At 35.0% G+C, this 57,671-nt stretch carries 56 protein-coding genes and 1 tRNA gene (1 of these 57 running past the window's edge); 37 read left to right on the forward strand and 20 right to left on the reverse strand.

Going from position 1 to position 57,671, the window contains the following annotated elements; genetic code table 11:
* Nucleotides 1–136: 136 nt before the first annotated feature.
* Together DNG35_RS10030 and DNG35_RS10035 are read left to right on the forward strand one after the other, a co-directional pair.
* Entirely contained in the window at nt 137–1,279 is a 1,143-nt protein-coding gene (locus tag DNG35_RS10030; protein ID WP_111128706.1) for a DegT/DnrJ/EryC1/StrS aminotransferase family protein, read from the forward strand.
* On the forward strand, nt 1,279–1,836 hold the full coding sequence (locus DNG35_RS10035; protein WP_111128708.1) for a nitroreductase: 558 nt from the start codon (nt 1,279–1,281) through the stop codon (nt 1,834–1,836). The genes DNG35_RS10030 and DNG35_RS10035 overlap by 1 nt, the downstream gene beginning before the upstream one ends.
* Here the strand turns inward: DNG35_RS10035 and DNG35_RS10040 are convergent.
* Complete coding sequence (locus DNG35_RS10040; RefSeq protein ID WP_111128711.1) at nt 1,833–2,606, reverse strand: 2-keto-4-pentenoate hydratase; 774 nt, start codon at nt 2,604–2,606, stop codon at nt 1,833–1,835. The genes DNG35_RS10035 and DNG35_RS10040 overlap by 4 nt on opposite strands.
* A 1-nt stretch (nt 2,607) precedes the next feature.
* Nucleotides 2,608–3,108, reverse strand: a complete 501-nt coding sequence (locus DNG35_RS10045) for a DUF456 domain-containing protein (protein ID WP_111128714.1) — start codon at nt 3,106–3,108, stop codon at nt 2,608–2,610.
* 192 nt (nt 3,109–3,300) lie between these two features.
* Here DNG35_RS10045 and DNG35_RS10050 point away from each other — a divergent pair, with 192 nt between their 5' ends.
* The 6 genes from DNG35_RS10050 (at nt 3,301) to DNG35_RS10075 (ending at nt 7,440) form a co-directional block, all read left to right on the forward strand.
* Entirely contained in the window at nt 3,301–3,666 is a 366-nt protein-coding gene (locus tag DNG35_RS10050; protein ID WP_111128716.1) for a BlaI/MecI/CopY family transcriptional regulator, read from the forward strand.
* Nucleotides 3,663–5,231, forward strand: a complete 1,569-nt coding sequence (locus DNG35_RS10055) for a M56 family metallopeptidase (RefSeq protein WP_111128718.1) — start codon at nt 3,663–3,665, stop codon at nt 5,229–5,231. Before DNG35_RS10050 ends, DNG35_RS10055 begins: the two co-directional genes overlap by 4 nt.
* Before the next feature lie 95 nt (nt 5,232–5,326).
* On the forward strand, nt 5,327–5,824 hold the full coding sequence (locus DNG35_RS10060; protein ID WP_146228864.1) for a hypothetical protein: 498 nt from the start codon (nt 5,327–5,329) through the stop codon (nt 5,822–5,824).
* A 36-nt stretch (nt 5,825–5,860) separates the two neighbouring features.
* The gene (locus DNG35_RS10065; RefSeq protein ID WP_111128722.1) at nt 5,861–6,334 is read left to right on the forward strand and encodes a hypothetical protein; all 474 of its coding nucleotides are present in this window, start codon (nt 5,861–5,863) and stop codon (nt 6,332–6,334) included.
* 1 nt (nt 6,335) lies between these two features.
* The gene (ruvC, locus tag DNG35_RS10070; protein ID WP_111128724.1) at nt 6,336–6,887 is read left to right on the forward strand and encodes a crossover junction endodeoxyribonuclease RuvC; all 552 of its coding nucleotides are present in this window, start codon (nt 6,336–6,338) and stop codon (nt 6,885–6,887) included.
* Nucleotide 6,888: 1 nt separating this feature from the next.
* Entirely contained in the window at nt 6,889–7,440 is a 552-nt protein-coding gene (locus DNG35_RS10075; protein ID WP_111128725.1) for a glutathione peroxidase, read from the forward strand.
* Nucleotides 7,441–7,492: 52 nt separating this feature from the next.
* On the opposite strand, the gene DNG35_RS10080 is transcribed toward DNG35_RS10075, so the two are convergent.
* The 6 genes from DNG35_RS10080 to DNG35_RS10105 all read right to left on the reverse strand — a co-directional run bounded on the left by DNG35_RS10080 (nt 7,493) and on the right by DNG35_RS10105 (nt 15,530).
* Nucleotides 7,493–8,980, reverse strand: a complete 1,488-nt coding sequence (locus DNG35_RS10080; protein ID WP_111128727.1) for a S10 family peptidase — start codon at nt 8,978–8,980, stop codon at nt 7,493–7,495.
* Between the two features lie 80 nt (nt 8,981–9,060).
* Complete coding sequence (locus tag DNG35_RS10085) at nt 9,061–11,085, reverse strand: M3 family metallopeptidase (protein ID WP_111128729.1); 2,025 nt, start codon at nt 11,083–11,085, stop codon at nt 9,061–9,063.
* Nucleotides 11,086–11,153: 68 nt separating this feature from the next.
* The gene (locus tag DNG35_RS10090) at nt 11,154–12,248 is read right to left on the reverse strand and encodes a hypothetical protein (protein ID WP_111128731.1); all 1,095 of its coding nucleotides are present in this window, start codon (nt 12,246–12,248) and stop codon (nt 11,154–11,156) included.
* Nucleotides 12,238–13,719, reverse strand: a complete 1,482-nt coding sequence (locus DNG35_RS10095; RefSeq protein WP_111128733.1) for a carboxypeptidase-like regulatory domain-containing protein — start codon at nt 13,717–13,719, stop codon at nt 12,238–12,240. Before DNG35_RS10095 ends, DNG35_RS10090 begins: the two co-directional genes overlap by 11 nt.
* Before the next feature lie 53 nt (nt 13,720–13,772).
* Complete coding sequence (gene purE, locus DNG35_RS10100; protein ID WP_111128736.1) at nt 13,773–14,261, reverse strand: 5-(carboxyamino)imidazole ribonucleotide mutase; 489 nt, start codon at nt 14,259–14,261, stop codon at nt 13,773–13,775.
* 111 nt (nt 14,262–14,372) lie between these two features.
* Nucleotides 14,373–15,530: a 5-(carboxyamino)imidazole ribonucleotide synthase gene (locus tag DNG35_RS10105; RefSeq protein WP_111128739.1), complete on the reverse strand. Its 1,158-nt coding sequence runs from the start codon at nt 15,528–15,530 to the stop codon at nt 14,373–14,375.
* A gap of 131 nt (nt 15,531–15,661) precedes the next feature.
* On the opposite strand from DNG35_RS10105, the gene DNG35_RS10110 reads away from it, so the two are divergent.
* The 3 genes from DNG35_RS10110 to DNG35_RS10120 all read left to right on the forward strand — a co-directional run bounded on the left by DNG35_RS10110 (nt 15,662) and on the right by DNG35_RS10120 (nt 17,863).
* Nucleotides 15,662–16,240: an adenylate kinase gene (locus DNG35_RS10110; protein ID WP_111128741.1), complete on the forward strand. Its 579-nt coding sequence runs from the start codon at nt 15,662–15,664 to the stop codon at nt 16,238–16,240.
* 6 nt (nt 16,241–16,246) lie between these two features.
* On the forward strand, nt 16,247–17,257 hold the full coding sequence (obgE, locus tag DNG35_RS10115; protein WP_111128744.1) for a GTPase ObgE: 1,011 nt from the start codon (nt 16,247–16,249) through the stop codon (nt 17,255–17,257).
* 78 nt (nt 17,258–17,335) lie between these two features.
* Complete coding sequence (locus tag DNG35_RS10120) at nt 17,336–17,863, forward strand: DUF4136 domain-containing protein (RefSeq protein WP_111128747.1); 528 nt, start codon at nt 17,336–17,338, stop codon at nt 17,861–17,863.
* Between the two features lie 2 nt (nt 17,864–17,865).
* On the opposite strand, the gene DNG35_RS10125 is transcribed toward DNG35_RS10120, so the two are convergent.
* The gene (locus DNG35_RS10125) at nt 17,866–24,378 is read right to left on the reverse strand and encodes a TonB-dependent receptor plug domain-containing protein (protein ID WP_111128750.1); all 6,513 of its coding nucleotides are present in this window, start codon (nt 24,376–24,378) and stop codon (nt 17,866–17,868) included.
* Nucleotides 24,379–24,455: 77 nt separating this feature from the next.
* Between DNG35_RS10125 and murC the strand changes: the two genes are divergently transcribed.
* On the forward strand, nt 24,456–25,814 hold the full coding sequence (gene murC / locus DNG35_RS10130; RefSeq protein ID WP_111128752.1) for a UDP-N-acetylmuramate--L-alanine ligase: 1,359 nt from the start codon (nt 24,456–24,458) through the stop codon (nt 25,812–25,814).
* Here the strand turns inward: murC and DNG35_RS10135 are convergent.
* A complete protein-coding gene (locus DNG35_RS10135) occupies nt 25,811–26,260 on the reverse strand; it encodes a DUF1569 domain-containing protein (RefSeq protein WP_111128754.1) in 450 nt (149 codons plus the stop codon). The genes murC and DNG35_RS10135 overlap by 4 nt on opposite strands.
* Nucleotides 26,261–26,316: 56 nt before the next feature.
* On the opposite strand from DNG35_RS10135, the gene radC reads away from it, so the two are divergent.
* From radC to DNG35_RS10155, 4 genes are read left to right on the forward strand one after another with little or no spacing between them, the layout of a single operon-like run.
* Nucleotides 26,317–27,009 carry a DNA repair protein RadC gene (gene radC / locus DNG35_RS10140; RefSeq protein WP_111128756.1) on the forward strand — a complete coding sequence of 231 codons (693 nt, stop codon included), beginning with the start codon at nt 26,317–26,319 and terminating at the stop codon, nt 27,007–27,009.
* A 9-nt stretch (nt 27,010–27,018) separates the two neighbouring features.
* Nucleotides 27,019–28,305, forward strand: a complete 1,287-nt coding sequence (locus tag DNG35_RS10145; protein ID WP_111128758.1) for a hypothetical protein — start codon at nt 27,019–27,021, stop codon at nt 28,303–28,305.
* Entirely contained in the window at nt 28,295–28,981 is a 687-nt protein-coding gene (locus DNG35_RS10150; RefSeq protein ID WP_111128760.1) for a YjjG family noncanonical pyrimidine nucleotidase, read from the forward strand. Before DNG35_RS10145 ends, DNG35_RS10150 begins: the two co-directional genes overlap by 11 nt.
* A gap of 5 nt (nt 28,982–28,986) precedes the next feature.
* The gene (locus DNG35_RS10155; protein WP_111128762.1) at nt 28,987–29,769 is read left to right on the forward strand and encodes a hypothetical protein; all 783 of its coding nucleotides are present in this window, start codon (nt 28,987–28,989) and stop codon (nt 29,767–29,769) included.
* Nucleotides 29,770–29,807: 38 nt separating this feature from the next.
* Here DNG35_RS10155 and DNG35_RS10160 read toward each other — a convergent pair whose 3' ends face one another.
* The gene (locus DNG35_RS10160; protein WP_111128764.1) at nt 29,808–30,008 is read right to left on the reverse strand and encodes a dodecin family protein; all 201 of its coding nucleotides are present in this window, start codon (nt 30,006–30,008) and stop codon (nt 29,808–29,810) included.
* A gap of 124 nt (nt 30,009–30,132) precedes the next feature.
* Here DNG35_RS10160 and DNG35_RS10165 point away from each other — a divergent pair, with 124 nt between their 5' ends.
* Nucleotides 30,133–30,504 carry a DoxX family membrane protein gene (locus tag DNG35_RS10165; RefSeq protein ID WP_111128766.1) on the forward strand — a complete coding sequence of 124 codons (372 nt, stop codon included), beginning with the start codon at nt 30,133–30,135 and terminating at the stop codon, nt 30,502–30,504.
* Between the two features lie 157 nt (nt 30,505–30,661).
* On the opposite strand, the gene DNG35_RS10170 is transcribed toward DNG35_RS10165, so the two are convergent.
* A tRNA-Pro gene (locus DNG35_RS10170) sits at nt 30,662–30,736 on the reverse strand.
* Nucleotides 30,737–30,790: 54 nt separating this feature from the next.
* Entirely contained in the window at nt 30,791–31,615 is an 825-nt protein-coding gene (locus DNG35_RS10175) for a glycosyl transferase (protein WP_111128768.1), read from the reverse strand.
* 93 nt (nt 31,616–31,708) lie between these two features.
* Here DNG35_RS10175 and DNG35_RS10180 point away from each other — a divergent pair, with 93 nt between their 5' ends.
* The 4 genes from DNG35_RS10180 (at nt 31,709) to DNG35_RS10195 (ending at nt 35,295) form a co-directional block, all read left to right on the forward strand.
* Nucleotides 31,709–32,443, forward strand: coding sequence for a carboxypeptidase-like regulatory domain-containing protein (locus DNG35_RS10180; RefSeq protein WP_111128770.1), 735 nt, complete (start codon nt 31,709–31,711; stop codon nt 32,441–32,443).
* Between the two features lie 65 nt (nt 32,444–32,508).
* Entirely contained in the window at nt 32,509–33,732 is a 1,224-nt protein-coding gene (locus DNG35_RS10185; protein ID WP_111128773.1) for a multidrug effflux MFS transporter, read from the forward strand.
* A gap of 7 nt (nt 33,733–33,739) precedes the next feature.
* The gene (locus DNG35_RS10190) at nt 33,740–34,861 is read left to right on the forward strand and encodes a PQQ-dependent sugar dehydrogenase (RefSeq protein ID WP_111128776.1); all 1,122 of its coding nucleotides are present in this window, start codon (nt 33,740–33,742) and stop codon (nt 34,859–34,861) included.
* Nucleotides 34,858–35,295, forward strand: coding sequence for a cytochrome c (locus DNG35_RS10195; RefSeq protein WP_111128778.1), 438 nt, complete (start codon nt 34,858–34,860; stop codon nt 35,293–35,295). The genes DNG35_RS10190 and DNG35_RS10195 overlap by 4 nt, the downstream gene beginning before the upstream one ends.
* Before the next feature lie 64 nt (nt 35,296–35,359).
* Here the strand turns inward: DNG35_RS10195 and DNG35_RS10200 are convergent, their stop codons facing one another.
* Nucleotides 35,360–35,893, reverse strand: a complete 534-nt coding sequence (locus DNG35_RS10200; protein WP_111128781.1) for a DUF1697 domain-containing protein — start codon at nt 35,891–35,893, stop codon at nt 35,360–35,362.
* Between the two features lie 77 nt (nt 35,894–35,970).
* Here DNG35_RS10200 and DNG35_RS12200 point away from each other — a divergent pair, with 77 nt between their 5' ends.
* The 3 genes from DNG35_RS12200 (at nt 35,971) to DNG35_RS10215 (ending at nt 39,176) form a co-directional block, all read left to right on the forward strand.
* Nucleotides 35,971–37,041, forward strand: coding sequence for a DinB family protein (locus DNG35_RS12200; RefSeq protein WP_158524892.1), 1,071 nt, complete (start codon nt 35,971–35,973; stop codon nt 37,039–37,041).
* A 271-nt stretch (nt 37,042–37,312) separates the two neighbouring features.
* The gene (locus DNG35_RS10210) at nt 37,313–38,665 is read left to right on the forward strand and encodes a rhodanese-like domain-containing protein (protein WP_111128784.1); all 1,353 of its coding nucleotides are present in this window, start codon (nt 37,313–37,315) and stop codon (nt 38,663–38,665) included.
* A gap of 19 nt (nt 38,666–38,684) precedes the next feature.
* Nucleotides 38,685–39,176 (forward strand): hypothetical protein, encoded by a 492-nt coding sequence (locus DNG35_RS10215; protein ID WP_111128786.1) that lies wholly within the window; start codon nt 38,685–38,687, stop codon nt 39,174–39,176.
* A 71-nt stretch (nt 39,177–39,247) separates the two neighbouring features.
* Here the strand turns inward: DNG35_RS10215 and DNG35_RS10220 are convergent, their stop codons facing one another.
* On the reverse strand, nt 39,248–39,571 hold the full coding sequence (locus DNG35_RS10220; RefSeq protein ID WP_111128789.1) for an antibiotic biosynthesis monooxygenase: 324 nt from the start codon (nt 39,569–39,571) through the stop codon (nt 39,248–39,250).
* Between the two features lie 74 nt (nt 39,572–39,645).
* Between DNG35_RS10220 and DNG35_RS10225 the strand changes: the two genes are divergently transcribed.
* The 4 genes from DNG35_RS10225 to DNG35_RS10240 all read left to right on the forward strand — a co-directional run bounded on the left by DNG35_RS10225 (nt 39,646) and on the right by DNG35_RS10240 (nt 43,836).
* On the forward strand, nt 39,646–40,131 hold the full coding sequence (locus DNG35_RS10225) for an acetyl-CoA carboxylase biotin carboxyl carrier protein subunit (RefSeq protein ID WP_111128792.1): 486 nt from the start codon (nt 39,646–39,648) through the stop codon (nt 40,129–40,131).
* Nucleotides 40,132–40,234: 103 nt separating this feature from the next.
* Nucleotides 40,235–41,674 (forward strand): acetyl-CoA carboxylase biotin carboxylase subunit, encoded by a 1,440-nt coding sequence (accC, locus tag DNG35_RS10230; RefSeq protein ID WP_111128795.1) that lies wholly within the window; start codon nt 40,235–40,237, stop codon nt 41,672–41,674.
* An 11-nt stretch (nt 41,675–41,685) separates the two neighbouring features.
* Nucleotides 41,686–43,227 (forward strand): acyl-CoA carboxylase subunit beta, encoded by a 1,542-nt coding sequence (locus DNG35_RS10235; RefSeq protein WP_111128797.1) that lies wholly within the window; start codon nt 41,686–41,688, stop codon nt 43,225–43,227.
* Nucleotides 43,228–43,380: 153 nt separating this feature from the next.
* Nucleotides 43,381–43,836, forward strand: a complete 456-nt coding sequence (locus tag DNG35_RS10240) for a DUF4168 domain-containing protein (protein WP_111128799.1) — start codon at nt 43,381–43,383, stop codon at nt 43,834–43,836.
* 79 nt (nt 43,837–43,915) lie between these two features.
* Here the strand turns inward: DNG35_RS10240 and DNG35_RS10245 are convergent, their stop codons facing one another.
* Both DNG35_RS10245 and DNG35_RS10250 read right to left on the reverse strand, forming a co-directional pair.
* The gene (locus DNG35_RS10245) at nt 43,916–44,125 is read right to left on the reverse strand and encodes a PID-CTERM protein-sorting domain-containing protein (protein ID WP_111128801.1); all 210 of its coding nucleotides are present in this window, start codon (nt 44,123–44,125) and stop codon (nt 43,916–43,918) included.
* Nucleotides 44,126–44,136: 11 nt separating this feature from the next.
* Nucleotides 44,137–47,235: a T9SS type A sorting domain-containing protein gene (locus DNG35_RS10250; protein ID WP_111128803.1), complete on the reverse strand. Its 3,099-nt coding sequence runs from the start codon at nt 47,233–47,235 to the stop codon at nt 44,137–44,139.
* A gap of 180 nt (nt 47,236–47,415) precedes the next feature.
* On the opposite strand from DNG35_RS10250, the gene DNG35_RS10255 reads away from it, so the two are divergent.
* The 6 genes from DNG35_RS10255 to DNG35_RS10280 all read left to right on the forward strand — a co-directional run bounded on the left by DNG35_RS10255 (nt 47,416) and on the right by DNG35_RS10280 (nt 50,719).
* On the forward strand, nt 47,416–48,039 hold the full coding sequence (locus DNG35_RS10255) for an acyloxyacyl hydrolase (RefSeq protein WP_111128805.1): 624 nt from the start codon (nt 47,416–47,418) through the stop codon (nt 48,037–48,039).
* Nucleotides 48,040–48,456: an SRPBCC domain-containing protein gene (locus DNG35_RS10260; protein WP_111128807.1), complete on the forward strand. Its 417-nt coding sequence runs from the start codon at nt 48,040–48,042 to the stop codon at nt 48,454–48,456.
* A 40-nt stretch (nt 48,457–48,496) separates the two neighbouring features.
* Nucleotides 48,497–48,940 (forward strand): peptide-methionine (R)-S-oxide reductase MsrB, encoded by a 444-nt coding sequence (gene msrB / locus DNG35_RS10265; protein WP_111128809.1) that lies wholly within the window; start codon nt 48,497–48,499, stop codon nt 48,938–48,940.
* 164 nt (nt 48,941–49,104) lie between these two features.
* Nucleotides 49,105–49,644 (forward strand): peptide-methionine (S)-S-oxide reductase MsrA, encoded by a 540-nt coding sequence (gene msrA, locus DNG35_RS10270; protein ID WP_111128812.1) that lies wholly within the window; start codon nt 49,105–49,107, stop codon nt 49,642–49,644.
* 13 nt (nt 49,645–49,657) lie between these two features.
* A complete protein-coding gene (locus DNG35_RS10275; RefSeq protein ID WP_111128815.1) occupies nt 49,658–50,098 on the forward strand; it encodes a VOC family protein in 441 nt (146 codons plus the stop codon).
* Between the two features lie 3 nt (nt 50,099–50,101).
* Nucleotides 50,102–50,719, forward strand: a complete 618-nt coding sequence (locus DNG35_RS10280; protein WP_111128817.1) for an L-threonylcarbamoyladenylate synthase — start codon at nt 50,102–50,104, stop codon at nt 50,717–50,719.
* A 175-nt stretch (nt 50,720–50,894) separates the two neighbouring features.
* Here the strand turns inward: DNG35_RS10280 and acs are convergent, their stop codons facing one another.
* A complete protein-coding gene (gene acs, locus DNG35_RS10285) occupies nt 50,895–52,790 on the reverse strand; it encodes an acetate--CoA ligase (protein ID WP_111128819.1) in 1,896 nt (631 codons plus the stop codon).
* Between the two features lie 66 nt (nt 52,791–52,856).
* Nucleotides 52,857–53,777 (reverse strand): tryptophan 2,3-dioxygenase family protein, encoded by a 921-nt coding sequence (locus tag DNG35_RS10290; RefSeq protein ID WP_111128821.1) that lies wholly within the window; start codon nt 53,775–53,777, stop codon nt 52,857–52,859.
* 172 nt (nt 53,778–53,949) lie between these two features.
* On the opposite strand from DNG35_RS10290, the gene trxB reads away from it, so the two are divergent.
* The 3 genes from trxB (at nt 53,950) to DNG35_RS10305 (ending at nt 57,335) form a co-directional block, all read left to right on the forward strand.
* Nucleotides 53,950–54,930 (forward strand): thioredoxin-disulfide reductase, encoded by a 981-nt coding sequence (trxB, locus tag DNG35_RS10295; protein ID WP_111128824.1) that lies wholly within the window; start codon nt 53,950–53,952, stop codon nt 54,928–54,930.
* A gap of 141 nt (nt 54,931–55,071) precedes the next feature.
* Nucleotides 55,072–56,808, forward strand: coding sequence for a LytTR family transcriptional regulator (locus DNG35_RS10300; protein WP_111128826.1), 1,737 nt, complete (start codon nt 55,072–55,074; stop codon nt 56,806–56,808).
* A 173-nt stretch (nt 56,809–56,981) separates the two neighbouring features.
* A complete protein-coding gene (locus DNG35_RS10305) occupies nt 56,982–57,335 on the forward strand; it encodes a helix-turn-helix transcriptional regulator (RefSeq protein WP_111128829.1) in 354 nt (117 codons plus the stop codon).
* Between the two features lie 15 nt (nt 57,336–57,350).
* Here the strand turns inward: DNG35_RS10305 and DNG35_RS10310 are convergent, their stop codons facing one another.
* Nucleotides 57,351–57,671, reverse strand: partial view of a DUF4268 domain-containing protein gene (locus DNG35_RS10310; RefSeq protein ID WP_111128832.1) — the 3' portion only. It continues 108 nt past the right edge of the window; the window shows 321 of its 429 coding nt (coding positions 109–429); its start codon lies beyond the right edge, outside the window; the stop codon is at nt 57,351–57,353.

Raw genomic sequence — 57,671 nt, forward strand, 5'->3', positions numbered from 1 at the left:
TGCTTATTGTGGGAGAGTAGGTCGCCGCCTTTTTTAAGCCCTCATCTTTTGATGGGGGCTTTTTGTTTTTATGGACTTCATAGATACGGATATTCTCATGTTTTTTAATTAGATTTGAAACGATAAAAAACGATTCATGAGCAAAACTAAAATCTGGCTTTCTTCACCACATATGGGAGGAAAGGAAATAGAGTATATTAACTCAGCTTTTGATGAAAACTGGATTGCACCTCTTGGCCCAAATGTCAACGGTTTTGAGACAGATCTCAAAAACTATATTCAACAATCAAAAGAGATAGCAGCATTAAGCAGTGGAACAGCCGCTATTCATTTAGCTTTGATTCATTTGGGTGTTTCTCATGGTGACGAAGTTATCTGCCAAAGTATTACTTTTTCTGCATCAGCTAACCCGATAGCTTACCAAGGAGCTACACCTATTTTTATCGATAGTGAGCCCACTACTTGGAATATGTGTCCAATTGCTTTAAAGAAAGCAATCAAAGACAGGATAGCTAAAGGAAATAAACCTAAAGCTATTATTGTTGTACATTTATATGGGATGCCGTGTAAAATGAATGAAATTCTCATGGTAGCCAAACAATATGATATTCCTGTCATAGAAGATGCTGCAGAAGCATTAGGTTCTACTTATAGAGGTCAAAAATGCGGAGCATTCGGAGAGTTTGGAATTCTTTCATTTAACGGAAATAAAATTATTACCACAAGTGGAGGAGGAGCTTTAGTGTGTAAAGATGAAGCAACCAAAAGCAAAATTGTTTTTTACGCTACACAAGCAAGAGATAATGCTCCACATTATCAACATAGTGAAATAGGTTACAATTACAGATTGAGTAATATTTCTGCGGGAATTGGCCGTGGGCAAATGGAAGTTTTAGACAAACATATCGGTCTTCGCCGAAAAATGAATATTTTTTATAAAGATATTTTTTCAGGTATTAAAGGTGTTGAAGTTTTCACGGAACCGGGCGAAAGTTATTTTTCAAACCACTGGTTAAGTGCTATTTTAGTAGATCCAAATCAAACTGGTGGAATTACCCGAGAAGATTTACGTCTTGCTTTTGAAGCTGAAAATATAGAAAGTAGGCCTTTATGGAAACCAATGCATATGCAACCAGTTTTTAAAGATGCTCCTTATTATGGAGGTAATGTAGCTGAAGAACTTTTTGAAAATGGACTTTGCTTACCATCAGGCTCAAATTTGACAGATGACGATAGAGAAAGAATTAAAACAGTAATTTTAAACGTATTTAGAGTATAATGATAGAAGGTATTATCAAAAAAAGAAGATCTATTTTTCCTGTTCAGTATGACAAAGGAGTAAAAGTAGAAGATGTTATTATCCATAAAATGTTGGAAGCTGCCAATTGGGCTCCTACTCATAAAAAAACTGAACCTTGGCGTTTTTATGTGGTGAAATCTGATAAAAAGAAAGTTCTTTCAACTTTTATGGTCGATAAATATAAAGAGACTGTTGTCAGCCCTTCTGATTTTAAAGCGAAACAAATTGCAGATAAAATAGAGCAATCAAGCCATATCATTATTATCTGTATGCAGCGTGACCCAAAAGAATCGCTTCCAGAATGGGAAGAAGTTGCCGCAACAGCCATGGCGGTACAAAATATGTGGTTGGTTGCTGCCGAAAACAAAGTAGGTAGCTATTGGAGTTCGCCCGGATATATTAGTAAAATGGGAGAATTTTTACCTCTTAAAAATGGTGAAAAGTGTTTAGGTTTATTTTATGTTGGAAGCTTCTCAGGAGAATTGCCCGAAGGAGAGCGAACTCCTATCGAGCATAAAGTAACTTGGTTAGATTAAATCACTTCAAACTCTAAATCATCAAAGCCTTCTATAGTTGCTTTTATTTTTTGATTAGGTTGTAAATTAACCATTGGTCCTAAAGCACCAGATAATATGATTTCCCCTTTTCGAAGGGGATTTTTTAATTCGTACATTTTGTTAGCCAACCAAACTACGGCGTTTAGCGGGTTTCCCATGCATGAAGTTCCGTCGCCTTCTGAAGCTAAATTACCATCAACAAATAGTTGCATTTTGTTTTTTTGAAGATCAATTTCACTTAAGGAAACTTCTCTTTCACCTAACACAAAATGACTCGAAGAAGCATTGTCGGCAATAGTGTCGGTAATTTTTATATTCCAATCTTTGATGCGACTTCCTACAATTTCTACTGCAATCTTAGCGTGATCAATAGCTTCTACAACCTCTTCTTCCGTGATGTTTTCTTTATCTAAATCTTTTTTGAGGATAAAAGCAATTTCAGCTTCTGCTTTAGGTTGCATTAATTCTGCGAAAGTGATGTTTTCACTGGCGTGAAATTGCATATTGTTAAGTAAAATACCAAAATCGGGTTGGTCAACCCCTAATTGCTCTTGTACTTTAAAGGAAGTAAGCCCGATTTTTTTTCCTCTTTCGATTAAACCTGAATTCTTCTTTTTCTCAATGTTTATCTCTTGAATCTTGTAGGCACTTTCTAAGTCTAAAGCACCTATATGCGCTCGAATCGGTTCACATGAAACTTTGTTTTGCTCTGCTTGGTATATTCTATCGGCTAGTTGTTGTAAAGTCATTTTAAAAAATTGGGTAATGTTTGATCACTAAATAAATGTAAAAACCCAAAAATACACAAGCTGTAAAGAATTTCATAAAAGTAGAAGCGATAAATCCGAAAAAAGAACCTGTGGCAGCTTTAAAAGAAGATTGTACCGAACTTTCTTTGGTAAAAAACAATTGCCCAATAAAAGCACCAACAAATGGCCCAATTAAAAATCCAAAAGGAATAGGAGCCAAAATACCCACAATCAACCCAATTGTTGTCCCCCACGAAGCAGCTTTGCTTCCGCCGTAGCGTTTGGTTCCCGCTGCAGGAATGAGGTAATCGGCTACAGAAATGAGTAACATCAACACAAAAGAAATAATGAGAATCGTATAATTCATCTCTACTTTAGAAGTAAAATAGAAAAGTAAAACCCCAATCCAACTTATTGGTAAACCTGGTAAAACTGGCAGAATGCTCCCTATGATTCCTACAATACAGAGCAATAACCCGATGATGAGTAAAGCGATATCCATGTATAAATTTTGAATAAAAATAGTCTTTTTTTGCAGGAAGTAAAATCTATTAACAAGAGGAGATTCTGTAACTCTTAAGTTCTAGAGACAACATGACAATTTAGGGAAAACCTTGTAAAAAATAAATAATTAACTAAAAAATTAGTTTAAACTAAAAATTTAGTTATATTTGTTTTATAATTGATTTGAAAAATGAAAGAACTCACCAAAGCAGAAGAGGAAGTGATGCAACTTTTATGGAAGCTTGAAGAAGCCAATGTTGCTCACTTGATCGACGAAATGGAAGAACCAAAACCGGCGTACAACACGGTTTCTACGATTGTTAGAATTTTAGAAAACAAAGGTTTTGTAGGTTTTAGAAAAGAGGGAAGAGGTCATATTTATTTCCCGAAAGTAGAAAAAGATGCTTATAGTAAATTTTCATTAACCAAGTTAATGAACAATTACTTTGAAGGTTCACCTAAAAGCTTACTCTCTTTTTTTGTAAAAAAGAATAAGCTTTCGCTCAATGAACTAGAAGAAATTTTAAAAGAAATTGATAAAAATAAAAAGTCATGAGTACCTATATTTTGCAATCCGGATTGTTTTTACTGGCTTTTTGGCTGATTTATATATTATTTCTAAAAAGAGAAACCTTTTTTACCTATAACCGAATTTATCTGTTGGTGACTCCTATTTTAGCAGCGGTTTTACCGTTGTTCAAAATCAATTTTTTTGAAAGTTATACCGAAAAAGCACAAGAAATATTGGTTTTACCGGCTGTTTTTATAGGCAAAAACCAAGCAGAAGTCACTCTCGCAAGTAAATCCGTTTTAAGCGAAACCACTTTTATACAAGAGCATTTCCTCAGTATTTTATATGTAGCTGGTTTACTGCTGATGTTCGCTTTTTTTATACGGAAACTTCTCAAGTTTCTGCAATTTTCGAAACAAGGAAAAGCAAAGTGTTTTGAAGATTACCGATGGGTGGAAGTACCAAATACCAAAGTGGCTTGTACTTTTTTGCATACCATTTATTTGGGAAGCGAACTTTCTGAAAAGGAAAAACAACATATTTTAAAACACGAGAAAACACACGCCAAGCAAAGACATACCTACGATTTACTCTATTTTGAGTTGCTCAAAATTGTAAGCTGGTTTAATCCCGTAGTGTTTTTTTACCAACACGAGATGAATCAAATTCACGAATATATTGCCGATCAACAAGCAACAAAGGATGCTGATAAGTTACCGTATTACCAGAGCTTACTTAATCTTGCTTTTGGGAGTTCAAACATTTCATTTATCAATCAATTTTTTAATCATTCATTAATTAAAAAACGTATTAAAATGTTAGAAAAAACAAAATCTACCCGAAGCGCACTATTAAAGTTTTTAGTGCTTGTTCCCGCCATTATGGCGATGTTATTTGTGGTTTCGTGTACCGATGAAGCTGTAAAAGAATCCCAAGATTCTGCTGTTTCAGAACTAACCCATCAAGAACTTTTGGATAAATATTCAAAAGAAATCGAAGAAATGGAGGCCGAAGGAAAAGACTTTATGGAAATTCAAAAAAGTTATTTTCCCTATAAAAAAGAAGAGGATAATAATGCTGTTTATTCGCGAGAAGATTATTATAAAGTTCAAGCTTTTATGACCTGGATGAACAATAAAATGAGGGAAGAAGGAAAAGATGTGCCAGATTATAAGGTTAAAACTTATGAAGAGTATAAAAAAGAGAAAGCTATGCTTCCTCCACCTCCACCTCCACCACCTTTCCCGGGATCTTATTCTATAAAAGAGATTGATAAAGTTCCAGCTTATCAAGGGTGTGAAGGTTTAGGAACATTTAATGAGACATATCAATGTACAGCAACCAAAATTGCAGAATATGTCATCAATAACTTTGACAACAAAAAAATAGCACCTCTCAACCTAGAAAAAGGTTCACAGCGTATCTATGTGAAGTTTGTCATAGGTAAAACAGGTGAAGTGATAAATGTAAAAGCTAGAGCAAGCAACGAAATTTTAGCAGATGAAGCCAAAAGGCTAATCGAAAGTTTGCCTCCATTTATTCCAGGGGAAAATAAAGGTGAAAAAGTAAATGTAGAATATGCATTACCAATTATTTATAAAACAGAATAAACTTTATATTTTTTCAATTCAAACCAAGCCGAACTTTAAAATTCGGCTTGGTTGTTTTATCTTGTTAGGAGTTTAAATGCTTTGATATGAAAAATATGTTTACAATTCTGCTACTTTTCTTCGGACTGAATTTTATGTTTTCACAATCACCTTGTGATACTATAGAAGATTACCGAAGATTTGATTTTTGGCTTGGCGAATGGGAGGTTTTTTCCGATGGAAATAAAATTGCCGAAAGTTCGATAACACTTACCAAAGGCAATTGCGGAATCATTGAAAACTACAATCCGTTCAATAATGCTGGCGGAAGTTCTATTAGCTATTTTGATGCAGCCGACAAAAAATGGAAACAAGAATGGGTTGCCAATGGGCATGTGTCGCATTATGTAGAACCTAATCACTACACCGAAGGAGAAATGCAATTGGTTGCCAAACATATTGACCAAAAAGGCAACGAGTTCTGGCTGCGAATGATTTATTATTACGACAAAAAGCAAGATAGCGTTCGCCAACTCATGGAACGTTCTACCGATAATGGTGTTACTTGGCAAAAAGTCTTTGACGGTTTATACAAAAGAAAGACAGCAAATTAATACATTTGCTATACTTAGGTTTGTTAAATTTGTTAGATGAAGTATCATTACCTTTTTCTCCTTTTTCTGGTGGTCGGTTGTAAAGAGATCGAAACCCAAAAAGTATATTCTGATGAGATTTCACAAAAAGAATTACAGCAAATCAATTGGAGTGAGGTAGAGACTTATCCTGAGTTTCAAAACTGCTCGCATTGTGTCGAAAAAGCAGAAAAGAAAAAATGTTTTGAGCAAAAAGTAACCGAGTATTTCTACAGGAAACTAGCCACACAGCAATATGTGGTGACCGATAGTTTAGACGAGACTTTTCATTTGTATATCAAAATTACAGCAGCAGGAAAGCCTGTTTTAGATTCGCTTCATGCAAGTGAAGATTTGTATATTAAGTTACCTCAATTAGATAGCTTGATGACCACTTCCGTGGAAAACTTACCAGTACTCGAACCCGCATATAAGCGCGGAATTCCGGTAAGCACAAGTTTTACTTTGCCTTTAGAAATAAAAACCAAATAAGTTGACTAACGAAAAAATTATATTAGGCATCGATCCCGGAACAACCATTATGGGCTACGGACTCATTAAAGTTGTTGGAAAGAAGATGGAGTTTATTCAACTGAACGAATTGCTACTTAAAAAATATGCTGATCACTATGTGAAATTGCGTCATATTTTCGAAAGAACCATAGAACTCATCGATACCTATCATCCTGACGAAATAGCAATTGAAGCTCCGTTTTACGGAAAAAACGTACAGTCGATGCTTAAATTAGGAAGAGCTCAAGGTGTCGCAATGGCAGCAGGCTTAAGTCGACAAATACCTGTAACCGAGTATTCACCTAAAAAAATAAAAATGGCAATAACAGGTAATGGTAATGCCAGTAAAGAACAAGTGGCTAAGATGTTACAACAAACCTTAAACCTTAAAACTTTACCTGATAATCTCGATGCCACCGATGGTTTAGCAGCTGCAGTTTGCCATTTTTACAATGCAGGAAAAATAGAGTCGGGAAAATCTTATTCGGGTTGGGAATCGTATATAAAGCAAAATCCTCAAAAAATAAAATAGAATGAAAAAAATAGTAGTAATTTGTCTGGCAGTATTAGGATGTATTTCTTGTGCACAAAGTCAAAAAAATATGGATCAAACGATTTATCAGTTCAAAGTAGAAGATATAAGCGGTGAAACTTTTGATATGAGTTCGCTTAAAGGTAAAAAAGTATTGATTGTAAACACGGCAAGCGAATGTGGGTTAACACCACAATATGAGCAGTTAGAAGAAGTTTACAAATCGTATAAAGATGACAATTTTGTGATTATTGGTTTTCCTGCCAACAACTTTGGAGCACAAGAACCAGGAAGCAATGAGCAAATAGCACAATTTTGCAAAGCCAATTATGGTGTTACTTTTCCTATGATGAGTAAAATTTCAGTAAAAGGAGATGATATGCATCCGTTATATCAATTCTTAACTCAAAAATCTAAAAATGGTTTTGAAGATTCTGAAGTTGAATGGAATTTCCAAAAATATTTAATCAATGAAAAAGGAGAATTGGTAGATGTTGTTAGCCCAAGAACACTGCCAAATGATAAGCAAATCATCAGTTGGATTGAAGAATAACGTGATTCCGCACTTGATGCGAAACCTTATCATTTGATTTTTTAGCTTTTATCTAATATTTCGCCGCTTTTCCATTGGCAGAAGATGTTTTGATAAACTCTCGTAAATCATCATTGGCACTTATTAAATCTTCGTGTCTTAAATACATCATATGACCACTTCGATAGGCTTTAAAAAACAAGCGGTCTTTCATTTTGCCGCTTGGATCTAATTGCCATTGGCTGTATTTTGCACTAAAATAAGTGGTAGCACCATCATAATATCCCGATTGAGTAAGCACTTTTAAATAAGGGTTTTGTGCCATTGCTTGCCTTAAACCTTCACGAACATTGTCATTTTCGTTATTCCAAGGATGAACATCACCAAACATATTATATTTTAGGTCGGTGTCAAACTGAAGTTCAGATTTAATATAATGGTTGATGGCTGGCGTGAACGAATGTAACCAAGAAGTCAACTCGGCGTTGTAATCGGGTGAAGTTCCGGCCTCAATTTTATCAAATCCCAAATATCTGGAGTCTAATCTACCTATGGTTTGTCCAGATTTGTCTCTTAAGAGTTCTTTCCAAAAAAAGCGAGTAGGAATATCTAAATGATGTTGTAAAATCACTTTTTCACTAAGACCAGTATAATAAGCCATTTTTTGTGCAATCTCTTTTCTTTCAGAATCATTAATAAATCCGCCTTTTGTCAAGGCAGGAATCAATTGATTGATTGCAAAATCTTCAGCCTCGGGAAGGATGTCAGTTAAGTCTTTACTTTGTAATGCTGGCGATAATTTTTGATGATACCAAGCCGTAGCTGTAAAGTATGGTAAATTCAATCCTGACGAAACAGGATTATCAACTCGTAAAACTTTATAATCTGCAGGAGAAACCAAGATGACACCGTTTAAGTACATCCATTGTTTGTTTTGTAATTCACTTGCCAATCCCATCACACGTGTTCCGCCATAACTTTCGCCGATAATATATTTTGGCGATTCCCAACGATTGTTACGAGAAACAAAAGTATTTATCCATTCGGCTAAGTATTTGATATCGGCATTAATGCCAAAGAATAAATCTCTATCGGGCATTTTACCTTCCTTGTCAGGAATCATTCTTGAATAACCGGTATTTACAGGATTTACAAAAACAATGTCAGCAACATCAAGAATAGAATAAGGGTTACTTTTAAATCCGTAAGGTTGTATCGGGTAGCCTTCTTCATCTATATTCAAAATTTTTGGACCAGTATAAGCAAGGTGCATCCATACAGAAGCCGATCCTGGTCCGCCGTTAAACGATATCATAAGCGGTCTGTTGGCTCTCGATTTTACATCATCTCTGGTGTAATAGGTGTAAAATAAACTCGCTATTGGCTCTCCGTTTTTATTCCAAACGGGTTGTGTTCCTGTTTTTGCGGTATATGAAAATTTGACACCTTTGACTGTAGTGCTATGTTTTGTGACTATTGTGGTGTCTATTGGTAAAGTTCGTTCTTGAGCGTTTAATACAAATGTTATTAAACAACAGATTGAAAAGAGAATAGTTTTCATTTAAAATTATTTGAAAATTATGAAGATTAAAGATAGGTATATCCTACGAAATACAGAATTTGACAGGATTCTTTCTTATTTTATAACAACCCTGCTCTTTCTAACAAGGCTTCAGGGTTGGGTTCTTTTCCGCGAAAGCGTTTGTATAAAACCATTGGTTCTTCTGTACCGCCTTTGCTTAGCACATTGTCTTTAAACTTGGTGGCTATTTCTTTATTAAAAATCCCGTTTTCTTTGAAATAAGCAAAAGCATCAGCATCAAGTACTTCTGCCCATTTGTAAGAATAATACCCCGATGAATAACCGCCTTGAAAGATGTGCGAAAACGAAGTGCTCATACAATTTTCTTTTACATCTGGGTAAAGTTGAGTTCCCGTAAATGCTTCTTGCTCGTGAGTTTTTACATCGGTTATTTTTTTTGGATTGATAGCGTGCCAAGCCATATCGAGTAACCCGAAACTTATTTGCCGAAGGGTTTGCATACCTTCTTGAAAGTTGGCCGATTGTTTGATTTTTTCTATTAATTCCATTGGTATGGTTTCTCCAGTTTCATAATGCTTGGCAAAAAGCTCAAGTGCTTCTTTTTCGTAACACCAATTTTCGAGTATTTGGCTTGGGAGTTCGACAAAATCCCAATAAACAGAAGTTCCCGAAAGGCTTTTGTAGGTGGTGTTGGCAAGCATTCCGTGGAGAGCGTGACCAAACTCGTGAAACAAAGTAGTTACTTCATTAAAGGTTAATAATGAAGGTTTTTTTGAGGTAGAACGTGTAAAGTTACAAACGTTTGATATGTGTGGTCGTTCGTTTATTCTGTTTTTGATTTGCTGATTTTTATAAACCGTCATCCAAGCACCATTTCTTTTGCCTTCACGTGGGTGAAAATCGGCGTAAAATAGGGCGATAAAATTATGTTTAGCATCATAAACACGATAGGTTTTTACTTCTTCGTGATATTTATCAACATCAAAAACTTCTTTAAAAGTGATATCAAATAGTTTTTCGGCTATTGTAAAAACACCATCGATTACATTCTCTAATTTGAAATAAGGTTTTAAAATTTCATCATCTAAATCAAATAATTTTTGCTTGAGTTTTTCTGCATAATAAGCTGCATCCCATTTTTGAAGTTGATGGATACCATCTAGCTCTTTGGCGAAATTTTCTAACTGTTCAAACTCTTTTTGAGCAGCGGGTTTGGCTTTTTCTAAAAGTTCATTAAGAAAACTTTTTACCTTTTCAGGTGTCTTTGCCATTCGCTCTTCTAGCACAAAATGAGCGTGAGTTTCAAACCCTAAAAGTTGAGCACGTTGGTGACGAAGTTGGGCAATTTCTAAAACATTTTTTTGATTGTCATATTCATCGTTCTGAAAAGCTTTTGCACCATAAGCAATCGCCATTTTTTTGCGAAGTTCCCTGTTTTTAACATACTTCATAAACGGAATATAGCTTGGGAAATGAAGTGTAAAAATATAGCCGTCTTTTCCTTTAGCTTTAGCCAGTTGTTCAGCGTTTTCGAGTTCACTTTCGGGTAAACCTTCAAGTTCGTTTTTATTGGTGATGTGTAACTGAAAGCGATTGGTTTCTGCAAGTACATTTTCGCCGAACGTAAGTGAGAGCTTTGCCAATTGCGTGTCTATTTTTCTGAGTTCTTGCTTTTTATCATTGGGTAAATTGGCTCCGTTTCGCGTAAAGCTTTTATATTGCTTTTCTAAAAGTCTTTTTTGCTCACCGTTGAGATTAAACTTTTCTTGGTTTTGATAAACCGATTTGATGCGTTTGAATAAATTTGTATTGAGGGTGATGTCGTTGCTATATTCTGATAACCAAGGCGAAACTTCTTGTGCGATTTTTTGAATTTCCTCATTGGTTTCTGCCGAATTGAGATTAAAAAACACACTTGAAATACGCTCTAACTGGCTTCCTGAGCTTTCGAGAGCTTCGATGGTGTTTTTGAAGGTTGGCTCTTCTTGTGAAGCCGTAATAGCATCGATTTCTGCTTTGCCAATTTCTATGGCTTTTTGAAAAGCAGGTTTAAAATGATTGTTGTTTATGTTTGAAAAAGGGGTTTCGTCAAATGTTTCTAATAACGGATTTTTGTTGCTCATCTTTGATGTATTTTAAGAATGCTAAAAATACAATTCTCTAAATTTTTTTGTCTAAAAAGAGATGGAAATTATAGAATGTTAAAAGTATAAATTTCGGTGCTTTTTTCTTGAACCTCGAGTAAGAGTTTAAACTTTAGTTTATCGGCTTGTCTAAAAAAACCGTTTTGGGTTTTGATGAGAAGATCGCGATGGATGTAATTATATTCGCCTGTTGAAATCTCAAATTTTACAGGAACATATTTACTGGAATTTCCTCTTTTGTATGAAAATTCACCAGCAAAAATATTATGGGCAACTTTTACACCTAGAGGAAATTTAAGATTGATACCCCAGATCTTTTTTCCTTCGGCTAAACTGTATTTCGCTTGTAGAATAGCATAATCTGTGGGCGAAATGATAACAAAGCCCATAAGTTTTGCTCGACTTTTCTTAGGTCGAAAACTGATTTTGTAAACTAACTCCCCTTGATATGTGTGCGTTTTATCGATTTCATATTGGTAAGCTTCTACATCAGAAATAAAATCAAAAGTTCCTGGATTTAGAATTTTATCTTTTTGCCAATGGTAACTATCCGTAACTATTTTTGTTTGATAAGAAATATCTTTTTTAGACGTTGTAGTTAGATTTCTTTCAATAGGAAATAGGCCAGATTTCACTGTTAATTTTTCATCAGTATCTACATATTTCTGTAAAATTTTTTCGAATTTATCGATGGTGTAGTCAAATTGTATTTTTCTTTTGACGTCAGAAGTAACTTGTGTTTTGATAATAGGTTTGAGGTGTGGTTTAGCGTGCTTCTTTTGATAATAACCAAAAATTGTAGTGTAACTAAAGTTATGGTTATTATTTTTTAATGAAGAAACCAAAGCTGCAATTTCATTTTCAAAATCATTTCTTTTGTCTTTCGGGATAAGTTTTGCTTTTTTAGAATCGATTTCAAAATCTTTGTATTCATAATTTTGATCGAATTTTTTATTGATTTCAAAATGGATGGTGTCTAAAAAATAATTTTCAGAGATATTTTCAGTTGCCTTACGAATAATCTCTTCCGCCGAAAGGCTTTTGTTGGAAAGAAAAACCGAATCGAGTTGTTCCCTTTTCTGTGCAAAAGAAAAGAGAACCAGTAATTGGAAAGAAAAAATTAATAGCTTTTTAATACTCAAACTCTTCTATTTCTTTACTCGGTGCAATAATGTTGTAACCTTCCCAAACCGAAGGGTTGTATTTTCTAATTTGCTCAACAATCACGCCTTCTTTTTCTCTAAAATTGTTGAATTGCTCCTCCGAAATTGACTCATGATTGACAAAAAGATATTCGTTAACGGTATTATTTTCAGTTTCAACTAAAAATTCGAACTTAAACACGACTCTGTCTTTTTTATCGTCTACATTTTCTTTAAAAGTAAAGTTTCTATTTAGATAAATGTATTGATGAGTGTCTTTTCTGATGAATAAAGGTTCGTATTTATTGTCATTATTTTTTCTAAAAAGAATCATTCCTGAATCTTTGTCTTGTATCACTTTGATACCGAGTAATAGTTTTAGGTTAAGACTATTTACGCGTTTGCCTTCGGCTAGTTGGTAATCGGCTTTTAACACCGCAAAAGTTTCTGCCGAAACATAAATTTGCCCTTTGTATTTTGCTCTTCCACGGTCAGGCTCAAAACCCATCACGTAAACCATTTCGCCGTTGTAACTCATGATTTCATCAACTTTATAGGTATAATCTTCATAATCGTTGATGAAATCTAAGCCTTGAGCTCGTAAAATATTACTTTTGCTACTCAAGCCTCTTGTTTTGCTGCTAGACCTCCAATCTTTGGTTGTTGCGCTATCAATTTTTTCGTCTTTAAACTCAACCGCATCACCCACTTTTAGCGAATCTTCTATAGGAATAATACCCGTTTTGACTTTAAAAGTGCTTTTGGTATCAAGATTTTCGGCAATAAGTTTCATCACTTTTGCGGTCAGTTTTTCGCTATCGACACTGGCTTCTGGGTCTCCTAATTCGGTAGCTTTGATGATATTAACCTTAACGGAGTCTTTATTTTTATAGACTTCATAATAGTTTTCAGCATAATTATGGGCTTTCCTATTTTTGGTTTTCTGGAATAGTTTTTCGATTTCGTCATTAAATTTTTTCCGTGTTTTTTTTTCTAAAAAACTCGCTTTCTTAATTCCAAATTCTGTTTTGAGCATGAGAGGATTATCAGACTCTCTTTCAAAAATGCTGTATTTACCTAAATTTGTTTGATAATTGACATCTGCATTTTCATTAACTTTTAGCATGATCTCTTCAGGAGAAAGATTTTTATTCACCAAAAAAACTTCGTCTAATTCGTTGATGTTCTCCGAAAGGTAAATGCTAGAGCCTTCTTTAAAATCTTTGATAGCAATACTTTTGGAGGTAAAACCCATGCTTGAAAATAGCAATGAATCGGTAGGTTTGAAGTTTTCTACTTCTATCTGAAAATTTCCTTCCAGGTTGGTAATCACACCATAATCTTTCCCGATTTGTACGGCCGCAAACGGAATGGTTTCTTGTGTTTCTTTAGAAATAAGTGTACCTGAAAGTTGTTGGGCAACGATTATTTTAGTAAATAATAAAAAACTAAGAAGCGTAATATTTTTCATAAATAAAGGTTTTATTTAAAGACGATTATAAATGAAAAATGTAACAACGTTTTTTACTTTTTCTTAATTTCTTCAGCTCCTTTTATGACTTTCTGTTTAAGCCCTTCTTTATAAACCAAAATTTTGTCTAAAACACATTGATCTGAAGCGCCAATAATTTGAGCGGCTAAGATGCCTGCATTTTTTGCTCCATCAAGCGCAACGGTTGCCACGGGAACTCCGCCTGGCATTTGCAAAATAGAAAGTACAGAATCCCAACCATCAATCGAGTTACGGGATTTTACAGGAACTCCAATTACGGGAAGCGGTGAGAGCGAAGCTACCATTCCTGGAAGATGAGCTGCGCCACCAGCTCCAGCAATAATCACAGTGATGCCACGAGTGTGCGCGTTTTTGCCGTAATCAAATAATTTTTCTGGGGTGCGATGTGCCGAAACAATATCAACTTCTACTTCAATATCAAAACCTTTTAAAATATCAATGGCTTCCTGCATTACAGGCATATCGCTTGTGCTACCCATTATGATTCCTACTTTGCTCATATTTTTCAACTGCTTTTTATTTATTAATGTTCATTTTTCCCATTAATGGAAATAATTTTGTAACCTCCATTACTCATTACTCATTACTCATTACTCATTACTCATTACTCATTACTCACTAATCACCCGAATACTACTTTTTACTTTTTCAGCGATTTTTCTTGCTTCATTTATATCTTGATTAACAATGGTAACGTGTCCCATTTTTCTGAAAGGTCTTGTTTGTTTTTTTCCGTAAATATGTGGAGTTACGCCTGGTAAACCCATTATTTCTTCAATATTTTGATAGATTACATTTCCTTCATAATTTTCATCACCTACCAAATTGACCATCACGCCACCAACTTTGCTAGCAGTTTCGCCCAAAGGTAAATCGAGAATAGCCCTGATGTGTTGTTCAAATTGGTTGGTATAGCTCGCTTCTATACTATAATGACCGCTGTTGTGTGGTCTTGGTGCCACTTCGTTGACCAAAATATCACCTTCTTTGGTTAAAAACATTTCGACAGCTAGCAAACCCACGTGTTTAAAAGCTTCTGATACTTTTTGGGCTACAGCTTGCGCTTTCGCGGAAATATCAGCAGCAATTCTCGCTGGACATATCACATATTCTACCTGATTGGCTTCTGGGTGAAACTCCATTTCGACCACTGGATAGGTTTTGATTTCTCCAGAAGGATTTCTCGCGACAATCACCGCCAATTCCATTTCAAACGGAATCATATTTTCAGCAATGCAAGGCACATCGGGTAAAGGGATCACATCTTCTTCTTGTCTGATAATACTCACGCCTTTTCCGTCATAACCACCAGTGCAGCTTTTCCAAACAAATGGAAAATCGTGTTCTTTTCTAACCAAAGCTTCGTTTAAATCGGCTTTGTTTTTATAACGCTTAAATGGCGAAGTAGGAATATGATTGTCTGTGTAAAACTTTTTTTGAATGCCTTTGTCTTGAATTTTTCGCAGTACACTCGATTGCGGATATACTTTTTTACCTTCGTTTTCCAGCGTTTCGAGTGCATCGATATTTACACTTTCAATTTCAAATGTCAAGACATCTACTTTTCTTCCAAATTCTACAACGGTGTTATAGTCCATCAAATCGCCTTGTTGAAACTCATCACAAGCGATTTTACTTGGGGCTTCTTTACTGGGGTCAACAACCAACGTTTGGATATCGTATTTTCTAGTGTCATACAACATCATTTTACCGAGTTGTCCTCCGCCAAGAATTCCTAATTTAAAATTGGAAGAAAAATAGTTTTTCATTAAAAATAAATTGAAAATTAAGCTAATTTTTCACAAAAATAAATCTTTCTAATAGATTAACCGAAACAATAGGCTTTAAATATGTATTGATTATCTTTGCACTTTTAAAAATCTAAACTTAAGTATTGGTCATGGCAAACATTGTTTTATTTGGACCTCCAGGAGCAGGAAAAGGAACCCAAGCAGAAATTCTGAAAGAGAAATACAATTTGGTGCACATTTCTACCGGAGATGTATTTCGTTACAACATCAAAAACGAAACAGAATTGGGCAACTTGGCAAAATCGTATATGGATAAAGGTCAGTTAGTGCCTGATGAAGTAACGATTGCGATGTTGCAAAGTGAGGTTGAAAAAAACGAAGATGCCAAGGGTTTTATTTTTGATGGTTTTCCGAGAACAGAAGCACAAGCGGTAGCACTAAAAAACTTTTTAGAGACCAAAGACCAAGATGTTGATGCCATGGTTGCTCTTGAAGTAGAAGATGAGGTTTTGGTAGAAAGATTACTCGAAAGAGGAAAAACTTCAGGAAGAAAAGATGATGCCAACGAAGAAGTTGTGAGAAACCGTATCAAAGTTTATTACAACGAAACGGCAATTCTAAAAGACTATTACGAAAAGCAAGACAAATATTACGGTGTTGATGGCGTAGGTTCTATCGAAGAAATCACCGATAGATTAAGCAGTGTTTTTAATCATTTTATAGATTAAAATTTAATGAAAGAAGGTAATTTTATAGACTATGTAAAACTGCATGTGTCTTCCGGAAAAGGAGGGAAAGGCTCTATGCACTTGCACCGTGAGAAATATATCGCCAAAGGAGGTCCTGATGGTGGCGATGGCGGAAGAGGTGGTCACGTGATTATTCGCGGAAATAAAAACCTTTGGACACTTTACGAATTTAATTTTAAAAGACACATCAAAGCAGGTCATGGCGAACACGGTGGAAAGCAGCGAAGTACAGGAGCCGACGGCGAAGATATCTATATTGATGTCCCTTTAGGAACGGTCATTCGAGATACCGACACCCAAGAATACTTAGATGAAATTGTAGAGGATAATCAAGAAATTATCATCGCTCAAGGCGGAATGGGAGGTCGTGGGAACTGGCACTTTAAAACATCTACCAATCAAACGCCTCGCTACGCTCAGCCAGGAAAAGAAGGCGAAGAAAAAGACATCACCTTAGAACTAAAAGTTCTCGCCGATGTTGGTTTAGTAGGGTTTCCTAATGCGGGAAAATCTACATTGTTATCTGTGGTGACAGCCGCAAAACCTAAAATTGCCGATTACGAATTCACCACACTCAAACCCAATTTAGGAATTGTACAACACCGCGATTTCCAAACTTTTGTGATGGCAGATATTCCTGGAATTATCGAAGGAGCTGCAGAAGGAAAAGGTCTAGGTTATCGCTTTTTACGTCATATCGAACGGAATTCTATTTTGTTATTTTTGGTGCCTTGTGATGCCGGCAGTATCAAAAAGCAATATGATATTTTGCTAGATGAACTGCGTCGTTATAATCCAGAAATGCTGGATAAAGAAAGAGTCTTGGCAATTTCAAAAATAGATATGTTAGACGAAGAGTTACTTGCTGAACTAAAAGAGGAAGTCGCTCAAGATTTTAAGATTCCTTATGTATTTATTTCTTCTGTGGCGCAATTGGGCTTACAGGAACTCAAAGACGTTTTGTGGGAAAAACTCAACGATTCTAAAGAGATCTAATCTGTTAACAAAAAGTTAGCCTCTCACTTTTCCCGATTTTCTTTTCATATCTTTAATTCATTCAAAAAAATTAAAGCGATGAAACCTATAGTTTTTTTATTATTCTCTTGTTTGTTTATAGCCGCTTGCGGTGGTCCAAAAGCATTTTACGATTATGATGAAAGTATGAATTTTGCCCAATGCAAAACCTTTTCCTTTTACGATAATCAACAAACGGGATTAAACGAATTAGACCAAGAAAGACTTTTTAACGCGTTAACCTCTCAACTCATATCAAAAGGATTAACTCCATCTGAAAGTGCCGATTTTAAAATCAATATAACCACCGATGTTTTTCAAGAAAGAAATAACAATACTTCTGTCGGAATAGGAATTGGTGGCGGAAGTGGAGGCTTTGGTGGTGGCGTTTCTGGCGGAATCCCGATCAACAGTCAACAAACCATTCTGGAAATCACTATTGATTTTGCCAATAGTGTAAATAACGAACTTTTTTGGCAAGCGGTTGTCGAAGATAACTTACCAAGAGAAACCACTCCAGAAGAACGTACAGAAATCTTTAATGAAATGATCGCCGAAGCGCTGGAAAATTTTCCGCCAGAGAAATAAAATTATTTCTCGACAGACAAACGAGAACCTTTGGTTTGTACCTTATATTCTGGAGCATACATATTTTGTAGCGTTGTTATTCCATTAGAAAAATCACCGAGATTGTTTACCAAGAGATCGTATTCAAAAACATAAGTCCCTTTTTTTATGTGGTCAAAAAAGAAGTGGGTTGCCACGTCTTTGGTACTTTGATAGTAGCCTAAACCATCTTGCCATTTATAAGTAGAAAGTACATCTACAGGTTCTAAGCTGGCAGCTCTCATATCTTTTAAGTGCATAAAACTAAAATCTTCTTTTGCAGAAATAATGAGCCTTACCGTAATCACATCGCCAAGTTGTAGTTTTGTTTTTTCTAATAAAACCAGTTTAGATTCTTCGTTGGTTTCTTCTTTTTTGAAGTATTGTTTTTGTATCGAGAGCGTTTCTTGATTATTGGCTTTTACTGCATCAGATTCTTCAAAATATTGCCAGTACATTCCTCCGTATTGAGGATAATCGTTTTTATTTTCAATTTCGATGATTGCTTTTTCTGAGCTTATTTCTTCTTTAGCATAAGCAACTTTTAGATAACCTGTTTTGGCAATTTTCGTTTCATTTTCCAGTTTTTTATCACCTATTTTTATTTTGGTAGTTGGCTCGTCGAGATATGATTTTTCACCTTGCAGTAATAAAGCATAAATTGCTTCGGTAGTAGATTTGGTAGAATCCCAAGCATTGATTTTTTTGTTTCTCAACAACCAGGTTTTTAAGCTTGTTACCGTTTTTTCATCTTTATCTATTTGGTGAAATGCCTCAATCGCTTTCACTTGTGTGGAAATAGAATGGTCAAACCAACCACGATTTTCGGTAACTTCTTTCCAATACATTCCGTAATCAGAATTGATGACCGCATTTTCTTTTAGGGAAATTAAAATCTTACGAGCAAAATCTTTTTTATCATAACGATTGGCGATGAGTGCTAAGGTAAGTTGTTGGTCTATCGAAAGCGTTACCCATTTATTCTTTAAACTTTCTAAAATAAATTCTGTATAGTTTTGAAAGTTATTTTCGGACTCAAATAAACCTCTAGCATATAAATAAGGAAGTGTATGATAGGATAAAACGTCACCTTCATCAGGCATTTCAGAAGGGATAAATATTTTGTCTAGATATTTAATCAAGTCTTCTATGATTTCTTGAAAATGCTCACTTTCTCTAAGCGAATTGTCGATTTGTTGTAATCTTCCTAAGCCTTGTAAAATATAAATCGAAATATTGCGGTTTTCTCTTCCCCCCGAAAACCAAGTAAATGCACCTGAAGATAATTGCATTTGTTTCAGTTGAAGTAAAGTGTTTCTTGTTCTTTTTTCAGATTCTTCTAGACTTAATAATTGTGCTAATCTTTTTTGCTGCTTTTCTTTACTTTCTGCCGATTTTAACCAAGGTGTTTCTTCTAAAGCGATGTTTTTTAATTCTTCATTTTTATATAAATCTGATAGTTGTATCTTCTCATCTTTCCAATTTTCAAGTGTTTCTTTGATTTCCGGATTGTTTTTTACCATCAAACCAGCCAAATGATTACTATAAAATCTAGCAAAAGTCTGTTCTGAGCATTCATGCGGAAATTCGATAAGGTAGGGAAGCGATTGCAGAGCCGCCCAAACTGGGTTGGAAGTAAACTCAAAAATAAGTTGGTGATTTTCTAAACTTGTTGAGTTATTATTTTTTAAATTTTCGAAAGTGAATGTTTTTTCTTCCTGTGGATTTACCCAAACTGGCAAAGTTTCGGTCACAAAAATACGATTGTTCAACACTGGAATAATACTTTCTTCACCGTCAGAAAATTTATCCGCTTTAGCGACAATTCTGTAACGAACAGCAGAAAGATTTTCTGGGATGTTTAGCATCCAACTCACTTCGCTATTTCCTTTTGCGGCTATCGAAAAGTTTTTGATGGGATTGGTATCGGTCACCAATTGAACTTTCTCTTGTGTAATCTCGTCGGTAAACTCTAATTGAATGATTCCGTTAAGGGTGTTTTTAGACAAATTGTTGACTTTGGCAGAAATTACAATTTTGTCTTTACTTCTAAAAAACCTTGGGAAATTAGGAATAATGTTAAGGTCTTTTTGTGTGACGGTTTCTAAATCTATTTTGGCTTGGTAAAGATTTTTGTCGTGAGCAAAAGCCTGAAATTTCCACCTCGTTAAGGCTTCTGGGCTGGTAAACTCAAAGCTCACTTCTCCTTTTTCATTAGTCCGTAACTGTGGAAAAAAGAAAGCCGTTTCTTGTAAATTTGTACGGGTTTGTACTTGGGCGAGTTCTTCTTCTGCAACATTTTTTGTGGTGATGACAACAACACCATTTGCTGCTCGACTACCATACAATGAGGTTGTAGCAGCATCTTTGAGTATAGAAATATTCTGAATATCATGGACGTTGATGTTTGCCATATTTTCTACAATTACTCCATCAATAACATACAGAGGTGAGCTACTTTTATTTATTGAACCTACTCCTCTAATTTTCACATAGGCTGTTTGACCAGGTTGTCCGTTTGCAGCAGTAATGTATACACCAGCAGCTTTACCCTGAAGTAATTTGTCTACTGAAGTAGTAGGAGACATTTCTGTTAATTCTTCTCCTGTAACTACTGATACGGCAGAGGTTAACTTGTCTCTTTCGGTTGTACCGTAAGCCGTAACAACTACCTCATCAAGTTCATTTCCTGCATCTAATAAAATATTGTACTCCCCTTGTGAAGTAATCTTAGCTTCTTTAGTTTCAAAGCCAACATAACTAAAAACCAACTCGCTTCCTTTATCGGCTTTTAATATAAAATAACCATCAAAATCGGTTTGTACTCCAATTGTAGTTCCTTTTACGATAATGTCAACACCTGGCAAAGGTATACCTTGATCGTCTGTAACAACTCCAGAAACATAACCTTTTGGTGTATTCTTGTTTTTTGGGATTAACTTTTCAATATAATTTTTATTCTCTTGAATTGCACTGGTAAAATCATATCCGAAATTTAAAAATTCTGTAAACGAATAATTTTTTTCAGAATACCAATATCGATAAGGGTTTTTTTCATGAAAGTGCGTGGTTCTATCATTTTTCTGTGAAAAACTAGGGAGGTAAGAACTGTAATAATTATACGAATTATCTCTGTATAATTTTTCGTTCCAATTATGGGTTCTAAATTCGTCTAACGAAGCATCATACATACTTACCAATACTTCTGCACTTACGGGCTGGTTGTTTTTGTCTAAAAGTTGTAATTGCCAAGTTTCGTCCTTTCTGGGTTCTAATTTATTACTAAAATGAAGCACATGAAAATTGAATGCTCTAAAGTTATCTTTACTTTGCTTGTTTTGTGTTTTAATTGTTCGTTTTTCGGAATTGAAGTGTAGATTTTTATGGTATATAAATTCTAATTCTACTAACTCAATTCCTTTAGGAACTTTAACAAAGTGCTTATTTTCTCCTTTTTTAAGAATAATTGATTCTTGTTTTTGTAGTTTTTGATCAAAAGCAACATTTAATAAAACAGCTAAAGAATCTATAGGTGTATATAAGTTGAGTTCAACATTATTGCTACTTTTATTATGAGCTTCTTTTATTGTTAAGAAATTAAGGTCTCTGAGCTGATAATCGTCTTTAGGGTTAGTGATTTTTATGTTTTTTTCACTTTCTATAGGAAAGCCTAATTTGCCTTTTCCTTCAAATACAAATTTGTAATCGCCTGAAGTTAAAATATCGTTGTATGTATATAGTTCTACCTTTGCAATAGAATCAATATTTACAGGAATAGTTTTGATAAGTTCTTCTTTCCAGTTTTCTTTTTCATCGTTTTTGTCATAAGGTGTATTAGGAAAAAGACTAACAAACTTTTCTTTTGGTATTTGCTGAATTTCTGGGGCATTCCAATCTCGATTTGCAAGAATTCTAGTTGGAGTTTTTTGTCTAAAAATTTTAATTTCGCCTTGAGCTTTACTTTTAAGGTTGTTTAAATCTGTAGCAGAAATAATAAATTTTGATTCTTTTTCTAAGGTGATTTCTGTGGGAGTAAAAATACTTACTTCTGTTGCATTGTATCCTATCCTATATGTTTTGCTTGTAGAACGTGTTTCACCATTAATATCGGTAACGTTTACAGTTACTTCATAATTGAAAATGGGTTTGAATGTTTTTGTTACTAAGCTATCAGGATGAGCGATGAAGTTGACCGTAAACTTACCTTTATCACCTGTTTTTGTCTCACCAGAGAGAATTCTTTTTGATGGTATGTAAATGTAAGAAGAACTTCTGTTGTACTCGTAATTATGATTGAAGCTACGATCTATGGTATAGGTAACTTTTGCATGAGAAATATCTCCGCCAAAAAAAGCTTTGGCATTTCCGTCAACTTTTATTTTTTGATTGAGTACATAACTTGAATCTAAAGCTTTGAGAGCAACTTCAAATTTAGGTCTTTTGTATTCTTCTACTTTTATGCGAACTTCTTTACTATCATAATCAATATCATCTATCGTCAAGTTGTCGATGATTTCGCTTTCAGTCTCATCATAATAATCTTCATCTATCTCTACTTCTATATCTATATCTCCTGTAACAATAGAAGAGGGTAATTTAAATTTTCCATCAACAGAGCCAAAATCATTAGTAGCTATTTTTAGAGAGTCTATCAAATCATAATGTTCATCATATAGGCTGATTAGTAATTTTAACCTTGGTACAACTTTTCTGATTTTATTGTTTTGGAATCCAGCAATAGCTTTAAAATAAACTTCTTGACCAGGTCTATAAATACTTCTGTCAGTAAAAATATTAAAACTGATTTCTGGATAATCATCATTACTATAATTATATTTTTTATTAAACCTAACACTTGTTTTTAAAGTGTCTCCTAAATAAGTAAGTAAGATTTTTTCTGTATAATATTCGTTTCTTCCTTTTAATGTTTGTAACCCATTTCTGTCTGTGACTGCTAACTTCTGATTGTTTCTTATAATTTTTACATCAGAAATAGGAACTCCAGCTTTTCTGTGAGTGACATATAATTGTTGATCGTTATCAAAATCAAACGTAGTAAGGTTAAGATTAGAAACTTGTACAGGAAAAAATTTATAGAATGATCTTTCAAAATCTAAATTTCGTTCATTACTAAAGCATAAAATATAATTTCCGGTAGGTAAACTGGGTATTAGAACTTCGGTATAATAATTATAATGATTTTCAATTTTAGGTAATGCTAAAGAAGACCTTAAAAATATTTTAGCAGTTTTATGAAGTTTCTTTAAAACAGAGTCAATTTCTGTACTACTATTTGTAGGTGTTTTAGAAGCTATTTTATAGACAGTGAGATGTAATGTATCTGTGTTTTTAAAATTAACTAATGCCAAGTTTTCTTGGTTAGCAAATAAGATTTCTTTGGTTTTTATACTTAGGTTTGGACTTAAAATAGCATTTTTGATTTTTACTGCCTCGTTTTTTGTGTTGATGTTTTCAGATTCAATTATAATTTTATTGCAGTAATCAATACTTTTTAAATGAAAATCTAAATTTTCATTTTTATTAGCATTTGAATAATAAAACTGAGCAAATTTGAGGTTGATGAGTGCAACATCCTCTTTATCAGCAAAGTATTTGTTTAAGTTTTTTAGCGCGTTTAAGTATAAACTATCTTTATTTTTAACATCTTGTTTGTTTTTTAAATAATCAAGTCTGTTTAGTGTAACCCATAAAACTGAAGTTAAATCATTTTTTTGAAGATGTAGTTTTGTAAGGTTTTGATATTCTCTCAAAATCTCCAAATTAGAGTAGTATGTTTTTGAAGTTTCAAAATTTATTTGAGAAAACTCTGTAGGGTTAGAAAAGTATAAATGAGGTTCTAAATCAAGTTTAGTTTTTGAAAAATAGTAATAAGAGCTCTTTAGGAACTCAATTTTTCTGTCGGCCAATATATCATATAATGAGCTTTGGTATTTATTGTAATTGTCGCCATATTTTAAAATAGGAGTGTACTGTGTGAGAGGTACTTTTATAAGTTGTTCTTTTTTTGAAAGAGATAAGTTATAGTAATTAATAATTCTCTCTTTAAAATCATCTTCAGACCAACTTTCAAATTGGTTTGATGGGCTGTCGGTTTGAGTTCTCCTTCTTATTTTATAGCTATTTTGGTTGTAATAATCTTTTAAACTTTCGGCCAGAAAAGAACTTAAAATCTGTTTGTTAGGAGTGATTTGTTGTTCAATTTCCTTTACAAAATCTTCATAAACTTCTTGATGACTGTTGTCTTTTAAAATCAACTTATATTTGGAAACATATAAAAATGCTTTTAAAAACTGTTGACTATTTTCTTTTCTATCGGCTTTTTTTAAAATCTTTTGAGCAGCTTCGTAAGCCGACATAGGTTTGCCTTCCAATTCAAGATTTTCTACCTCTGTCCACCATTTGTCAAATTTTTTTTGCCCGAAACTAAAACTAATTGTAAAAAGAAATACGAATAGAAAAAGGTGATTTTTAAGCATAGAAAAACAGATTTTGTATAAATATACATTTTTTCTACTGTTTTAATATCTTTACGGAATAATTCAAAAACGACTCCATGCGTGTACATTTTATCGCTATTGGCGGAAGTGCGATGCACAATCTTGCCCTGGCTTTACATCAAAAAGGATATCAAGTAACCGGAAGTGACGATGCTATTTTTGAACCCTCAAAATCAAGGTTGGCTAAAGTGGGAATCCTTCCAGACGAAATGGGCTGGTTTCCAGAAAAAATCACTTCAGATATCGATGCGGTTATCCTCGGAATGCACGCTAAAAAGGATAATCCTGAATTGCTACAAGCAGAAGAATTAGGTTTAAAAATCTATTCTTACCCTGAATTTTTATACGAACAAAGTAAAAATAAAACCCGTGTAGTTATTGGTGGTTCACACGGAAAAACCTCGATCACCTCTATGATTTTGCATGTGTTGCATTACCATGATAAAGAAGTCGATTTTATGGTAGGAGCACAATTAGAAGGTTTTGACACGATGGTACATTTGACAGAAGAAAACGATTTTATGTTGTTGGAAGGTGATGAGTACTTGTCTTCACCAATCGATAGAAGGCCAAAATTTCATTTGTACCAAGCTAATATTGCTTTGTTGAGTGGCATTGCTTGGGACCACATCAATGTTTTCCCGACGGTCGAAAATTACAAAGAGCAGTTCGAGGTTTTTGTAGATACAATGGTTAACGGCAGTATTTTGGTGTATAACGAAGAAGATGAAGTAGTAAAAGAAATTGCCGAAAACGCCACCAAACCTACCAGAAAACATCCTTACGTGACGCCTGAATATTTTGTGGAAGACGGAACGACTTTTTTGGTTACCCCAGAAGGCGATATGCCGGTCGATATTTTTGGAAAACACAATTTGAGTAATCTCGCTGGAGCTAAATGGGTATGCCAGCATATGGGCATCGACGAAGATGAATTTTATGAAGCAATAGCTAGTTTTAAAGGTGCTTCTAAACGATTAGAAAAAGTTTTTCAGAATAATGCGACGACTATTTATAAAGATTTTGCTCATAGTCCGAGTAAGGTGAAGGCTACTACGCAAGCAGTAAAAGAGCAGTTTTCAGATAGAAAATTGCTAGCTTGTTTAGAATTACATACCTATAGTAGTCTTAATACAGAATTCCTAAAAGAATATAAAAATGCTTTAGATGCAGCCGATGAAGCCGTAGTTTTTTATTCGCCAGAAGCGGTGAAAATCAAAAAGCTGGAAAACTTAGAGAAAGAAGATATTGAAAAAGCTTTTGATTATAAAGGATTACAGGTTTTTACGAATCCAAAAGAATTTGAAGCATTCCTAAAAAAACAAAATTACCAAAACTCAACCTTATTATTGATGAGCAGTGGTAATTATGGCGGATTGGATATCGATTGTATCAGTGAAGTTTTACAACTCTAGTTGCTAAATTGTCTGAAATGGTGGTCGAGGTGTTTGTATTGCATTTGTCCCCATTGCTGTTTGGTAAATTTCCCAAAAACAGGGTGTTCTTGCCAATTTTCTTTGTCTTTTTGTTGATGAAATTCAGTAATCAAACCTTGTAGTTTGCTTTTTTCGGTACCAAATACCTTATCAGACACAATTTTAAACTCAGGAGCTGTGGGCAGACCTTCTTTCCAAGGTTTGTCATTATAGAGTTGAGGTTTCACGAGCTTAAACATCATTCTCATCAAAAAATTAGGCTTTTGAATCGTTTCTTTTTCGAGCGCAATCCCTAGAGGCTTCTGACAATGGTGCAACATTTGCGAGATATTCATTTCACCCCATTTTTTAGGGTTATTGGGCTGAATTTGTTCTAAACGCTCTTGTATTTCGTGATAAGCAGAAGTGTCGAAAAGTGATTTCATGAGAATAAAATTTATTTCTAAAAGTACGATTAATTTTTTGTTCTTATCTTTAAGAAATGGACAATAAATCTTTTACCATAAAAAATTGGGCGCAAGACGATAGGCCTCGCGAGAAACTTCTTAATAAAGGCAGAACCGCTGTGAGCGATGCCGAATTAATAGCAATACTTATTGGTTCGGGAAACAAAACAGAAAGTGCCGTAGAACTTTCTAAACGCATTTTAGCCTCGACTGATTATAAGCTTAACGATTTAGGAAAAGTGTCGGTCAACCAACTCATGAAGTTCAACGGAATTGGCGAAGCTAAAGCTATCACCATTGTTGCCGCTTTAGAATTGGGTAGAAGAAGAAAAAGTGAAGCTGTCGTGAAAAAAAATAAAATTACTTCGAGCAAAGATGTTTTTGAGGTAATGAACTATCAATTGGGAGAACTCAAACACGAAGAATTTTGGATTTTGTACTTGGATAACAGCAACCAGATCATCGAAAAATTTCAACTGAGTAAAGGAGGCATTAACAGTACGATTGTTGATGTTCGGCTGGTATATAAAAAAGCTTTAGAAATCGCGTCGGTGTCACTTATCTTGGTGCATAATCATCCTTCCGGAAACTTAAACCCTAGTTCACAAGACAAACAAATTACCCGAAAACTACAAAAAGGTGGTGAAAGTTTAGATATAAAAGTATTAGACCACTTGATTATCACCGAAAAATCATACTTTAGTTTTGCCGATGAAAATTTGCTGTAACCCAAATTTATGATACTCATTTATACCCAAAATATAACACCCAGAATCACCTATACTTTACGGCAAGTTTGTACCAAAATTTTGGGTTATCCGATAACGATTACTTCAAAAATTGAAGATTTTATCGCTCATGAAGGCATCAAATTTTCTTATGGAAAGCAGCGTTTGGGTAACGAGTTTTTTGTACAAGAATCAGGTTTATTACATGAGCAAGGCTATACCGATATCGAGGTGAAGGTAGCTGAGTGGGAAGACACCATTTGCTTTTTTAAGGTTTCAGAAGCGAGCGATTTGCCTTTCGATATTTTTTCAGCGTCTTTTTATATGTTGAGTCGCTATGAAGAATATTTACCACATGTGAAAAATGCCAATAACAGCTTTCCTTATCAAGAAAGTTTAGCTTACAAAAATGATTTTTTGGAACAACCAGTCGTAAATATTTGGGCAAAAAAGTTCGTTGCTTTATTAGAAAAAAAGTTTGAGCTGACTCATGATTTTCAGCGAAAATTTAGGGTTAATAATATTCTCGTTGTCGCTGAAGGTTATAAATACAAGAAAAAAGGAATTGTCAGAACTGTTGGCGGAATATTTAAAAGTTTATTGAGTCTTGATTTACCTAGCGTGATAGAACGTATAAAAGTGATAGTTTTCTTGCAGAGAGATCCGTATGATGTTTATGACCAATTGGTAGAATTCTCTAAAAAATTCCACTTTAAGTGGATGAGTTTTTTTCAGTTGAGCAATTATTCTTTGTATAATAAAAACTTGAATCACAATAAAATGACTTATCATTACCTTATCAAATCGATGGATGATTATGGTAATGTTGGGCTTTTGCCTGGGAAAGATGCCTTAGAAGAAGTAGAGGTTTTAAGGCAAGAAAAAAGAAGGTTTGAGGCCATTGTGAATCAACCTCTTAAAAATATTTGCAGTAATAGCTTCGATATCAATTTACCTCAGTTTTATAACCACCTAGACGAATTGGAAATTTCGCAAGATTATTCGATGTGCTTTCCAGAAATTATTGGTTTTAGGGCAGGAACTTGCACTTCGTTTTCTTATTATGATATCACTTACGAAAGGGTTTCACCACTTACTTTGCATCCTATTGTTTTTAATAGCAATGCTATAGAAAACTATACCTATTATGAACTAAAAAATAATCTCCTCAAAATTAGGGAACAAGTGAAAAAGCATCATGGCGATTTTTCGATGATTATTAAAAATTCGGACTTTTGTGATTGGTTAAAAAATGAAAAATACCTTAACCTTTTTATACAACTGAATGAAAAATAAGATTACCGATATTTTTTTTGATTTAGATCATACCCTTTGGGATTTTGAAAAAAACTCTGATTTGGCTTTCCGAAAAATATTTGAAATCAATAGAGTTGAGGTAAATATTTCTGAATTTTTAAAGGTTTACAAACCTATCAATCTAGAGTATTGGCGACTTTACCGAGAAGATAAAATAAGTAAAGAAAGCTTAAGGTTTTCAAGACTTCATCAGGCTTTTTTAAAACTAGGGAATTCACAGCCAGAAAACTTGATACATCAACTTTCGGAAGATTATATTGCCTATTTACCAGATCATAATTTTTTGCTTGAAGATGTAGATGAGATTTTATCCGCTTTAGCACAATATTATAAGCTGCATATCATTACCAACGGTTTTACCAAAGTACAATATAAAAAACTTCAAAATTCTCATATAGATCACTATTTTTGTACAGTAACCACTTCAGAAGACGTCGGAGTAAAAAAACCAAATCCAAAGATTTTTGAATATGCTATGAAAAAAGCAAAAGTGAATTCGGTTCAATCTTTGATGATAGGAGATAGCCTTGAAGCAGATATTTATGGAGCACAAAATGCTGGTTTAGAAACGGTACTTTTTGATCCAGAAGAGAGTTTAACTTATGAAGGTTTGAAAATTAAAAAATTAAAAGAATTAAAAACACTATTATTATAAAGCATATGAAAAACATACTTTTCATTTTAACCGCTATTTTGTTTTGCACAACTTTCGCTAAAGCACAAGAATTGAATGATATTAGAAGGTTAAATGACTATAAATATTTTATTGTTCCCATGCAGTTTAAAACTGCTGATGAACCTAACGAATACTTATTGTCGTCACTTACAAAGCACTTGTTAGAAAAAGAGGGCTTTACTGTATTGGTTGACACGGAAAGATTTCCTGATGAATTAGCATTCAACCCTTGTCTTGCTTTAAAAATAGAATTACAAGATGAAGAAGCGGCTATTAAATTTTCTCGAGAGGTTTATATGAAGTTTACAGACTGTTATAACAATGTTATTTATAGGACAGCATCAGGTAAAAGCAAGAAAAAGATGTATAAAGATTCATACCAGGAAGCTTTGCGCGAATCTATGCGAGATCTTTCAGGCTTTACTCATACATATGTGCCTATAGAGGAAAATAAAACAGAAACTCAAGTATCAGGTATTGCAGCAACTGAAAAACCACTAACATTTCTTGATTTTAAAGATGTTGATTTAATAGCTGATAATGATATTTATCGTTTATCAAAAATAGATGCTGGATATTTACTTGTAAATAAAGATTCAGAAAAGCGAATTGCATTTATTTCGGAAAATTCAAGCGGTAATTATTTATACAATTCAGAAAAAATAAATGGCTCCATAAAAATACTTGATAAAAAAACCCTTGAGGTAGAGTATTTTGATATGGAAGAAAATGCGATGAAAAAAATAACCTATACTACCAAGAAATAAGACAAACAAAAATCCGCTTTAAGCGGATTTTTTAATATTTAACTCACTTCAAAGGAAATTTTTAGATTGACTCGATACTCGGCAACATTTTCTCCGTTTACCACAACACTCTGCTCGTTAACATAAGCACTCTTTATGTTTTTGACTGTTTTTGAAGCTTCTTTTATTGCATTTTTAGTGGCGTCTTCCCAACTAGAAGTTGAATTTGCCATAACTTCGATTACTTTTACTACTGCCATAATATTTCTGTTTTTAAGTTAGAGCCTTTAAGTTAACAAATAAAACTTGCTTTATAAGTGGGTTTAACAAAAACTTAAAAGGAAATGACTTAATTTTATACTGCTAATTTTTAATTACTTTATCATGAAAGTTGTAAAACTTATCGTTAGAATCATTTTCGGACTTATGTTTATCAATGCGGGTCTCAACAAGTTTTTTATGTATATGCCTATGCCGGAATTAACCGAAGAACAAATAAAAATATTTTCTGCTTTTAATGAAATCACTTGGCTGTTTCCTTTAGTAGCTATAGTTGAAATTGTGGGCGGAATATTATTTATCATTCCAAGAACAAGGCTTTTAGGGGCGATGGTGATTTTACCTGTTATGGTTGGTATTCTTTTACATCATATGGTCTTAGAGCCAGAGGGTTTAATACTTACCGCTGTCTTTTTCGTGATAAATATATGGGTGATTCTAGAAAATAAAGAAAGACTCAAGCTCTTGATTTTGTAAAAAAAGTCGGGAAGAGAGATTAGCTGGGCTGATCCTAATAGGGGTTGTTACCATTTCGGCACCACGTCTTTTTGTTCTTCTTGCTTATGTAGGCTGGGGCTTTCAACTTTCAAAAACAAAAAAGCCAATAATCAAAAAGATTATTGGCTTTACTTTGTCGGGATGAGAGGATTCGAACCTCCGCTCTCGCGCCCCCCAGACGCGCACTTTAACCGGACTAAGCTACATCCCGAATTGAGTAGGCGAAGATAAAAAATCTAAATAAATCTTTAAGCTTTAGAGGCTATTATTTCACAGCAATTTGATAAACTTCCATCAGTTTTTTCCATTGTAAGCGATTGTTATCCTGGCTCACATTATAACGTTTTAAGGTAATCTCTTGAGTGTTTAAGATAGTAATGGGGTGTAGTGTTTTTTTTGTAATTACAACAGGAGCATCATTGAGTAGCCCCATAGCTTTAAACCACAGATCGTCGGCTTTAGGAGCGAGTAAATTCATTTGTTCGATATTAAAAACTTCTTCGTTTAAGGAATTAGGTGGATACAAAACCCCAAAAACACCAAGCGGTAATAAAAATTTAGAGCTTATTTGATGGGCATAAACATAAGGCCATTTTTGGTAAGGTAAAGGTTCTTCATTTTTATCAAATTTAATGAGCCGTGCAATATTAGAAATAATAGCGTTAGGGTTTTCTAGGTGTGTATGATACAAAGTTTTTAGAAAATTGGCAGGATAGACCTGATCGTCATCAATAGTAACTATGTTTTCTTTGGGAAATCGTTTTAAAGTTTCTACAAGTTTTAAATGCGGACAATCGATTTCGGATAAATGAATTTCAAAAACTTCGCCTTCTAAGTTCTTTAAATTTTTTGGGATCGAATTTTTTAAACTTTTATGGAGGTTTAAAATAACTTTTTTTGGTTTGGCATTTTGTGCTAAGATACTTTTAATCGTCAGGTACACTACCTCCAGCCTCGATGGAATAGTCGTTAAAGAAACAATGACAGGAATTTCTTTTTTAGGATGTGGTTTTTTTAAGTGCTTATTGGAATAAAAAGAAAGGCGTGATTTATGATATAAATAGGGCAGAAGTTCCTTAAAAATTTTCACAATATAAGTTTATAGACAATTTAGGTGCTAAAAATAATACAGCTATAAACATAGAACTTTTCTAACGATTTTTTCTATATTTAACTCAAGAAGATGCGATTAAAAATAGACATACCAGAACCTTGTAGTGAATCTTGGCAAAAGATGACACCAAATCAAGACGGAAGGTTTTGTGACAGTTGCCAAAAAACGGTAGTCGATTTTACAAAATTTTCTGATAGAGAATTACTTCATTACATCAAAGGGAAAGACCAGCTTTGTGGTCGTTTTTACCAAAACCAACTCAAAGAATACCAGGCGAATACGAGTGCTTTTCAACTTTCATCACGCTGGAGTTTTGCTTTAAGTCTGTTTACTTTTTTAGGAATTTCTTCACCGATTTTTGCTCAAACCTCAAACCCAAAAACCGAACAAACCGATAACAAATCTTGGAAAAGTGTTTTACCCCAAAAGAAATCACTTCAAGATTCAATCACCTTTACTGGGACTGTTACGGATGATCAAGCGATGCCTTTACCTGGTGTGAATGTTGTTTTAAAAGGAACGACCATTGGCACTCAAACCGATTTTGATGGTAATTTTAGTTTGAAGGTTTCAAAAAAAGATGTACCTGAGAAAATTGACCTGTTCTTTTCTTATGTTGGTTTTGATACTCAAGAAAAAAGAATTAAGAATAAAAATGAAAATATAAATATATCTTTAGAACAAGGTCCTGCATTAGGAGGAGTTGTTGTTTATAGCTATAAAAAACAAAATATCTTCCGACGCACAGGCAATTTCTTTAAAAGACTTTTTACCAAGAAAGAAAAAGAAACCTGCGAACAGTAATTAATTATTTGTTAAACTTCATTTTTCCACCCTCACAAAATCAAAGATTGTAAGACCTTTGCAGTATGCCACAAATTTCTAAAAAACAAGAAAAAATCGTCCTATTCGTCTTAGGAACGATGATTGCCCTTGGGCCTTTTTCTATCGATATGTACCTGCCTGGCTTCGATTATATAGCCGATGAGTTTAGCGTAAAAAAAGCAGATGTAGGCTTGTCGCTCACGAGTTATTTTATAGGGATTGCTTTAGGACAATTGGTTTACGGCCCGCTCATGGATAAATTTGGTCGTAAAAAACCCTTATTGATTGGTTTGCTTATCTATTTTCTCGCTGCCTTAAGTTGTGCTTATTCGCCCAACTTGATGTGGTTGGTTGTTTCGCGTTTCTTTCTTGCTATGGGGGCTTCCGCTGGAATGGTTGCTGCTAGAGCTGTTGTGCGTGATGTTTTTCCGCCAGAAGAAGTCGCTAGAGCCATTTCTTTTTTAATGCTGATTATGGGTGGCGCACCCATTATTGCACCCACTGTAGGAAGTATGGTCATTGCTCATTTCTCATGGCATATTATTTTTGTAGTGTTAGCCCTGTTTTGTTTTGTGATTTTTATCAGTGTATCGAGTTTTTTGCCCGAAAGTATTGTGCCAGATAAAACCGTTGAACTCAAACTTACCAAAATTACCAAAAAATATTACGAAATTATGACCGATAAAGTATTTATGACTTTTTCGCTCGCAGGCGGATTTACAATTGGTGCTTTATTCTCTTATATTACTTTTGCCCCTACTTTATTTCTCGACGAGTTCAATCTTACCGAAACCCAATTTGGTTGGTTCTTTGGGTTAAATGCAGCAGGCTTAATTGCGGGAAGTCAAATGAATAGGGTAGTGCTTAAAAGAAATACTACTTTTTATGTGACTAAAGTGATTAGTGTGTTATTGGTTTTAGTGGGAGCATTGCTATTGTTAAATACCTTTTCTTTCAACAACTTTTACATCACCTTGGTTTTACTATTTACGATTTTGTTTTTACTAGGATTTCAAAACCCAAATACAACAGCGTTATCGCTCTTTCCGTTTACCCAAAGAGCAGGCAGGGCATCCGCTTTGGTAGGAAGCTTAAAAATGGGTGTAGGAGCGATGGTTTCTTTTATCATCAGTAGTTTTTTTACCGATAGTGTCTTGTTTATGAGTTTTGTGATTTTTATATGTTTACTCATCAGCGGATTGTTGATTTTTAGGTTTCAAACAAAATATAAAGATACTTGTGATAGTTTAATATTAACTGATAAATAAAGTAACTATGAAAACCCTACCCAAACTTCTTTTAGGTCTTTTGGCGTTTTCTTTTTTAATCGCTTGTGGTCAAAAAAAGCAAAACGATCAGCAAATCGATCAAGTGCTCACTTACGATTATGAAGTGGTTGTCAAAGACCTTCAAATCCCTTGGGCATTTGCTTTTTTGCCTGATAATTCGATGCTTATTACCGAAAAAGACGGAAGGCTCATTCATTTTAATGACGGTAATAAACAAGAAATTTCAGGTTTACCAGAAATTTATAACCGCGGTCAGGGCGGTTTGTTAGATATCGCTTTGCATCCTAACTTTTCAAAAAATAAACGCTTGTACTTAACCTATGCTTCACCAGCTGGAGATGATAACGGCGGAAATACCGCATTAATGCAAGCAGAACTTTCAGACGATCAGCTCATCAACCAGAAAGTACTGTATAAAGCAATTCCTAATACCACAGCAGGACAACACTTTGGAAGCCGAATAGTGATTGATAAAAACAATGACATCTATTTTTCAATTGGTGAAAGAGGCGAGCGTGATGTCAATCCGCAGGATATAAAAAGAGATGGCGGTAAAATTTATCGTTTACACGAAAATGGGGAAATTCCAACTGATAACCCTTTTTACAATCAAGTTGATGCAAAAAAAGCCATTTACAGTTACGGTCATCGCAATCCGCAAGGTATGGAAATTCATCCAGAAACAGGAGAACTATGGTTGCACGAACATGGTCCAAAAGGTGGTGATGAAATCAATATCGTAAAAAAAGGAGCCAATTATGGTTGGCCGGTGATCACATACGGTGAAAATTATAGCGGGACATCGATTACCGATATCACTGAAAAAGAAGGGATGGAGCAACCCATTCATTATTGGACACCAAGTATTGCACCTAGCGGAATGGCTTTTGTAACTGTTGATAAATACCCTGAACTCAAAGGTGGTTTATTGGTTGGCTCGTTAAAATTTCAATATTTAGAATTTTTAAAACTCGACGGAAATAAAGTCGTAGAGAGGAGAAAACTCTTAGAAGATATAGGAAGAGTACGCAGCATCAATCTTTCCCCAAAAGATGAAATCTATATTGGAGTAGAAAATTTAGGAATCGTAAAACTAGTTACCAAATGAGAAAACTCATCTTTGTTTTGATGATGATAAACTTCATCGCTTGTAAAGATAAAAAAGGAAAAAACACTACCGAAGATTATACTTCGGTAAATAGCAATCAGCTTATTGTCGAGCAGGAACAATCAGGCAAAGCGATTTATACCGAGTTTTGTGTACAATGCCATTTGCCTAACGGTAAAGGAATTCCAAAAATATATCCACCACTGCGCGACTCTGATTGGTTAAAAAACAAGCGTACCGAAAGTATCCATGCTGTAAAATATGGTTTAAGCGGAGAAATTACCGTCAACGGAAAACCCTACGAAAATATCATGACGCCTTTAGGTCTTACCGACGAGGAAGTGGTAGATGTAATGAATTATATCATGAACGCATGGGGAAATAAAGAAGAAAACCCAGTGACTTTAGAAGAAGTGAAACGTGTGAAAAAGTAAAGTTTAATTTGAAATCGAAATTGAATCCTAAAAATATTTTCATCTGATTTCTTAAGTTTTTATGCTATAATTTAGCCCCAATTTTCTCTATCGTATTCCAATTGCGGGTAGTGAGTTTTTTATTAAAAGCTTTATCCATCTTTTCCATGGCTTTGGTAGTTTTACTTTTAGTGAGGTCTAAAACAGAAAACAGTTCCTCATCGGTAATTTTGACAAAAGTAAAGGATTCGTCTTCCATTTCTTTAAGTGAGATGCTTTTATCTAATTTTTCGTACAAAAAGCTCACATAAAGCCGGATGTCTTTGTGAACCTTTACTTGCTGAAAAGGCTTGGATGCTAACATGGCTAAAATAACCTCTTTACTTCTTATCACTGTTGGTATCGGAAACTGAAAATGACTTTCGAGTAAGATAGTAAGTTCGTGTTCTAGTTTTTCCGTAGAAGCCACTTCAGTATCTAGAATAATATTGCCTGAATTGAGTAATGTCAAGATGTTTTTATAGTTATTTTTTTCTAGAAGTGTCTTCAGTTCTTTCATCGGAGCTTTGTGGTGACCGCCGACGTTAATTCCTCTTAGAAAAGCAACGTAAGTTTGCATAAAATTTTTGTTGGGTGTTTAAAACTAAAAAGAAAATTGCGATATTTGACTGTTAACAATCAAAAAATCACAAACTCATGAAAATTTTAAAGTTTATAGGAATACTCATTCTTTTAGTAATTGCCTTCTTCTTGATTGCAGGTTTGGTGATGCCAAAAGAGTTTACTTACGAAGAAGAAATCGTAATCAATCAACCTGAAGAGCAAGTGTTTGATTACATCAAACATCTAAAAAACCAAGACAATTATGGTACTTGGAACCAGATTGACCCAAATATGAAAAGTACCTACGAAGGTGAAGACGGAACGGTTGGTTTTACGACCTTTTGGGAAAGTGAAAACTGGCAAGTAGGAAAAGGAAACCAGAAAATCGTCGATATCAAAGAAGGTGAAAGCATTTCTACAGAAATAAGATTAGACGGTTGGGATGACCCGATGTTGGCAACCATGAGTACAGAACCGATTGGTGATAACCAGACGAAAGTTACATGGAAAAATGAAGGTCACAGTCCGTATCCGTTTAATGCCATGGCATTGTTTTTTGACATGTCCGATGATTTCGAAGAAGGTTTAGAAAACCTAAAAGAGGTACTGGAAGCACAAGAGACGGTAGTAAAAGATGATGAATTAGCGGCATTGGTAGCACAATACAACCAAACCAAAGCAGCACTTATTGCAGAAGTAGAAGGCCTGTCTGAAGCACAACTTACCTTTAAGCCTTCTCCAGACCAATGGTCGGTTGGGCAATGTGTCGATCACATCATCAAATCAGAAAAAGGATTACTCGATATGTTACAAACAGCAATGACAGAGCAAAAACAAATATCCAGAGATTCGATTATGGTAAGTGACGAAGAACTAATGGGCTTTATTGTAAATAGAGAACAAAAAGCAAAAGCACCAGAAGCCATACAAGGAGAAAATGTGTATAAAGATGCCCAAACAGCGATCAAAGATTTTACAGCACAGCGAGAAGCCTCTATCGATTTTGTAAATAATTACTCTAGTGAGCAATTGCGTAATCAAGTCTTAGAGTCACCATCAGGTTATGTAGATGCGTATCAGTTTTTAAGCTTTATTTCTGGACACGGAACCAGACACACCGAACAGATCAAGGAAGTAAAGGCAAATGCTAATTTTCCTAAGTAAATCATACGTCACCCTGAACTTTTTTCAGGGTCTCGTCTAAATTACTGCCCTACTTCTATTTACTTCAGCTTCGTTCAACAGAGATAGCTCAGTGACCTAGATAGGTTAAAAACAACAATTTTCTTCCCCTCTTTTTAGAGGGGAATATTTTTTAGAATATATTCTGAAAAATAAGAAGCGTGTTTTTCTGCTGCTTGCTTTTATTTCTTTTTAAGCTTATTTCTATTCCTTTTTTTATCTTTGTTGTTTATACAAAAGCATAGAAAAAGAAATGAATATCAAACAATTTTCAGATAAAGCCTTGGCCCATTATTCGTATGCCATTCTTTCAGAGGGTAAAATGGTCATCATCGACCCTTCTAGAAATCCACAGCCATATTACGCTTACGCGGAAGAAAACAAAGCAAAAATCGTTGCGGTTATCGAGACACACCCGCATGCCGATTTTGTGAGTTCGCATTTACAAATACACCAAGAAACAGGCGCAACCATTTATACCAGTCAATTGGTCGGTGCAGAGTACCCGCACGAGAGTTTTGATGACGGAAACATCATTACCTTAGGAAAAATTACCTTATCGGCAATCAATTCTCCAGGACATTCGCCAGATAGTATATGTGTATATGCAGAAAATAACGAAGATATCAACGATAAAGTTTTGTTTACAGGCGATACCATTTTTATAGGAAACGTAGGGAGACCAGATTTACGAGAAAATGTAGGGAATATGCAAGCCAAGCGAGAAGAATTGGCAAAAGCGATGTACAAGACCATTCAGACAAAATTCAATAATATACCCGACAATACCATCATTTATCCAGCTCATGGAGCAGGCTCACTTTGCGGAAAGAATATGAGTAGTGCTTCTTCCAGTACAATGGGCGAAGAAAGACAATCAAATTGGGCATTTCAGAAACAAACCGAAGAAGCTTTTGTAGCGGAAATATTAAAAGATCAGCCTATGGTGCCGCATTACTTTGGTTTCGACGTAGATACCAATAAAGCAGGTGCAGATCACTACGAAAGATCGGTAGGTAAAGTGCCAAGACTCATCAATCGTTCTAAAGTAGAAAAAAACATTTTGGTGATCGATACCCGTGAAATTTCTGACTTTAAAGCAGGGCATTTACCCAACAGTATTAACATCGAAGCAATAAGAGAAGCGCAGAAGTTAGAAACTTGGTTGGGTGCGATTGTAAAACCAAGAGAAGCTTTTTACCTGGTGGTCGATTCTGTCAATCAGTTTGATACTTATTTAGAGCGTATTGCTAAAATTGGTTATGAAAAACAACTTAAGGGAATTGTCACTATCGAACATCGTTTATTAAAAACTTCATCTAAAATTTCTGCCAACGAGCTTAAGGGTAATGAAGACAAGTATACTATTGTAGACATCAGAAACCTATCAGAAGTAGAAGAGAACAAACCTTTTGCCCATTCGGTACATATTCCGTTACACGAGTTGCGAGATAGAGCACATCAAATCTCGAGTGCTAACGGAAAACCAATCGTTGTACATTGTGCTGCAGGTTATCGAAGTGCTGCTGGAAGTAGTATTTTGGAAAACACTTTTCACGAAGCAGAAATCTATGACCTAAGCGACGATATCAAAGCGTTTATGTAACTCCTAAGATAAATTTTTAATGAAGAAAACAACTGCCCTTTTTGTTTTTGCGTTTTTATGTTTGGCTTGTGTAGAAGAAAATACTAAAAGTGAAAGTTTACAAGATGAAATAAACAGTTTGCAAGCTAAAAATGATTCGTTGACTAAATTACTACAAGACGCTGAAATCGAATCTATAGACAAAATAGAAGCAGAGATCCTTAAAGAAAATCAAGATTTACAAGTTGATAACTATTGGTTCTCTCAGTACGATGGTGATGATTTTAAGAAAATGGGTATCGAAAATCCAAGGGAATATATCAAAAACGAATTGCGCAAAAAAACAGAGCTCATTCCACTAAAAGCTGTGGTTGGCGGAACGATGCGTTTTGGAAACATTCAACTTTTGAGCAACAAATGGCTTATTGCCGATTATAATGATGGACACATCGAAGGAAGAGCAATATACGAATACAGCATTGCCAAAAACAAAACGGTAAGTTTTAAAATTATAGATCAATTAAATCATTAAAAAAGCCTCAACTAATGAGGCTTTTCCTATTTCAAAATTTGTGGGTCTAACTGAAGCTTTAGCATGCTTTGCTAAAGACTATTAAAATGATATTCTCGCTCAACTTTTGCAATTCTTATATGGTAATGGGCATACCACTTTTCTTTACCTAATTGCTGTGCAATTTGGTGTTGCGTCTGAGTTTTCCAATCTTTAATAGCGTTTAGACTTTTCCAATAAGAAACCGTAATCCCAATTTCACTTCGTGCAGAATCGAATCCTAAAAACCCAGGTTGTTTTTTTGCTTGAGCCACCATTTGTTCAGACATATGATAATAGCTTTTATCATGTTTATCTTTGAGAGTAGAAACAAAAATGACTGCATAATAAGTTTGAAATCCAGGTTTTTCTTCCATAAAATTAAAATTGAGTAACCGCTAAAGATTTTTTATATTTACAACTTCCTAAAATTAATGAGAAAAAGACATTTATGAGTCATAAATACCAAGTAATTGTAAATGAAGATTTACACTACGCACTTTCTACTCAAGAGATACAAAATCTAGATATAACCAAGATAAACACTACTAAATATCATTTGGTGGAAAATTACCAATCGATAAAAGCAGAAATTATTTCTAGCAATTTTCTTGAGCGTAAATATACTATTAGCATCAATGGCAATACTTATGAGACACATATCGAAACTCCATTAGACATTTTAATAGATCAAATGGGCTTATCGGTAAACGAAGGTCAAATGGTCAATGAGGTAAACGCCCCAATGCCAGGGTTAATTCTAGAAATTAGCGTAAACGAAGGTGACGAAATAAAAGAAGGTGACTTTTTGTTGGTGCTTGAAGCTATGAAAATGGAAAATACCATTACTTCACCACGTGACGGTGTAATTAAAAGTATTAGTGTGGCCAAAGGAGAAACTGTAGATAAAAACCAAGTTTTAATAGTATTTGAATAAATAACTTGTATAAGTAACATCATTCTGTATTTGATACGGAATCTCACCTGAAGAGGTGTTAAAACGAATTCGGTATGATGTCAAGAAAAAACAAAAACAATACATGAAAAAAATATTAGTAGCCAATAGAGGAGAAATTGCTTTACGAGTGATGAAAACCATTAAAAAAATGGGGATCAAAACCGTAGCGGTCTATTCAGAAGCCGATCGGAATTCACCTCATATAAAATTTGCAGATGAAGCGGTTTGTCTTGGTCCAGCACCAAGCAACGAATCATACCTCAAGATGGATAAAATTATCGAAGTTTGTAAAGAACTTGGTGTTGATGGTGTCCATCCAGGCTATGGTTTTTTAAGTGAGAATGCCGCTTTTGCAGAACTGACAGAAAAAAACAACATTACTTTTATCGGGCCAAGATCAAAAGCCATTGAGGTGATGGGTAGTAAATTGGCTGCCAAAGAAACCGTAAAAGCCTACGATATTCCTATGGTTCCAGGGATAGACGAAGCGATAGAAGATGTAAACAAAGCCACGCAGATTGCAAGAGAGATAGGTTTTCCAATTTTGATTAAAGCCTCTGCTGGCGGTGGCGGGAAAGGAATGCGTGTTGTCAACGAAGAAAAAGACCTTGAAGAACAGATGAAACGAGCGATTAGCGAAGCTAAATCTGCTTTTGGTGATGGTTCTGTTTTTATTGAAAAATATGTAGCATCTCCAAGACACATCGAGATACAAGTGCTTGCCGATACCCACGGAAATATTATTCACTTAGTAGAAAGAGAATGTAGTATCCAGCGTCGTCACCAAAAAGTGGTTGAAGAAGCACCTTCGGTGGTTTTAGACGAAAGTCTGAGAGAAAAAATGGGTAATGCTGCCGTAAAAGTGGCACGTTCTTGTGACTATGTCGGTGCAGGAACCGTAGAGTTTTTATTAGATGAGAATAAAAATTTCTATTTCTTGGAAATGAATACCCGTTTACAAGTAGAACACCCAGTAACAGAACTCATCACTGGTGTCGATTTGGTCGAGCAACAGATAAAAATAGCTCGAGGCGAGGTGTTGGAAATTCAACAAGAAGATATCAAAATCAACGGTCATGCGATGGAATTGCGGGTGTATGCCGAAGATCCGTTGAACGATTTCTTACCAAGCGTAGGAAATTTAGAAACCTACCAATTGCCTGTGGGTGAAAACATCCGTGTAGATAACGGTTTTGAAGAAGGAATGGATGTACCTATCTATTACGACCCCATGCTTTCAAAACTAATTACTTATGGCAAGAATAGAGAAGAGGCTATCCAATTAATGATCGAGGCTATTGCCGATTATAAGGTAGAAGGTGTAAGTACTACTTTAGCTTTCGGGAAGTTTGTCATGGAGAACGAGCACTTTAAAAGTGGTGATTTCGACACCCATTTTGTCAAAAAATATTTTACTCCTGAAGCATTGAGTAAAAAAAATCAGGCAGAAGCCAAATTAGCGGCTAAGGTAGCTTTAGCACGTTACTTACAAGAAAAAAAATTATTAAAAACCCCTCATTAAATCATATTTATATGAGTGATAATACAAAACAATTAGAAGAAAAGATTGCGCTTGCACATTTGGGCGGAGGAGAAAAACGAATCGAAAAGCAACACAGTAAAAATAAACTTACCGCAAGAGAGCGTGTAGAATATTTGCTGGATGAAGGTTCATTTGAAGAAATCGGACTTCTAGTAACGCACAGAACAACAGAGTTTGGACTCGATAAAGAAAAATATTACGGTGATGGTGTAATTACCGGTTACGGAACTATTAACGGAAAGTTAGTCTATGTCTTTGCACAGGATTTTACGGTTTTTGGAGGAGCACTTTCAGAAACCCATGCCGAGAAAATCTGTAAAGTGATGGATTTGGCCGTGAAAGTAGGCGCACCAATGATTGGATTAAACGATTCTGGAGGAGCGAGAATTCAAGAAGGCGTTCGCTCGTTAGGCGGTTATGCCGATATTTTTCACCGTAACGTAAAAGCGTCGGGAGTGATTCCGCAGATTTCGGCAATTATGGGGCCTTGCGCTGGTGGAGCGGTTTATTCGCCTGCGATGACCGATTTTACGTTGATGGTGCAAAACACTAGTTATATGTTTGTGACAGGACCTAATGTGGTGAAAACGGTAACCAACGAAGAAGTAACTTCAGAAGAATTGGGAGGCGCAAGTACACATTCAACAAAATCAGGAGTGACGCACGTGACCAGTGCTAATGATGTGGCTTGTCTGGAAGATGTCAAAAAACTAATTAGCTATTTGCCTTCATCCAACAAAGAAAAGCCTGAAAAGTTGGCTTTTACTTTAGGTGACGAATACCGTGATGCCTTAGAAACCATCATACCAGATAGTTCTAATAAGCCTTATGATATGCATCATGTGATTAACGGGATTATTGATGCAGATTCTTTTTATGAAATTCACAAAGATTTTGCGGATAATATCATTGTAGGTTTTGCCCGCCTCGGCGGAAGAAGTATAGGGATCGTAGCCAACCAACCGATGAGTTTAGCTGGAGTTTTGGATGTCGATTCTTCTAGAAAAGCGGCAAGATTTACTCGTTTCTGTGACAGTTTTAATATTCCGTTGTTGGTGTTGGTTGATGTACCTGGTTTCTTACCAGGAACCGATCAAGAATGGAACGGCATTATTTTGCACGGGGCAAAATTACTTTATGCTCTAAGCGAAGCCACCGTACCTAAAGTCACGGTGATTACCCGTAAAGCTTATGGTGGAGCTTATGATGTGATGAATTCTAAACACATCGGTGCCGATATGAATTTTGCTTGGCCAACAGCAGAAATTGCCGTGATGGGAGCCAAGGGAGCTTCAGAGATTATCTTTAGAAAAGAAATTGCTAATGCCGATAATCCAGAAGAAAAACTAAAAGAAAAGGAAGCAGAGTATGCAGAGTTGTTTGCCAATCCGTTTGAAGCGGCCAAGCGTGGCTTTATCGATGAGGTGATCAGACCAAAGGAAACCCGTAGAAAACTAATCAAGGCGTATGCGATGTTAGAAAACAAAAAAGTATTGCGTCCTGACCGTAAACACGGCAATATTCCACTTTAAGTGAAATTGAAGGTAGGAGTTTTGGCGTTGAAGTTGTTATATAGATGAAACTAAAAGGGTTTTAAATCTTGTTAAGATTTCTTTAAAATGAGTTAATAAGGCTTCTTTTAAATTATTATTTAGTACTATTGAAAATCAAAATAAAAAAGAATTATGAGAAAATTTAAAAGTTTATTTGTGGCAATTGCATTAATGGCAGGTATTTCCTCTTTTGCACAAGAGGTAAAACCAGTTTCCGATGCAGAATTAAATACATTTGTAGAGGTTTTTAGTGAGCTACAAGCAGAAAACCAAAGTGCACAAAAAGAAATGATAGCTTTGATGGAAGCAGAAGGTTTGACCTTGGCACGTTTCCAAGCAATTCAACAAGCCCAAGCAACACCAGATGCGGAAATAGAATATACAGAAGCAGAAAAAGCAAAGTATGATAAAATAATCGCTGCAATCCAACGTATGCAACCTGCTTTACAAGCGAAAATGGCTGAAGTTGTAAAAGAAAAAGGTTTATCAATGCAACGTTACCAAGAGATTGGAACTCAAATCCAGACAAAACCAGAATTACAACAAAAAATTCAGGACAAAATGATGAAAGCTCAGACGCAAATGTAATTTGGAGTTCATTATAATAAATAAAAAAGGAGGGAATTTCCCTCCTTTTTTATTTCATCAACTAAAGGTTTTCAGTTCTTTAAGAGTCTTCTTTTTTGATTTTACGGTAACCGTAAATTGCCCCAGCTGCAATCCCTAAAGCAATCAAACCATCTATTGGAGCTCCAGAAGGAGTAGAATCATCTACATCATCAGGAAAACCAGGGATATCAGAAAAATCTTGTGCAGTTACAAAACTGCCTAGACAAACTGTAATTATAAGTGCTAATATATATCTAGTAATTTTCATGGGCTTTGATTTTATTGTTTGATAATTTTTTGTGTAAATTCTTTTCCGTTGGAAGTTACTTTGAGAATGTATACACCTGTAGGAAGTGCAGATAAATTATTAATAGTAACATCTTGATGCACATTTTTGTATGTTTTTTGATAAACTTGTTGACCAAGTATATTTACTATTTTCACACTTGTGTCACCATTGATGTTGGCATCAGTAATATGTAAAATATCTCCGTGAACTGGGTTAGGGTAAACATTTAGCGAAGCCACTTCGCTGTTGATAGCACCTAAAGGTTTTCCGAACAGGAGTTTAAATCTATCGGTAGCTATACTCTCTGTAATGTTTTCATCTACCGTAAAGTTATACGTATTTACACCTTCTTGTAAAAGTGTTTGCGTTTGTAAATAACTATCAACAAGATAAGCTTCGTTGTCTAGCGCAGGTAAATCGATAGAAAAATGATAATCGGTATTTCTGTAGTTGTTATTAAAAAACGGAATTTCTTCATCTTCTACAGGTAAAGCTCTTCTTTCGATACTTAAAAATTTATTTCCGTTAACTAGGGCTAAATTCTCATCTTGGTTTCCTAGTTTTTCAGCATCACTCTCATCGACTTGATTGCCATAATTTGTATCAAAATAAATTTTAGCTCCATCAACTAAAAATGGACTGCTGTTTAGCGTAGAGAATAACTTGATATTCATCTCTTTCGCTATCATGGGTTTATGCGTAGCCGTGAGATTTCCACTAACTTTTTGTAATTGGTGAAACTCCAAGCTTGGTGAAGCACCAGTTGTTCTTGCAAAAAAGGCTTGGTTAGGTTGCAAATATTCATTTGCTGCTGAAGAACCAACGCCACCTTGAACGGTATTTGAACCCGTAGTGACATCTACCACAACATAAGCACCTCTGGTGTTGACATTAGGATCCCAAATGTAATAATAGGTGGTGTTTAAATCGGTGCTGTAGCTAGAAAGAACCAAGTTCATATCAATAGCAGATTGGTAAGGGTTTCCGATAAGGTTGTAATCCCCTGTAGTAGAACTCAAACTATTCACATCGATCTGTTGTGCGTCTGCAATCGTTCCAGTCATTCTCAGGCGGGTGTCGTCTGCCGTAGCGGTATTGTTGGATAAATCTATCGCACGACTTCCTCTTACAAAAAGGCGGTAAGGTTTTCCTCTTTCTAAGGTGAGTACATCTGTGTTAGCAACAGCTGCCCAAGTCTGACTGCTATTTTCAAAATCAAATAAAGATGGGTTACCGGAAATGGTGGCGTCAAAACCATTGCTACCATCGGTAGAACCGGTAATGTGCGTTCCAAAACCTGTGTTGTTGTTGATGTTATCTCCAGGAAAAGCGGTACCTGTATTATTTTGTCCTTCTTGCCAGTTAGCTCTAATTGTTCCTGTTGTGGTTACGGGACTTGATAAAAATCGAAAAGCTCTTTTACCAGGGATAAAGCGTTGTATTTCAAAAGTGATATTAGAACTTATTGTTGATGTAGATAACATCTCTCCCAAAGTCGCGGTGTCGTTAATCGATGTACTTTCCATTACTATCGTGCCATCTCCTATAATATCACCAATCACATTTAGTTCTCCTAGAATGGTCAAAGTATTTCCAGTAGTAACAGTTAAGTTATAAGCCTCAAGGTTAGTAACAGTTAAATTATCTTCTATAGAAACCATATCATTTTGTGTAGGTGTTCCTGCAGGAGACCAAGCGCCAGCACTATACACATAGTCAATACGCGTATCGTCGGTACCCGGTGTCATATCAGCTACGTCGGCACTGGTAATTGTCCATTCAGAAGCTGTCCATGTATTATTAGGATTTGTAGCTAGATTATTTCTTACTGCTCTACTATTTTCATATTCCCAAACTTCACCAGTACCATCTGTACCTATTTCACCATAAATGTCTGACACTGTACCTCCAGAACTAAAATTACCATTGTAATACAAAACATAAGTATCATCTCCATTACTATTTGCAACACCACTTAAAGCATCGGGAGTAAAAGAATATGCATTTTCAAATTGAGGATCACCAATCACATAAAACGTACCAGGCTTTAAAACACCGCTTAATTGCTGTTCTGTAGTTGGGCTAGTATTATTATTAGAGAATAATGATAAATAAATATTAGAAAGGTCGATATATTCACTACCATTATTATAAATCTCGATAAATCTTCCTTCACTAGCATTATCACCTGGATCTGCCACTTCAGAAATGATTATATCTGGAACAGGAGGAAAATCATTGTCTTCTAAACTTATATTCAGTTGGTTGGAAACTCCAGCAGCAGCGTTATTTCCTCCAGCTACATTCTGTATCTCAAAAGTTAAATTCTCTGTACCTTCAATAGAAGCATCATCGGTAATCGTTAAGGTAACTGTTTGATTGGCTGACGATCCCGCAGGAAAAGTTACGGTTTGTGTCGTATAATTGTTGATGTCTGTGGCATCGCCACTTATCAGAACAATATCTGCAGTAGTAGCATTTGTAGCGTCTTCGTTCATTATCGTTAAATCAATGTTATAAGTACCATCACCTTCGTTTATGGTAGTGCTAGTGGTGGCAAAGTTTACTTCTGTATCTGTGGAGGGTGAACCGAAAGCGGTAGCAGAAAAGTCATCAATTATCAAATGTCCAGATTGATTATCATTTACAATTCTAATGTATAGAGAGTTACCACTGTTATTCATAGAGAATGTAAATTCTTGAAATGTTGTTCCGGCAAATACTTGTGATGTAATTGTTGTAAAAGTACTACTATCGGTTGATATTTGCACATCAAATGTTCCACCCCCAGAATTTAATTCTCGATACCAAAATGATATATCTCCAACACCATTTGTAAGTTGGGGAGTTGTAAGAGACGCATCAGAAGTATCATCATTTAATCTTGCAGCATGACCTACACCACCTCTAGAATTTCCACCACTTTCTTGAAACACGTCAGCAGTTTGCCAAACTCCTGAACTTAGTGTTTGATTTCCTGTAGTATATGTAGCTGCTAAACCAGAGTCGAAATTTTCTGTAATCTGTCCATTACTTTTTAAAGTAATAAAGCTTAGCATTAAAGCTAAAAAGAGTAATTTATTTTTCATAATTCATATTTTGATGATTTCTAAATATAAGCAATATTACACATATTATAAAATGTATAAGTTACGAAATGGTTATGCATGAGTGATTTATAGGTTTAAAAACATATTTATAATAAATAACTTTACCTGCACCAATAAAAACAATATACTTGTAAAGCAATTTTCAACCAAAGAAACAGAATGACTAAAAAACTCTTCTTTGTACTTTTTCTTTTTTGTTGTCAGAACCTTTTGGCGCAGCGCTTTATTCAACGTGTGGGGGTGAATTATGGTCAAGCCAAACAACAGGTTTTTCCATTTAATAATGATAATTATACGCACCAAACGACTTACCTAAAATTTCAGATAGCAAAAGATTATAAAACTTTTAAAAAATCAAAACTGGAGCTTTTATTTGAACCTGGTTTCTTTTGGGCAGAACACCAATTGCTCAATCATTATTTTATCCAAGAGTACGAGTACCCAAACAATTACCAAGAGCTACGAGAATTATACTTGCAAAAAAGAGACTTTTATGAAATCGCTTTGAATCTCGGGATTTTATATCGTTATTATTTGTTAGAAGACTTTAGTGCTTTTGGGTTGTTGAGTATTGGTCCGATGGTTACCACAGAAGATACGGAGAGACTTAGTAAAGGTTTTGCTTTTTCGGATGTGATAGGTTTGGGTTTTAGTTACGAAAAGACTAAATTTATGCTAGAAACACGCATCACCTTGAAACATAATTCTAACGCTAATCTCAAAAAGCCTAATCATGGTCATAATACGGTTGGTTTTGAAGTAGGTTTTTCTTATAATTTATAGATGATACAAATTCAGCAGAACTATTCGGCAAGTAAACAAAAGCTTTGGGAAGCCATTACCAATACCCAACAGATGAAAGATTGGTATTTCGATATTAAGCCTTTTGATTTAGAAAAAGGAGAGGAGTTTACCTTTTATGAGCCTGGCGGCGAAAACAAATACTTGCATTTGTGTAAAATCGTACAAGTAATTTCGCAGCAGTTGTTTCAGCATACGTGGCAACATCCTAATAATAGTAAGGGCATTTCGATGGTCACTTGGGAAATCTCTGGTGATGAAAACAATTCGCAACTCAATTTTTCCCATGAAGGAATTGAAAACATGAGAGAAGCTGGTGAAGATTTTAAAGAAGAAAATTACCAAGCCGGTTGGAGCGAACTTATTAAACAATCCTTAAAAAATTACTTAGAGCAATAATTTTAGCTAATTTTATTTTCTTAAAAACTTAGTGTTGAATATGCTTACTTGGAAAGATATTATTGACTTCGCAACCCACGGAAATCCAACACCTCCAAAGCGAGTAGAAAAAACAGAAACCGAATGGAAAAGCCAGTTAACACCAGAGCAATTTGCTATTACTCGTCAAAAAGGTACCGAAAGAGCACATAGTTCTGAGATGTGTAATGCTTTTGAACCCGGAAAATATAAGTGCGTTTGTTGTGGGACTTTGCTTTTTGATGCTGAGGAAAAATTTGAGAGTGGTTCGGGTTGGCCATCATTTACGCAACCAGCAGAAATCAATCATATTGCCTATCACAAAGACACAAGTTTTGGGATGATAAGAGTAGAAATCACATGTAATACTTGCGATGCTCATTTGGGACACGTTTTCCCTGATGGGCCAGAACCAAGTGGTTTACGGTATTGCGTAAATGCGGTTTCGTTAGAAAAAGAAAAATAAACAACTTCCTGTGTAAACAGGAATCTAAAAATATTTCGTCAACCTGAACTTGTTTCAGATTCTCATCGTGATTTGTAAATTGACTTGATGAGATTCCGAAATAAACCTGTCTGCCAACAAGCAGGTTCGAATGACAGTTAGAAAACATAAAAGTTTCATTTAATATGAATAACATAAAAGAAGCAATTTTCGGTGGTGGCTGTTTTTGGTGTACCGAAGCGATATTTCAAGATTTAGAAGGCGTAAAAGCGGTAACTAGTGGTTTTAGTGGTGGCGACATCAAAAATCCAGCTTATCGTGAGGTTTGCACCGGTAGAACCAACCATGCCGAAGTCGTAAAAATAGAATACGACCCAAGTGTGATTTCTTATGAAGATATAGTCGTTATTCATATGACTACACACAATCCGACAACACTCAACCGACAAGGTGGCGATGTCGGTACACAATATAGAAGTGCTATTTTTTATTCCAGCGAGAGCGAAAAAAAGATTGCAGAGGCAGTGATAAAAGAACTACAACCTCATTATGAAGATAAAATTGTGACGGAAGTGACTTCTTTTGAGGTCTTTTATCCTGCAGAAGAAGAGCATCAGAATTATTATAAAAGAAATACTGAAGCAGCTTTTTGTCAAGCGGTCATCAATCCTAAACTCAAAAAGTTTAGGCAAGTCTATCAGGACAAATTAAAAATAAACCAATAACTTAAAACTTAAAATAATGATTGTCAATCCGTATTTAACTTTTAAAGGCAACTGTGAGGAAGCTTTTAATTTTTACAAAACGGTATTTGGAGGGGATTTTTCCTATCTGGGAAGATTTTCTGAAATGCCACCACAAGAAGGCATGCAAATGCCTGAAGAAGATCAAGAAAAAATCATGCATATTTCTTTGTCCATTAGTAAAGAAACGATGTTGATGGGAAGCGACACTGGTGGTGAATGGGCACCAAAAACGATGATAGGAAATAACATTTCGATTTCTATTGCAGTAGAAAGCAAAGAAGAAGCTGATCGTGTTTTTAATGCCCTGTCTGAAGGAGGAAAAGTGACCATGCCTATGGAAGCTACTTTTTGGGGCGACTATTTTGGAATGTTTACCGATAAATTTGACATCAATTGGATGATAAGTTACAACGAAGCTCACCTTCAAAAATAGATTATGGCAGAATTAATTAGAATTTACGAAGAAAATCCATCACCAAAAGAAATTAAAAAAGTGGTAGATGTAATCAAAAAAGGCGGCTTGGTAATCTATCCTACCGATACGGTTTACGGTTTGGGATGTGATATTACCAATACCAATGCCTTGGAAAAAATTGCACGCATTAAAGGTGTGAAACTTGAAAAATCCAATTTTTCTTTTATTGTCGAAGACCTGAGTAATCTTTCGGAATATGCTTCTATCAACAACAATAACTTTAAAATTCTAAAGCGTAACTTACCAGGGCCATATACTTTTATTTTGCCAGGGAGTAACAGCTTACCTACGGTTTTTAAGAAAAAGAAAACAGTTGGTATTCGAGTTCCAGACAACAAGATTTGTAAAGCATTAGTTACGGCCTTAGGCAACCCTATTGTTTCGACTTCTATCAAAGATGATGATGAGGTGTTAGAATATACAACAGATCCTGAGCTTATCGCTGAAAAATGGGATAAACTCGTCGATATTGTGATTGATGGTGGTTATGGTGATAATCTTGCTTCAACGGTTATCGATTTGACCGAAGACGAACCATTGGTCATCAGAGAAGGAAAAGGAGATTTGACTATTTTTTAGAGTAGAAAAATTCTTATTCCATATACAATTTTAATATAAATTCGTCAACCTGAATTTGTTTCAGGTTCTCATGTTGATTTTAGATTTAAGTCTGTGAGCTGCTGAAACAAGTTCAGAATGATGTTGCATTAAGAAGTCTTTAAAAATAGGGTTATCCCTAAACTAGATGATATATTTAACTAATTGCTTTTGCTTTTATTTTTTCAACTACATCCGGATTCAATAGGGTAGAAGTATCTCCAAAATCTCTTTCTCCAGCAGCTATTTTACGCAAAATACGACGCATGATTTTACCGCTTCGCGTTTTAGGTAAATCTTCAACAATTTGAATTTTGCTGGGCTTTGCGATCGCGCCGATATCTTGGCTGATTTTCTCTAAAATTGCTTTTTTGATACTTTCTTCATCAGAAGTACCCTCTTTTAAACTGATAAACGCATACAAAGCATTTCCCTTGATGTCGTCAGGGTAACCTACAATAGCACTTTCGCCCACAATTTCTATTTCATTGATGGCATTTTCGATAGGAGCAGTGCTCAAATTATGTCCAGAAATAATAATAATATCATCAACACGCCCCGTGATTCTGTAGTTTCCATCGGCATCACGTAGCGCTCCGTCTCCCGTAAAATATTTTCCTTTATAAGTAGAAAAATATACTTTTTTAAAACGTTCATGGTCGCTCCAAATAGTTCGTGCCATCGATGGCCAAGGATTTTTAATACATAAGTTGCCTTGAATTTCTTTTCCGTTAAATACTATCTCTTTTCCATCTTCATCCATCAATGCAGGTAAAACACCCGGCAAGGGTAAAGTGGCAAAAGTGGGTTTGTTGGGCGTAACATCCGCTAAAGCAGAAATCATAATAGCTCCAGTTTCGGTTTGCCACCAGGTATCGAGAATAGGGCATTTTCTTTGACCTATTACTTCGTTATACCATTCCCATGCTTCTTCGTTGATAGGTTCGCCAACCGTTCCTAATATTTTTAGGGAAGTTAAGCTTTCAGCATCTACGTATTTCTCACCTTGTTTGGCAAGCATTCTAATGGCTGTTGGAGCGGTATAAAAATGGCTCACCTGATATTTCTGGACAATTTGCCAAAATCTCCGGTAATCAGGGTAAGTCGGTACACCTTCAAACAATACAGAAGTTGCACCAAAAGCTAAAGGCCCGTAAACAATATAAGAGTGACCCGTAATCCAGCCAATATCTGCCGTACACCAATAGACATCATTTTCGTCGACCTGAAAAACATTTTCAAAACTGTAAGTCGTTCCAACCATATAACCACCGCAAGTGTGGACCACACCTTTTGGTTTTCCTGTAGAACCTGAAGTATATAAAATAAAAAGAGGGTCTTCGGCATTCATCACCGCAGGGTCACATTCTTTGTAAGCTTTAGATAGTTCATCAAACCAAAATGTATCACGACCTTCTTGCATAGGAGTGATTTCGATGGTTCGTCGATAAACGATCACATTTTCGATAGTTGGCGTATTTTCGAGTGCGACATCACAGATTTCTTTTAAACTGATGAGTTTGCTTCCGCGATAAAAACTATTGGCAGTAATCAATAATTTGCATTGGGCATCATTGATTCTGTTTTCTAATGCCTTACTCGAAAATCCTGCAAAAACAATAGAATGAACAGCACCGATTCTTGCACAAGCCAACATCGCAACGACCAACTCTGGGATCATAGGCATATACAAACAAACCCGATCGCCTTTTCCGATTCCTTTTTCGTGCAAAACGTAAGAAAACCGACAAACACGATCTTGTAATTCTTGATAGGTAATGTTTATGGAATCTTCAGAAGGATTGTTGGGTTCCCAATGAAAAGCAATTTTATCAGGATTCTTACGGACGTGTCGGTCAAGACAATTTTCGGTAATGTTAAGCTCAGCACCTTTGAACCAAGAGAATTTTGCTTTTTCGAAATCGGCTTCGTAAACCGAATCCCACTTCTTCTGCCAATAGAAATTTTGAGCAATTTTATCCCAAAACGCTGCTGGGTTCTCAATGCTTTTTTGATATTGTTGGTGGTAATCTTCGAGCGAAGTAATACGCATATGGTGTTTAGATTTTGTATTCGACTAAAAATAATACAAATGCTATAGATATGACGTTAAAGAAATTTAAATGTTTTTGATTTCACCCCAATTTTTTACTTCTTCTTCACTCCATAAGTTTGGGAAAAATTTACGCTGTTGGTATTTTGGATGTAAATATTTCATCCAATCTGAACCTCCAGTTGCGGCTTTGTGTTCGCCCTTGCTGTTGAGGTAAAACTGTGCAGTTTTAAGATGAGTAATTGGCCATTTGACATTGTACATAAAATCGAATCCGCGTAAAGCTTGGCGCAATTGCTCGGTAGGGTTTTCTATTTTAGCGAACTTTTCTTCCAAAGTATTGCCTTGCATTTGTTTCGCCAATTTGATGAATTTATCTAAATATTTTTCCTCAAACTGGGTGAGCATCAAAGATTTTTTATTTGTTTGACGATTGTGTCCTGCGTCTTTCCAATAAATATGGTCAAAATAGTCTTCTACCGTAGGATTTTTAGGTAAACGTTGTTTACCGTGAGCGTTGATGAGGTTTTCTAAAGGCGTACAGTATAATTCTAAAAAACGGAATTGTGCACTCTGAAAACCACTTGCAGGTGCTAACGTCAGCCTGAATTGGTTGTAATCGTCATAATTCATGCCGTGCCGCATGACATCAAATGTTGTAATGAGCATTTCTGAATATCGGGAAAGCCGATTTACTTTTTCAGCAAAAACCTTTTCGTCATTATTGAAGTCGGGAGCCGTAATTTGCTCTAACTCATGAATCATGAGTTTAAGAACCAATTCGGTAATCTGATGATACATAATAAAAATAGACTCGTCTTTAAAATCGGTTCTTGGGTTTTGTAAAGAAAGTAAGGTGTCAACTTGCACATAATCCCAATAATTTATAGGTTTTGCATGCAATAGACCTTCTAAATAGGTTTCTGGGTTTTCACCAAGTGATTGGTATTTTTTATCAATTTTAGAAAGAATCTCTTTTTTATCCATAGGAAGTTTTTGTTTTTACAAAAATATCAAAAATGTGGGTTTGAATTTATGATTTGTAGCATAAAATCTTCACTTATCAAAAAATCTTATAAGCTTATTAAAAGTCTTCATTATTTCATTCGACTTTTTTCAATTAAACTTATTATTTTTACGGTCAAATTAAAACAAAGAAATGTCAGAAGATAACAGTTTAGAAAGAATAAAGTGCTTGATTATAGGTTCTGGTCCCGCAGGTTATACTGCTGCGATTTACGCTTCTAGGGCAGATTTACACCCAGTAATGTATACCGGTTTAGAGCCAGGAGGTCAGCTTACCACCACTACAGAAGTAGATAATTTTCCGGGATATCCAGAAGGTATTGATGGACCAACAATGATGGTGCAATTACAACAACAGGCAGAACGCTTTGGTACACAAGTTCGTATCGGGATGGTAACTGAAGTTGTTTTAAGTAAAGAAGAAGGTGGTATTCATAAGGCTTGTATCGATAATAAAACATGGGTAGAAGCAGAAACAGTTATTATTTCTACAGGAGCGACGGCAAAATACCTCGGTTTACCTAGTGAGCAACGCTTACGCGGAGGTGGAGTTTCTGCCTGTGCAGTTTGTGACGGGTTTTTCTATAAAGGTCAAGAAGTAGCTATTGTTGGCGGAGGTGATACTGCTGCCGAAGAAGCTACTTATTTAGCAAATATTTGTACCAAAGTAACGATGTTGGTTCGTAGTGATGAAATGCGTGCTTCCAAAGCCATGCAGCACCGTGTCACCTCAACAAAGAATATCGACTTACGTTATAATACCGAAGTAGAAGAGGTGTTAGGAGATCAAGTAGTTGAAGGTTTACGAATGATCAATAACAAAACAGGCGAGAAAGAAGAAATAAAAATCACTGGACTCTTTATCGCGATTGGACACAAACCAAATACAGATATTTTTAAAGGTCAATTAGATATGGATGACACTGGTTATCTAATTACCAAAGGAAAATCGACCAAAACAAATTTACCTGGTGTTTTTGCAAGTGGTGATGTACAAGATAAAGAATATCGTCAAGCAGTAACGGCTGCAGGAACAGGTTGTATGGCAGCTTTAGATGCAGAAAGATATTTGGCTTCTATCGAAAAATCGGAAGAAGAAAAAGTGGAAATATAGTTTATACAGTCCATAAAACAAAAAAAACGCTCCATCTAGATGGAGCGTTTTTTTTGTTTTAAACGATAAAAACTCGCTGATTATTCTTTTAATATAGAAAATCTTACTACTTTTAAAGTAACTAAATTATCAACCAAAATTATGCAATTTAAAATTGTAAACCCTTTAGTCTTAGTATTTGGGTTGTTCTTTATTGCGAACTTTTCTTATGCTCAGAGTAGCGTTAATACATCTGAGATAGAACAACTTGTCGAAATTTCTTCAAAATATAAAAGAAATCCTGATTCTTTACACAAATACGGGCAAAGAATTTTAGCAATTTCTAAACCAGCTGAACATTTAAAAGGCTTGTTACGCGGTTACTATGCGATGGGCTATTCCAATTTTCTTCAAGGAAATTATGAGAAAAGTGTTGTTTTTTACGACAGTGCTTTAGTTCATAAAGAAGGTCTCAAAGAAGATTATAAAACGTACATCAATACTTGGCGGAATAAGGCAATTGCGTTAGCCGTTGCTGGAAATCAGAAAAAATCCAACGAAGAGTTTTATACGATTATAGAAATTGCCAAAAATGAAGGGGACTATGAGAATATGGCTAGAAGTTATAGTGATCTTGGTGTAGGTTATAAAAATAGCAACGATTATAAAACAGCTATCGATTTATATCAAAAAGCCATACGTATTTATGATAGTTTAGGTATCGAAAAAAATAAAACCTCCACATTTTTAAATATTGGTATCGCTCAAGGGTTACTCAATGACTACCATCAGAGTAATCAGAGCTTTCAGGAAGTAATTCAGATTTCCAAAAAGTATGGAAATGAACGTGACGAATATCGTGCTTATAACAATTTAGCCGTAAATCTCACCAACCAAAAAGCCTACGATAGTTCGTTACAATACCTGTATAAATTGATTCCTTATTACAAAAAAAACAAAGTCAAAAAAGCAGAGTATTTAGCCTATCAGAATATCGGAAAAAATTACGCAAAACTAAATAAAATAGACAGTGCCAGTATAAATTATGACAGGGCTTACCGCGGTTATAAAAAAATGGGTTATCAATTTGGTTTAGGGCAAATCCATAATTTAAAAGGAAACCTATTACAGTCCACAGAAGACCATACGACAGCAATAAAACATTTGGATTCGAGTGTTATATACGCAAAGCAAGTCAATCATCAAGGCCTGTTGAATGATAATTACGTTGCACTTTCAAAGTCCTACGAAGAGTTAAACGATTTTGAAAAAGCCCATAGGTACCTCACGGAAGCAAGAAAATTAGAAAATGAAACCTACACTAGCGAAAATGCAAAAAACCTTAATGAGATTCTTACCAAACATCAGGTACAAGAAAAAGATGAAGAGATAAGCTCACTAAGTAAATCCAAAATTTTATACCAATCTAATTTCTACATTGCTATTGTTGCAGTTATTCTCATATGTCTATTGTGCTATTACTACTGGAAGAGAAATAAACAACAAAATAAAGAGCTCACAGAATTAAGAGAAGAGTTAGAAGATTTCCAAACCGAAAGAAAACAAGCTCATGTGAGTAATTTGCTACATCTAAAGAGTAAGGCAATTTTAAAAATTGAACAGTTGATGTACGTAAAATCAGATGGTCATTATTTGGAGTTTTATTCCGAAGGTAATGCAAAGCCCGAAGTCGATAGAAATACCCTTAAAGAAATAAAAGAAACCTTGGAGCATGAAGGTTTTGCACAAATACACAAATCCTATTTACTTAACCTAAAATATATACGTATTTTAAATTCTACTCGTCTTATGTTGCAAGACGGAACTTGGTTGCCGTTATCGCGAACTTACAAGCCAAACATCAAGAAAATATTACTGCAAGAACAAGAAAACGCATAAAGCAGCTCTTGTTTTTGATGTTAGAAAACTTGCATTTGATGTTTTTTCTTTAAAAAAAACGACTGCATTTGATGACAAATACCTTGCGAGTTGCGACAAACTAAGGGCTTTTTTTTTTTTTTAAGAATTTTATAGACTAAGTTTGATTCATCAACCAAAATTAAACTTAGATTATGAACGCACTTGCTAATTACCCAATTGAGAATTTATTAAGACCAGTAAGCCTCAACGAAATCCTTGTGGGGCTGGATGTTGGATTTAAAAAGAAAGTCAACAAAGCAATTAAATTAATTTTTGAAATTCAGAACGATCTAAAAGCCAAAGGAATTACGACAGAAGTATTAGAATCGTTAACCGAACAAGAGATAAACATTTTGCATTCGATTGCAGAAGGTTTAAAGTCGACAGAAATAGCAGACAAACTGTTTATTTCGACACATACCGTACAAACGCACCGTAAAAATATATACAAAAAACTAAAGTGTTGTAAAAGAACAGATTTAGTCAAAATATCGCTCATTTTATAGCGCACCAAAAACTTGCTAACCAACTAAAAAATCTTTGTATGCTGCAAAGAATGTTTCAAACTTGGGCATAAAGGTTTCGAAAAAAACGTAAACCTTTTCCCAAGTTTTTTTATTATGAATACTTACGTTATCTAATTCGATATAAATAAAACCAACCATTTTACCCGATTCGGTTTCGTAAAACTCATCAAAAACAAGCGTTTCACTTATTTCTTCTTTCATTATGGTTTTTAGACTTTCAAACTTTTCAAAATAATAAGGTTTTATAATTTCATCTGAAGTATCAATCACAAAACCTACTTGCGCTTTTTTGTTATCAAAATGAAACTTTAGATT

Source organism: Mesonia sp. K7, from assembly GCF_003233725.1.
Taxonomy (GTDB): Bacteria; Bacteroidota; Bacteroidia; order Flavobacteriales; family Flavobacteriaceae; genus Mesonia.

Excerpts from the sequence above, each read along its gene's own strand:
- DNG35_RS10105 (WP_111128739.1), bottom strand. The coding sequence starts at position 15,530 with ATGAAAAACTATTTTTCTTCCAATTTTAAATTAGGAATTCTTGGCGGA.
- DNG35_RS10095 (WP_111128733.1), bottom strand. The coding sequence starts at position 13,719 with ATGAAAAATATTACGCTTCTTAGTTTTTTATTATTTACTAAAATAATC.
- DNG35_RS10155 (WP_111128762.1), top strand. The coding sequence starts at position 28,987 with ATGAAAAACATACTTTTCATTTTAACCGCTATTTTGTTTTGCACAACT.
- acs (WP_111128819.1), bottom strand. The coding sequence starts at position 52,790 with ATGCGTATTACTTCGCTCGAAGATTACCACCAACAATATCAAAAAAGC.
- DNG35_RS10085 (WP_111128729.1), bottom strand. The coding sequence starts at position 11,085 with ATGAGCAACAAAAATCCGTTATTAGAAACATTTGACGAAACCCCTTTT.
- DNG35_RS10065 (WP_111128722.1), top strand. The coding sequence starts at position 5,861 with ATGAAGTATCATTACCTTTTTCTCCTTTTTCTGGTGGTCGGTTGTAAA.
- DNG35_RS10110 (WP_111128741.1), top strand. The coding sequence starts at position 15,662 with ATGGCAAACATTGTTTTATTTGGACCTCCAGGAGCAGGAAAAGGAACC.
- radC (WP_111128756.1), top strand. The coding sequence starts at position 26,317 with ATGGACAATAAATCTTTTACCATAAAAAATTGGGCGCAAGACGATAGG.
- DNG35_RS10080 (WP_111128727.1), bottom strand. The coding sequence starts at position 8,980 with ATGAAAACTATTCTCTTTTCAATCTGTTGTTTAATAACATTTGTATTA.
- DNG35_RS10035 (WP_111128708.1), top strand. The coding sequence starts at position 1,279 with ATGATAGAAGGTATTATCAAAAAAAGAAGATCTATTTTTCCTGTTCAG.
- DNG35_RS10190 (WP_111128776.1), top strand. The coding sequence starts at position 33,740 with ATGAAAACCCTACCCAAACTTCTTTTAGGTCTTTTGGCGTTTTCTTTT.
- DNG35_RS10045 (WP_111128714.1), bottom strand. The coding sequence starts at position 3,108 with ATGGATATCGCTTTACTCATCATCGGGTTATTGCTCTGTATTGTAGGA.
- DNG35_RS10125 (WP_111128750.1), bottom strand. The coding sequence starts at position 24,378 with ATGCTTAAAAATCACCTTTTTCTATTCGTATTTCTTTTTACAATTAGT.
- obgE (WP_111128744.1), top strand. The coding sequence starts at position 16,247 with ATGAAAGAAGGTAATTTTATAGACTATGTAAAACTGCATGTGTCTTCC.
- DNG35_RS10220 (WP_111128789.1), bottom strand. The coding sequence starts at position 39,571 with ATGGAAGAAAAACCTGGATTTCAAACTTATTATGCAGTCATTTTTGTT.
- DNG35_RS10300 (WP_111128826.1), top strand. The coding sequence starts at position 55,072 with ATGCAATTTAAAATTGTAAACCCTTTAGTCTTAGTATTTGGGTTGTTC.
- DNG35_RS10240 (WP_111128799.1), top strand. The coding sequence starts at position 43,381 with ATGAGAAAATTTAAAAGTTTATTTGTGGCAATTGCATTAATGGCAGGT.
- DNG35_RS10245 (WP_111128801.1), bottom strand. The coding sequence starts at position 44,125 with ATGAAAATTACTAGATATATATTAGCACTTATAATTACAGTTTGTCTA.
- DNG35_RS10280 (WP_111128817.1), top strand. The coding sequence starts at position 50,102 with ATGGCAGAATTAATTAGAATTTACGAAGAAAATCCATCACCAAAAGAA.
- DNG35_RS10050 (WP_111128716.1), top strand. The coding sequence starts at position 3,301 with ATGAAAGAACTCACCAAAGCAGAAGAGGAAGTGATGCAACTTTTATGG.
- murC (WP_111128752.1), top strand. The coding sequence starts at position 24,456 with ATGCGTGTACATTTTATCGCTATTGGCGGAAGTGCGATGCACAATCTT.
- DNG35_RS10210 (WP_111128784.1), top strand. The coding sequence starts at position 37,313 with ATGAATATCAAACAATTTTCAGATAAAGCCTTGGCCCATTATTCGTAT.
- DNG35_RS12200 (WP_158524892.1), top strand. The coding sequence starts at position 35,971 with ATGAAAATTTTAAAGTTTATAGGAATACTCATTCTTTTAGTAATTGCC.
- DNG35_RS10150 (WP_111128760.1), top strand. The coding sequence starts at position 28,295 with ATGAAAAATAAGATTACCGATATTTTTTTTGATTTAGATCATACCCTT.
- DNG35_RS10180 (WP_111128770.1), top strand. The coding sequence starts at position 31,709 with ATGCGATTAAAAATAGACATACCAGAACCTTGTAGTGAATCTTGGCAA.
- DNG35_RS10165 (WP_111128766.1), top strand. The coding sequence starts at position 30,133 with ATGAAAGTTGTAAAACTTATCGTTAGAATCATTTTCGGACTTATGTTT.
- DNG35_RS10260 (WP_111128807.1), top strand. The coding sequence starts at position 48,040 with ATGATACAAATTCAGCAGAACTATTCGGCAAGTAAACAAAAGCTTTGG.
- DNG35_RS10145 (WP_111128758.1), top strand. The coding sequence starts at position 27,019 with ATGATACTCATTTATACCCAAAATATAACACCCAGAATCACCTATACT.
- DNG35_RS10160 (WP_111128764.1), bottom strand. The coding sequence starts at position 30,008 with ATGGCAGTAGTAAAAGTAATCGAAGTTATGGCAAATTCAACTTCTAGT.
- trxB (WP_111128824.1), top strand. The coding sequence starts at position 53,950 with ATGTCAGAAGATAACAGTTTAGAAAGAATAAAGTGCTTGATTATAGGT.
- DNG35_RS10250 (WP_111128803.1), bottom strand. The coding sequence starts at position 47,235 with ATGAAAAATAAATTACTCTTTTTAGCTTTAATGCTAAGCTTTATTACT.
- DNG35_RS10135 (WP_111128754.1), bottom strand. The coding sequence starts at position 26,260 with ATGAAATCACTTTTCGACACTTCTGCTTATCACGAAATACAAGAGCGT.
- DNG35_RS10040 (WP_111128711.1), bottom strand. The coding sequence starts at position 2,606 with ATGACTTTACAACAACTAGCCGATAGAATATACCAAGCAGAGCAAAAC.
- DNG35_RS10225 (WP_111128792.1), top strand. The coding sequence starts at position 39,646 with ATGAGTCATAAATACCAAGTAATTGTAAATGAAGATTTACACTACGCA.
- msrB (WP_111128809.1), top strand. The coding sequence starts at position 48,497 with ATGCTTACTTGGAAAGATATTATTGACTTCGCAACCCACGGAAATCCA.
- DNG35_RS10305 (WP_111128829.1), top strand. The coding sequence starts at position 56,982 with ATGAACGCACTTGCTAATTACCCAATTGAGAATTTATTAAGACCAGTA.
- DNG35_RS10195 (WP_111128778.1), top strand. The coding sequence starts at position 34,858 with ATGAGAAAACTCATCTTTGTTTTGATGATGATAAACTTCATCGCTTGT.
- msrA (WP_111128812.1), top strand. The coding sequence starts at position 49,105 with ATGAATAACATAAAAGAAGCAATTTTCGGTGGTGGCTGTTTTTGGTGT.
- DNG35_RS10290 (WP_111128821.1), bottom strand. The coding sequence starts at position 53,777 with ATGGATAAAAAAGAGATTCTTTCTAAAATTGATAAAAAATACCAATCA.
- accC (WP_111128795.1), top strand. The coding sequence starts at position 40,235 with ATGAAAAAAATATTAGTAGCCAATAGAGGAGAAATTGCTTTACGAGTG.
- DNG35_RS10200 (WP_111128781.1), bottom strand. The coding sequence starts at position 35,893 with ATGCAAACTTACGTTGCTTTTCTAAGAGGAATTAACGTCGGCGGTCAC.
- DNG35_RS10120 (WP_111128747.1), top strand. The coding sequence starts at position 17,336 with ATGAAACCTATAGTTTTTTTATTATTCTCTTGTTTGTTTATAGCCGCT.
- DNG35_RS10060 (WP_146228864.1), top strand. The coding sequence starts at position 5,327 with ATGTTTACAATTCTGCTACTTTTCTTCGGACTGAATTTTATGTTTTCA.
- DNG35_RS10235 (WP_111128797.1), top strand. The coding sequence starts at position 41,686 with ATGAGTGATAATACAAAACAATTAGAAGAAAAGATTGCGCTTGCACAT.
- DNG35_RS10185 (WP_111128773.1), top strand. The coding sequence starts at position 32,509 with ATGCCACAAATTTCTAAAAAACAAGAAAAAATCGTCCTATTCGTCTTA.
- DNG35_RS10055 (WP_111128718.1), top strand. The coding sequence starts at position 3,663 with ATGAGTACCTATATTTTGCAATCCGGATTGTTTTTACTGGCTTTTTGG.
- purE (WP_111128736.1), bottom strand. The coding sequence starts at position 14,261 with ATGAGCAAAGTAGGAATCATAATGGGTAGCACAAGCGATATGCCTGTA.
- DNG35_RS10075 (WP_111128725.1), top strand. The coding sequence starts at position 6,889 with ATGAAAAAAATAGTAGTAATTTGTCTGGCAGTATTAGGATGTATTTCT.
- DNG35_RS10030 (WP_111128706.1), top strand. The coding sequence starts at position 137 with ATGAGCAAAACTAAAATCTGGCTTTCTTCACCACATATGGGAGGAAAG.
- DNG35_RS10255 (WP_111128805.1), top strand. The coding sequence starts at position 47,416 with ATGACTAAAAAACTCTTCTTTGTACTTTTTCTTTTTTGTTGTCAGAAC.
- DNG35_RS10215 (WP_111128786.1), top strand. The coding sequence starts at position 38,685 with ATGAAGAAAACAACTGCCCTTTTTGTTTTTGCGTTTTTATGTTTGGCT.